This window comes from Chryseobacterium sp. FW101-FHT12H09, assembly GCF_058790395.1.
The window spans coordinates 1008688-1053609 of sequence record NZ_JBYTCP010000003.1 but is presented as its reverse complement, the minus strand read 5'-3'; the positions used below and the strand labels follow the sequence as shown (position 1 = coordinate 1053609).

At 34.1% G+C, this 44922-nt stretch carries 42 protein-coding genes and 3 tRNA genes; 31 read left to right on the top strand and 14 right to left on the bottom strand.

Translation table 11 applies throughout. The annotated features are described in order from the left end of the window. Position 1 precedes the first annotated feature (1 nt). Both AC3WRL_RS15600 and AC3WRL_RS15595 read right to left on the bottom strand, forming a co-directional pair. A tRNA-Pro gene (locus AC3WRL_RS15600) sits at positions 2-76 on the bottom strand. 13 nt (positions 77-89) lie between these two features. Next, positions 90-176, bottom strand: a tRNA-Ser gene (locus AC3WRL_RS15595). Between the two features lie 137 nt (positions 177-313). Here AC3WRL_RS15595 and AC3WRL_RS15590 point away from each other — a divergent pair. The 4 genes from AC3WRL_RS15590 to AC3WRL_RS15575 all read left to right on the top strand — a co-directional run bounded on the left by AC3WRL_RS15590 (position 314) and on the right by AC3WRL_RS15575 (position 4867). Further along, positions 314-1339: an N-acetylmuramoyl-L-alanine amidase gene (locus tag AC3WRL_RS15590; protein WP_261512947.1), complete on the top strand. Its 1026-nt coding sequence runs from the start codon at positions 314-316 to the stop codon at positions 1337-1339. Positions 1340-1408: 69 nt separating this feature from the next. Further along, entirely contained in the window at positions 1409-2809 is a 1401-nt protein-coding gene (aspA, locus tag AC3WRL_RS15585) for an aspartate ammonia-lyase (RefSeq protein ID WP_214827210.1), read from the top strand. 96 nt (positions 2810-2905) lie between these two features. After that, complete coding sequence (locus AC3WRL_RS15580) at positions 2906-3760, top strand: glycosyltransferase family 2 protein (RefSeq protein WP_261512944.1); 855 nt, start codon at positions 2906-2908, stop codon at positions 3758-3760. 66 nt (positions 3761-3826) lie between these two features. Then, a complete protein-coding gene (locus AC3WRL_RS15575; protein ID WP_214827205.1) occupies positions 3827-4867 on the top strand; it encodes a hypothetical protein in 1041 nt (346 codons plus the stop codon). Here AC3WRL_RS15575 and AC3WRL_RS15570 read toward each other — a convergent pair. The 3 genes from AC3WRL_RS15570 to AC3WRL_RS15560 form a co-directional block, all read right to left on the bottom strand. Then, positions 4860-6338: a lipopolysaccharide biosynthesis protein gene (locus AC3WRL_RS15570; RefSeq protein WP_492330690.1), complete on the bottom strand. Its 1479-nt coding sequence runs from the start codon at positions 6336-6338 to the stop codon at positions 4860-4862. The two genes, AC3WRL_RS15575 and AC3WRL_RS15570, sit on opposite strands and share 8 nt — an antisense overlap. A 9-nt stretch (positions 6339-6347) precedes the next feature. Continuing rightward, complete coding sequence (locus tag AC3WRL_RS15565) at positions 6348-7142, bottom strand: FkbM family methyltransferase (protein WP_492330689.1); 795 nt, start codon at positions 7140-7142, stop codon at positions 6348-6350. 207 nt (positions 7143-7349) lie between these two features. Beyond that, positions 7350-8015: a DUF2461 domain-containing protein gene (locus AC3WRL_RS15560; protein ID WP_492330688.1), complete on the bottom strand. Its 666-nt coding sequence runs from the start codon at positions 8013-8015 to the stop codon at positions 7350-7352. Positions 8016-8566: 551 nt separating this feature from the next. On the opposite strand from AC3WRL_RS15560, the gene AC3WRL_RS15555 reads away from it, so the two are divergent. The 7 genes from AC3WRL_RS15555 (at position 8567) to AC3WRL_RS15525 (ending at position 15645) form a co-directional block, all read left to right on the top strand. Beyond that, positions 8567-10264 carry a DEAD/DEAH box helicase gene (locus AC3WRL_RS15555; RefSeq protein WP_492330687.1) on the top strand — a complete coding sequence of 566 codons (1698 nt, stop codon included), beginning with the start codon at positions 8567-8569 and terminating at the stop codon, positions 10262-10264. A 152-nt stretch (positions 10265-10416) separates the two neighbouring features. Next, positions 10417-11055 carry a DUF47 domain-containing protein gene (locus AC3WRL_RS15550; protein ID WP_214827191.1) on the top strand — a complete coding sequence of 213 codons (639 nt, stop codon included), beginning with the start codon at positions 10417-10419 and terminating at the stop codon, positions 11053-11055. A gap of 15 nt (positions 11056-11070) precedes the next feature. Continuing rightward, positions 11071-12213, top strand: a complete 1143-nt coding sequence (locus AC3WRL_RS15545; RefSeq protein WP_214827190.1) for an inorganic phosphate transporter — start codon at positions 11071-11073, stop codon at positions 12211-12213. Positions 12214-12315: 102 nt separating this feature from the next. After that, complete coding sequence (locus AC3WRL_RS15540; protein ID WP_214827189.1) at positions 12316-13287, top strand: polyprenyl synthetase family protein; 972 nt, start codon at positions 12316-12318, stop codon at positions 13285-13287. A 108-nt stretch (positions 13288-13395) separates the two neighbouring features. After that, on the top strand, positions 13396-14346 hold the full coding sequence (locus tag AC3WRL_RS15535; protein ID WP_214827187.1) for a GSCFA domain-containing protein: 951 nt from the start codon (positions 13396-13398) through the stop codon (positions 14344-14346). A gap of 3 nt (positions 14347-14349) precedes the next feature. After that, positions 14350-14880 (top strand): DUF4269 domain-containing protein, encoded by a 531-nt coding sequence (locus AC3WRL_RS15530; RefSeq protein ID WP_251040514.1) that lies wholly within the window; start codon positions 14350-14352, stop codon positions 14878-14880. Positions 14881-14883: 3 nt separating this feature from the next. Beyond that, positions 14884-15645 carry a TatD family hydrolase gene (locus AC3WRL_RS15525; RefSeq protein WP_214827184.1) on the top strand — a complete coding sequence of 254 codons (762 nt, stop codon included), beginning with the start codon at positions 14884-14886 and terminating at the stop codon, positions 15643-15645. Between the two features lie 55 nt (positions 15646-15700). Here AC3WRL_RS15525 and AC3WRL_RS15520 read toward each other — a convergent pair whose 3' ends face one another. From AC3WRL_RS15520 to AC3WRL_RS15500, 5 genes are all read right to left on the bottom strand, one after another. Then, the gene (locus AC3WRL_RS15520) at positions 15701-16963 is read right to left on the bottom strand and encodes a DEAD/DEAH box helicase (protein WP_214827182.1); all 1263 of its coding nucleotides are present in this window, start codon (positions 16961-16963) and stop codon (positions 15701-15703) included. A 198-nt stretch (positions 16964-17161) separates the two neighbouring features. Further along, positions 17162-17605: an outer membrane beta-barrel protein gene (locus AC3WRL_RS15515; RefSeq protein ID WP_492330694.1), complete on the bottom strand. Its 444-nt coding sequence runs from the start codon at positions 17603-17605 to the stop codon at positions 17162-17164. A gap of 127 nt (positions 17606-17732) precedes the next feature. Further along, the gene (obgE, locus tag AC3WRL_RS15510) at positions 17733-18716 is read right to left on the bottom strand and encodes a GTPase ObgE (RefSeq protein ID WP_214827178.1); all 984 of its coding nucleotides are present in this window, start codon (positions 18714-18716) and stop codon (positions 17733-17735) included. Positions 18717-18781: 65 nt separating this feature from the next. Then, entirely contained in the window at positions 18782-19360 is a 579-nt protein-coding gene (locus AC3WRL_RS15505; protein ID WP_214827176.1) for an adenylate kinase, read from the bottom strand. Positions 19361-19403: 43 nt separating this feature from the next. Then, the gene (locus tag AC3WRL_RS15500; protein ID WP_034682317.1) at positions 19404-19958 is read right to left on the bottom strand and encodes a phosphoribosyltransferase; all 555 of its coding nucleotides are present in this window, start codon (positions 19956-19958) and stop codon (positions 19404-19406) included. Positions 19959-20152: 194 nt separating this feature from the next. On the opposite strand from AC3WRL_RS15500, the gene AC3WRL_RS15495 reads away from it, so the two are divergent. After that, positions 20153-21742: an ABC-F family ATP-binding cassette domain-containing protein gene (locus AC3WRL_RS15495; RefSeq protein WP_492330686.1), complete on the top strand. Its 1590-nt coding sequence runs from the start codon at positions 20153-20155 to the stop codon at positions 21740-21742. Between the two features lie 226 nt (positions 21743-21968). Here the strand turns inward: AC3WRL_RS15495 and AC3WRL_RS15490 are convergent, their stop codons facing one another. Then, positions 21969-22904, bottom strand: coding sequence for an alpha/beta fold hydrolase (locus AC3WRL_RS15490; protein ID WP_492330685.1), 936 nt, complete (start codon positions 22902-22904; stop codon positions 21969-21971). 211 nt (positions 22905-23115) lie between these two features. Between AC3WRL_RS15490 and AC3WRL_RS15485 the strand changes: the two genes are divergently transcribed. Beyond that, positions 23116-24402, top strand: coding sequence for an adenylosuccinate synthase (locus AC3WRL_RS15485; protein ID WP_261512931.1), 1287 nt, complete (start codon positions 23116-23118; stop codon positions 24400-24402). A gap of 249 nt (positions 24403-24651) precedes the next feature. Here the strand turns inward: AC3WRL_RS15485 and AC3WRL_RS15480 are convergent, their stop codons facing one another. From AC3WRL_RS15480 to AC3WRL_RS15470, 3 genes are all read right to left on the bottom strand, one after another. After that, a complete protein-coding gene (locus tag AC3WRL_RS15480) occupies positions 24652-25479 on the bottom strand; it encodes an N-acetylmuramidase domain-containing protein (RefSeq protein ID WP_492330684.1) in 828 nt (275 codons plus the stop codon). Between the two features lie 51 nt (positions 25480-25530). Beyond that, positions 25531-27363, bottom strand: a complete 1833-nt coding sequence (locus AC3WRL_RS15475; RefSeq protein WP_492330683.1) for a hypothetical protein — start codon at positions 27361-27363, stop codon at positions 25531-25533. A 74-nt stretch (positions 27364-27437) separates the two neighbouring features. Then, positions 27438-29048: a hypothetical protein gene (locus tag AC3WRL_RS15470; RefSeq protein WP_214827166.1), complete on the bottom strand. Its 1611-nt coding sequence runs from the start codon at positions 29046-29048 to the stop codon at positions 27438-27440. Positions 29049-29435: 387 nt separating this feature from the next. Here AC3WRL_RS15470 and AC3WRL_RS15465 point away from each other — a divergent pair, with 387 nt between their 5' ends. From AC3WRL_RS15465 to AC3WRL_RS15380, 18 genes are all read left to right on the top strand, one after another. After that, positions 29436-30269 carry an energy transducer TonB gene (locus AC3WRL_RS15465; RefSeq protein WP_214827164.1) on the top strand — a complete coding sequence of 278 codons (834 nt, stop codon included), beginning with the start codon at positions 29436-29438 and terminating at the stop codon, positions 30267-30269. 165 nt (positions 30270-30434) lie between these two features. Further along, the gene (locus AC3WRL_RS15460) at positions 30435-31208 is read left to right on the top strand and encodes a ParA family protein (RefSeq protein ID WP_214827162.1); all 774 of its coding nucleotides are present in this window, start codon (positions 30435-30437) and stop codon (positions 31206-31208) included. Between the two features lie 87 nt (positions 31209-31295). Then, positions 31296-32186 carry a ParB/RepB/Spo0J family partition protein gene (locus AC3WRL_RS15455; protein WP_214827159.1) on the top strand — a complete coding sequence of 297 codons (891 nt, stop codon included), beginning with the start codon at positions 31296-31298 and terminating at the stop codon, positions 32184-32186. Then, positions 32187-32825: a DUF5683 domain-containing protein gene (locus tag AC3WRL_RS15450; RefSeq protein WP_214827156.1), complete on the top strand. Its 639-nt coding sequence runs from the start codon at positions 32187-32189 to the stop codon at positions 32823-32825. It begins immediately after the preceding gene. Positions 32826-32860: 35 nt separating this feature from the next. Then, positions 32861-33562 (top strand): 4-hydroxy-tetrahydrodipicolinate reductase, encoded by a 702-nt coding sequence (gene dapB / locus AC3WRL_RS15445; RefSeq protein ID WP_214827153.1) that lies wholly within the window; start codon positions 32861-32863, stop codon positions 33560-33562. A gap of 76 nt (positions 33563-33638) precedes the next feature. Continuing rightward, positions 33639-35294 carry a signal peptidase I gene (gene lepB, locus AC3WRL_RS15440; protein ID WP_492330682.1) on the top strand — a complete coding sequence of 552 codons (1656 nt, stop codon included), beginning with the start codon at positions 33639-33641 and terminating at the stop codon, positions 35292-35294. A 56-nt stretch (positions 35295-35350) separates the two neighbouring features. Then, positions 35351-35974, top strand: a complete 624-nt coding sequence (locus tag AC3WRL_RS15435) for a WbqC family protein (protein ID WP_390882587.1) — start codon at positions 35351-35353, stop codon at positions 35972-35974. A gap of 1 nt (position 35975) precedes the next feature. After that, a complete protein-coding gene (locus AC3WRL_RS15430) occupies positions 35976-37658 on the top strand; it encodes a S8 family serine peptidase (RefSeq protein ID WP_261512922.1) in 1683 nt (560 codons plus the stop codon). A gap of 123 nt (positions 37659-37781) precedes the next feature. After that, entirely contained in the window at positions 37782-38273 is a 492-nt protein-coding gene (locus AC3WRL_RS15425) for a lipocalin-like domain-containing protein (protein ID WP_214827144.1), read from the top strand. A 26-nt stretch (positions 38274-38299) separates the two neighbouring features. Further along, on the top strand, positions 38300-38989 hold the full coding sequence (locus tag AC3WRL_RS15420; protein ID WP_214827142.1) for a YiaD family glycine zipper/OmpA-like lipoprotein: 690 nt from the start codon (positions 38300-38302) through the stop codon (positions 38987-38989). 107 nt (positions 38990-39096) lie between these two features. Further along, positions 39097-39984, top strand: coding sequence for a decaprenyl-phosphate phosphoribosyltransferase (locus AC3WRL_RS15415; protein WP_261512921.1), 888 nt, complete (start codon positions 39097-39099; stop codon positions 39982-39984). Continuing rightward, on the top strand, positions 39981-41297 hold the full coding sequence (locus tag AC3WRL_RS15410; protein ID WP_214827137.1) for an FAD-binding oxidoreductase: 1317 nt from the start codon (positions 39981-39983) through the stop codon (positions 41295-41297). Before AC3WRL_RS15415 ends, AC3WRL_RS15410 begins: the two co-directional genes overlap by 4 nt. 3 nt (positions 41298-41300) lie before the next feature. After that, the gene (locus AC3WRL_RS15405; RefSeq protein WP_214827134.1) at positions 41301-42026 is read left to right on the top strand and encodes an SDR family NAD(P)-dependent oxidoreductase; all 726 of its coding nucleotides are present in this window, start codon (positions 41301-41303) and stop codon (positions 42024-42026) included. 5 nt (positions 42027-42031) lie between these two features. After that, complete coding sequence (locus AC3WRL_RS15400) at positions 42032-42619, top strand: HAD-IB family hydrolase (protein ID WP_214827132.1); 588 nt, start codon at positions 42032-42034, stop codon at positions 42617-42619. A 67-nt stretch (positions 42620-42686) separates the two neighbouring features. After that, entirely contained in the window at positions 42687-43106 is a 420-nt protein-coding gene (locus tag AC3WRL_RS15395) for a hypothetical protein (RefSeq protein ID WP_492330681.1), read from the top strand. 2 nt (positions 43107-43108) lie between these two features. Further along, on the top strand, positions 43109-44284 hold the full coding sequence (locus tag AC3WRL_RS15390) for a cysteine desulfurase family protein (RefSeq protein ID WP_492330680.1): 1176 nt from the start codon (positions 43109-43111) through the stop codon (positions 44282-44284). Between the two features lie 85 nt (positions 44285-44369). Continuing rightward, positions 44370-44687 (top strand): thioredoxin, encoded by a 318-nt coding sequence (trxA, locus tag AC3WRL_RS15385; protein ID WP_034682284.1) that lies wholly within the window; start codon positions 44370-44372, stop codon positions 44685-44687. 128 nt (positions 44688-44815) lie between these two features. Continuing rightward, a tRNA-Asp gene (locus AC3WRL_RS15380) sits at positions 44816-44889 on the top strand. Positions 44890-44922: the final 33 nt, after the last annotated feature.

The following is a 44922-nucleotide window of genomic DNA, read 5'->3' as shown; positions in this document are numbered from 1 at the left end:
GTCGGGGCGGCAGGATTCGAACCTGCGACCTCCTGGTCCCAAACCAGGCGCGATGACCGGACTACGCTACGCCCCGAAAATGATAGTCGCGGAGAGTAAGGGATTCGAACCCTTGGTACCGTTTCCAGTACGCATGTTTAGCAAACATGTCCTTTCGGCCTCTCAGGCAACTCTCCTGTTATAACGTTTTTTGAATGATCGTTGTTCCGTTATTGCGAGTGCAAATATAGAATAGATTTCTTTATTTACCAAATAAATTTCAAGAAAATTTTACGTATTTTTGAGGGTAATAAATGATTAAAAATTTCGACTAATGCGTAAAACATTATATATCATCGGATTAAGTGCTTTTGTTTTTTCTTGTACCCCTCAAAAGAATGTTAAGAAAAGTACATACAAACCAAAAAATCCAGTGACACAACCAAAAACGGTAGTAAAAACACCTGCTACTGAAAAGCCAAAACCACAAATTACCAATGACCGCGGAGTAGAATTTTTCACCACCAATATCGCCGATCCAACGAAGAATGATAATACGGCTAGCTACGGTTCAATTGTCTCTGCAAAACCTGGAGGATATAAGGTTGTAAAAACATACTTTCCGGCTGTTGCTCAAAATTTCAGACAAAAATATTTAATACTGCATTATACGGCTTTACCGGACGATAAATCGATCATGGTTCTAACACAGCAGACTGTAAGTGCTCACTATTTGGTTAATAATACCGGAGATAATGAGATCTATCAATTGGTAGATGAAAATAAACGTGCTTATCATGCCGGAATAAGCTCTTGGAGAAGTGACAAAAATCTGAATGATAACTCAATTGGAGTTGAAATCGTCAACATGGGATATACAACTGATGCTGCAGGGAAAAGAACTTTTGCGCCATTTAGTGATGAGCAGGTAAGAAAGGTTGCTGCTTTAGCAAAAGATATTGTGGTTAGATATCAGATTCCTGCAACCAATGTATTGGCGCATTCCGATATTGCGCCCACAAGAAAGCAGGATCCGGGACCAATGTTTCCATGGAAAAAACTATATGACGAATATCAGATAGGAATGTGGTATGATGAGGCAGCAAAACAAAGTATCTTTGAATTAGCGCAACTTGATTTCCAGACCCGATACAATGAAGCTTCATTTATCTTTTTAATTCAGACAGCATTTCAGAAATTTGGATATGGAATAGAGTTGAGTGGAGCATGGGATGATGCGACAAAAAAAACAATTGAAGCCTTTCAGTATCATTTCCGTCCACAAAACTATGATGGAATTATGGATGCCGAAACATGGGCCATATTGCAAGCTTTGAATCAGAAATATCCTGTAAAATAAAATTTAAAGCGCATCCGATAACGATGCGTTTTTGCTATATTTAAACGATAAAAAAATAAAAAATCTGTAATGGAAAATTTCAGAAAAGAAAGCGATTTGCTGGGAGAACTTAATGTACCGGTAGATGCTTATTATGGAGTGCAAACCCAAAGAGCGATCGATAACTTCAAAATTTCGGGACAGCTTCTTTCTTCATACCCTGACTTTATTAAAGGATTAGCTTTTGTGAAAAAAGCGGCAGCTAAAACGAATTACGAATTAGGTCTATTGGAAGAAGACCTGTATTTCAAAATCGCAGAAACCTGTGATGAACTTATAGATGGAAAACTTCATGAACAGTTTCCTGTAGATATGATTCAGGGTGGCGCAGGAACTTCAATAAACATGAATGCCAATGAAGTAATTGCTAACAGAGTTTTAGAGAAATTAGGTAAAAATAAAGGGGAATATCAGTTCTGTTCACCCAACGACCATATCAATCTTTCTCAGTCGACAAACGATGCATATCCTACTGCTATAAAAATGGGACTTCTGCGTATGAACGTAGGATTAGTTGAAAGACTTGAGAAAATTGTAAATGCTTTTCGTGTAAAAGGACAGGAATTTCAGGATGTTATAAAAATGGGAAGAACGCAGCTTCAAGACGCTGTTCCTATGACTTTGGGACAGGAGTTTGAAGCTTTTGCTGCCAATCTTGAAGAAGATATTTCTAAATTGAATAACAACGCTGACCTTTTTGTTGAGGTTAATATGGGAGCTACAGCAATCGGTACAGGAATCAATGCTCCGATTGGATATGCTAGTCTTTGTGCTAAAAACCTAGCTCAGATTACAGGTTTTCCAATTGTTTCTGCTCCAAATTTAGTAGAAGCTACTCCTGATACAGGTTCTTACGTGATCTACTCGTCAGCGATGAAACGTCTTGCTTTAAAATTATCAAAGATCTGTAATGATTTGAGATTGCTTTCTTCAGGGCCAAGAGCTGGGCTTTTTGAGATCAATCTGCCGCCAATGCAACCAGGATCATCTATTATGCCTGGGAAAGTAAATCCGGTAATTCCTGAGGTGGTTAATCAAGTCTGTTTTAAAGTAATCGGGAACGATCTTACAGTGACCTTTGCTGCAGAAGCAGGACAATTACAGCTGAATGTAATGGAACCTGTACTTTCTCATGCGATCATGGAAAATATTAATTTCCTCTCCAATGCGTTAGATACCCTTCGTGATAAATGTATCGTTGGTATTACAGCCAATAAGGAAGTGTGTTTAAATATGGTGAAACACAGCATCGGTATTGTAACCGCTCTTAATCCTTATATTGGATATAAGAAATCAACGGAAATTGCCAAAGAAGCATTAGAAACAGGAAAAAGTGTATATAATTTAGTGTTGGAAAAAGGAGTTCTTACTCAGGAAAAACTGGATGAGATTCTTGATCCTAAAAATATGCTGATGCCTCATAATAAATAATATTTTTGCAAATCTGTAACAGATAATAATACAAAAGGTCTTCACTTGAATCACAGTGTTTTTTAAGTGAAGATCTCTATAATACATGATAAAAAATTGAGGTTTTTAATTGTAATTCCGGCACACAACGAAGAGGATAATCTTCCATTTACTTTAGATTCTTTACAACAGCAGCGTTATAAAGATTTTAAGGTTGTGGTCAGTAATGATGGTTCTACAGACCGGACTTCTGAAATCATAAAAAAATATACTGATAATGATTCCAGGTTTGAAACTGTAAACCTCCAGAAGTCGGCACATCAGCCAGGTTCTAAAGTAGTGAATGCTTTTAAGAAAGGTCTGGAAACACAGAGTCCTGATGCCTTTGACATCATTTGTAAGTTTGATGCTGATATTATTTTGTCCGAAAACTATCTTGAAACAATAGAAGAAGCCTTCAGAAATAATCCGAAATATGGTTTGATAGGAGGTTTGTTATATGTGGAAAAAGATGGTGAATGGGTGTATGAAGGGAATTCAAATAAAAATCATGTGAGAGGACCTATGAAAGCCTATAGAAAAGAATGTTTTCAAGCGATGGGAGGGTTAAGGGAAACATTAGGCTGGGATAATATTGATTCCATATTACTGGAAAATCTAGGTTGGAAAGAGATCGTTTTACCAGAATTAAAAGTGAAATTAATCAAAGTTAAGGGCGCTGATTACACGGTAAAGGAATTTGATTATTATGGAAGGTATTTTTATTTTTTAGGGCTGAACAGGTTTCTTGCTTATATCGCATCTTCGAAGGAAGCGATGAAAAGTAAATCAATTCCTTTTTTCTTTAAGATCATTAAAACATATGAAGACTGCAGGTCGAAGAAATTGGAACTGAAGATCAGTAAAGATGAACAGCGAGTTATCAACAGCCAACGCTGGAAAGCTTTAAAAAAGAAATGGTTGGGGATTTAAAATTCAAATCATCAGTATAAATTCATTTATATCAATAGCAACGGATTTTAGTTGAAATAAAATACTTTGAAAAATATAGCCTACATAGAAATAGACACTCACACTGAAATTGCACAGGCTTTCATGGATATTATGAAAGACTCAGAGCAGTTTTCAGTCGATTATTATTTTTCAAAAAAAATCAAAGATCAGATCAGAGAAGATGGTGAGGCTGTTTTTTTATCAGACAGTTCGATGATAGGTGATCAATTGAAAGAAAAAAAATATGACCTTATTATTATCGGAACTGTACACCGTTATTTTAATACTTTTCTGACGATTGTTCAGAAATACAATGCCGCTGTTATTACCCATAATCTCAACTTTGCTCAGTCTTCAAAATTTGGTTTAATAAAAAGTATTTTCAAAGAAGATGTTATGTATAGGCTTAAATTATGGTGGAAAGAAAGTTTGGTTTATTCTTCAAAAGTTTATAAGCGGGCAAAACATCTATTGGTTCTTGATCATGAATTGTCTTCAGAAGCATATAACTTTCTACCTCTTTTTTATACGGTCGATTTTGATAAAACTCAAAGTAATGATCTGATAATTGTTATTCCAGGGGGAGTTTCACAGAGAAGGAGAGATTATCAGCATGTTTTTAAAACGATTCAAGATCTTAATGCTGCTCAGAAATGTTCCTTTATATTTCTTGGAAAATCTGAGGGTGAAGAATTGGAGATTCTTGACGATTTATCTCAAAACCTATCCGAAAATAGTACAATACACTATTTTAAAGAGAGGGTGTCAGGGGATGATTATGAAAACTGGATGCGGAAAGCGGATGTATTATGGTGTCCGATCCAACAGGAGACAGCGTTTTTCAGTCAGAAAGAATTTTATGGAAAAACTAAAATGACAGGAAATATAGGCGATGCTATTAAATATGGTAAGCTGGCAGTTTTCCCCAAAGATTATCCATCACAATTAGATTTTATAATTCCCGAAAAAGAAAATGTCATTGAGCAGTTCCAACAGCTTAAAAGCCAAAGTTTTGATTTTCAAAAAAACTATGGTAAAAAGAATGTTCAGGCAACTCTGGAGAAAGTATTAAATAGTCTTATTTAAATTTAAAAATACCTTTAATAAAAGTCTTATTCAGATAATCTTCAAGAGGAAATATTTTCGTGAAGTAATTCCCAATATAAATCAATATCAAAACAACTGCCGGCTTATAGAATAAATTGATGAGGTTATTGTTGAATGTAGGTAAAACAATAGCTATGGTGATCGCTAGCGTGCAAATGATGGAAACAAAGATCATCTCAATACTTAGTGGTGAAACTTTAAACATAAAGTAGTTGAAAGCAATTTTAATCACGTTGTAGGTAGTTAATGAAATGGCCGTCGACAAAGCAATTCCAATTAACTTTAAGTCTGTGTTTTTAATAAAATAATAGTTCAAACCTATTGTTAATCCTGCTAGTAGAAGCATTACCAGAATATTGAAACGGTAATATTTTGAAAGAGAAATAATATTTCCATTAAATCCTGTTGCCAGGTCCACTAAAACAGCCGATCCCCAGATCCATACAACAGGCTCATATTCTCTCAGCATAATCCCATTTTTAGGCATAAACTGAGTGAGAAAAGGAAAGCCAACCATGATACATGAAAACAGTACGGCACCCAAAAAATATAAAGATAAAGATGTCTTTTTATGGAATCGGTCTAATTCTTCCATATCTCCCTCTGCAAGCGTTTTGCTGATAATCGGTGCTGAAATATTGAACAGTCCTAATTGCGGAATAGAGATCAATGAGATTAGGGCGTAGATAACCGCATAAACACCATTTTCTTCCATTCCCATGAATTCACCGATCATAAAACTGTTGATCGCAAGATAGTTCCCAAAAGTCCCTAAAAAGCCAAAAAAACTATAGTTTGAAAACTCTTTCCAGAAGTTGTTTTTTTTGAAATAATCTGTGCTAAAATCTAACCTGATTTTTTCTAATCTATTCGTGTAATAAATATATCCAAAAAGCATTAATGCAAATATTCCAAAGAAAAATGCGAAAGCTATTTTTTGTGATAAAAGGAGATAGGAAAAAATGCAGAAAGCCCCTAAATTAGCTATTTTAGGAAGAAGGTTGTCAAAAACATTAGAAACAACAATTCTCTTATAATTTGAAATATATTTATTGAAAATGGCACAAAGTGACAGTATTAAAACAAGTGGTAAAATAATTTGCTTACTCTTCCAGGCTTCCAGTTTAATAAATTTTGGATATAAGAAAGGTATTAAAAAGAAAACAATACAAAATATGATAAAACTGATCAGTATGGTAAGTAATGATAAGGAAAGCATATTTTGCTTTTTACCATCTTTTTCCAGTCTGTGAAAAAACTTAACATTTGAATATGAGATCCCCAGTACAACAAAAGGGACAAGCATTTCTGCTGTAGACAGAATGTAGCGTAGCTTTCCGTAAAATTCAAAATTACTCGGAAAGATAAAGATAGCTGAAACGGTACCCAACAAGAAACCAATATAACCAATAATGGAATATTTGAATCCCTGTCTTGCTACTACACTCATAAAGATATTTTAATAGGTTTTTGGTATAAAAATAATATTGTTGATATACGCTGTTTTGTTTTTTTCGTCGCTGGTGTTGCTTACTAAAATTTCTTCAGTCAGTTTTTCAAGCTTAAAATGAGTACGGTTTAAATAACGCGCCTCATATCCCCAGCTTTCAACTTCAGAGATCTCTTCCCAAATAGGTTTTTCATGATGCCTCTGTTCCATTTCTACCATAAGAGTGGGTAGAAATTGCTGGATGGTTTTTTTACCGCCTAAAAGCGTTTTCATTTCATTTCCTTCAACATCTATTTTAATGAAATCCAGTTTTTGGAGGTTTTCTTTCGTAGCCCAATCATCCAGTTTTGTTACTGTTACTTTTTCAGTATAGCTTCTTTCCTCACCTTTTTCTTTATACGAAGTGTTAAGTGTTCCTCGTGAAGCAACCATTTTGCCATTGATGATGGGAACTTTAAATTCCGCAGTTGTATTTTCATCAGAAAGGGCTAAAGAAAGAATCTTCATAGAAGGAAAAAGTCTCTTTAAACGGGTGAATAATTTTTTATTAGGTTCAAAAGCATAAATATGCTGATGGTTCAGCTTATTTTGCAATTGATACAAAAAAGTTCCAACATTGGCGCCAATATCCAGGATCACTGCATTTTCAGATAAATATTCTTTGATCCACACCAATTCCGGCTCTACATTTCGTGCCGAAAAGTTATCTTTTGAAAGATTGTGTAAGCTTTTAAAATATCTACTTTTATAAAAACTTGGACTTATATATTGTAAGTTTTCTGCAATTCTTTGGTATAAAGACATCCTTGATTATTTGACAGTGAGCAAAGATAGTCAAAAATGTTAAATATGTGTTAAAATATTAAAATCGTAATGCATTGATTTTCAAGAGATATTCTAAATATTATTTTCGAATGGAATATGGGTTGAATATTCTTAAAAATCAGCATTCTTTAAGGATAATCAGCTAATTGATTTTGTATTAAGTTTGTATTTGTGGCTACCAGTAATTTATTGGAAAGGCGTATTTAAGAAATCATTAAAAGGTTTCATGATTTTAAAAATTTCAGCAATATTTTTGGCTGCATTTTTATCCAATACCTCTTCATCCTTTAGCTTATAGACCACTATAAAACTCTTCAGTTTTAAATATTCACCCATTGGATCTTCCTTTTCAAAACCTTGTGGAACTTTTTTCAATTTATCATCCTGATCCATTTCAGGAAAATATTTTTTGAAATCTTTATTATTTAGAATTTTAATAAAATCATCTCCATACAGCGATATTTCTTTTCGGACTTCTTTTAAAACTGAAGATTCGGGCATATAGATTCCACCTGCTAGAAAGGTTTTTCCTGGTTCCAAATGAAGGTAATAACCTCCCTTTTGAGATCCTTTACCCATTCCTAAAGAAGCTCCAAAATTAGTTTTATAAGGGATTTTATCTTTTGAAAATCTTGTATCTCTATAAATTCTGAACAGGGCTTTTTTTGCATCAAGCTTAGCAAGCTCCTCATCAAATCCAGACATTTCTTTGATTAGATCTTCAAGAAAAGCAATTACATTTTCCTGAGATTCCGTATAAAGGTTCTTGTTTTCATTAAACCATTCCCGGTTGTTGTTTTTGGATAGTTTTTTTAGAAAATCAAAAGTTTTTGTAGAAATGGTGGCTGACATATTTTTTTATTTAATCAAATTTAATTAAATTATTCATATCTCAATGCTTCAATTGGATCAGGTTTGGAAGCTTTTAAAGCAGGGTAATATCAATAGAAGATTCTGTAATGAAAGTAAAAGTAGCCAGGATAAAAATGGTGTGACCAGTTTAAAGATCCTGCTATGCAGAAGTTTTTGAAAGCCGTAAAGAATTAATGGAAGTGTTATTTTCTTTTGCGCAATTAATATGGTTTTCTAAGACTAATTTTTCTGGATAGATAGGTGTTTTGAGCAAAAAAATAATCATTTTGAAAGAGAATATCAAAAAGAAAAACTTGCGTTTCATGATTTTATTTTTGAAAATTCATTAATAGCAAAGAAATAATCAATCCAATTTAATAAAAAAAAATATTGTTTAATAGTTTTTTAACTTTTGGCTTGATTTATTGCGGTTAATTTTTTAAAAATTAACAAAACATTAAAGGATTCTGAAATTAAGATTCGTTATTTAATGCTTTATTCAAAAAAGTTAAAATATTTGTTGTATCTTTGCAAAAATTTTAAAATATTTAATGAATTTATTTACGGAGTCCAATTTAAGTCCTGACATCCTTAAGGCTATTGGCGAAATGGGTTATGAAAGCCCGACAGAAATCCAAAAACAGACTATCCCTTTTATTCTTTCAGATATACGCGACTTGATCGCACTTGCGCAGACTGGGACAGGCAAAACTGCAGCGTTTTCGCTTCCGATTTTGGATATGATTGACGATACGAGTCGCAAAATCCAGCTATTGGTGCTTTGTCCGACACGCGAATTATGTCTTCAGATTTCTAAAGACATAAAAAATTACTCTAAGTACATGCGAGACATCAAAACTACAGCAGTGTATGGTGGTAGCAGTATTATGGACCAGATCCGCTCTTTAAAGGAGAAGCCGCAGATTATTGTAGGTACTCCTGGTAGAGTAATTGACTTGATCAACAGAAAAGCTCTTGACTTTTCTGCTATTCACTGGTTGGTTTTAGACGAAGCTGATGAAATGCTTTCAATGGGTTTCAAAGACGAATTGGAAACAATTTTACGTGAAACTCCTGAAACAAAACAAACTTTCTTATTCTCGGCTACGATGAGTAAAGAAGTAGAAAGAATTTCTAAAAACTATCTTACAAATCCACATCGTATTTCGATAGGTTCTATTAACGAAGTTAAAAAGAACATTAAACATGAATACTATGTTGTAGGATACCGTAACAAAAAAGAAGCTCTTAAGAGATTAATTGACGCGAACCCTAATCAGTATTCCATTATTTTCTGTAGAACAAGAATGGAAACTCAGGAAGTTGCAGATTTCTTAATGCAGAATGGATTTGCGGCTGATGCCCTTCATGGTGATCTTTCTCAAGCGCAGAGAGATACGGTAATGAAGAAATTCAGATTGAAGAATATCGACATTTTAGTTGCAACTGATGTTGCAGCAAGAGGTTTAGATGTTGACTCTCTGACTCACGTTATTCATTATTCTTTACCTGATGATCCTGAAGTATTCGTTCACAGAAGTGGAAGAACAGGTAGAGCAGGAAAAGATGGGATCTCAATGTCTTTGATCAAGCCTGAAGAAAGCAGAAAGCTGAAGCAAATAAAAGCAACAACGAAAATTGATATCGTTGAGAAAACAATTCCAACAGGACAGGATATTATCAAAGCTCAGGTTGGCGGAGTTTTCGAAAAGCTATTAACAGAGCATGAAGATTTATTTGAATTTGATGATAGCTTGATTCCGGATCTTAGCATGTTTACTAAAGAGGAATTAGTGCATCAGTTATTACAGTTCCAATTGAAGGATCTTGCATTATACTACAAAGACAAACATGATCTTGTTGAACAGAAGTTTAATAGTGGTAGAGATGATGACTTCTCTAGAAGAGACAGAGGTCGTGATAGAGACAGAGATAGAGGAAGAGATCGCGATAGCAGAAGTGGAGATAGAGGAAGAGATCGTGGTAAACCTAGAAAAAAAGATGAGAATATGGTAAGATTCTTCTTCAACCTAGGGAAAAAAGATCAGTTGAAAAAATTAGATGTTTTAGATATCATCAATAAAGCAACTGAAGGAAAAAGCAAAAAAAGAGTCGAAATTGGAGATATTGAAATTTTAGAGAAATTTTCATTCTTTGAAATAGAAAAATCATTTAAGGGAGATCTTTTGAGCAATATTTCTACCATGAAATTCAAAGGAAAAGATATGAGAGCTGAAGAAGCTAATTAAAACTCATTTCAGATAATAGAAACCGGCTGTAAAGCCGGTTTTTTTGTTTGATAATCAGTACTTAAACCAATGTTAACAAAACTTAACGTTAGATGCTTTTTGTTAAGGTCCTTTTTTAGGAAATTTGCAGACGAAATTATAAATACTTAAAAATGGGAATTGGAAATATTTTCCACGCTTTTCAGCCAAAAGATAAAATCTTCTTCGTACTTTTTGAAAAAGTAACTGAAAACCTGGTTGCAATGTCTGAGGAATTCAACAACGGAATCAAGGATTTTGACGTTAATGACGACTCTATGTTGAAGAAAATGAGCGACTATGAACATAAAAATGATGAACTTACTCACGAAATCTTCATAGAGCTTGGAAAAAACTTTATCACTCCTTTTGATCGTGAAGATATCCATACACTGGCAACAGGTTTAGATGATATCGCTGATTATATCTACGCTTCTACAAAATACATCTTCTTATACAAATCGCCTTTAATGAAGGCTTATGCAGATTTTTCTCTGTTAATTCATAAAGCATGTCTTGAAATTCAGAACGCCATGAAAAACCTGAAAGGGTTCAAAAATATGGATCAGGTAAAAGAAGCTTGTATTAAAGTAAACTCTATTGAAAATATTGCAGATGATCTGCTTTCCAATTCAATGGTAGAGTTGTTTGAAACTAATGATGCTATCAATATTATTAAAGTATCATCTGTACTTAATTATCTTGAAATAGTAACTGATAAAGCAGAAGATGTTGCCAATACTATTGAGAACATCATGATTAAATACGCATAAACAATATAACAAAAAATGGAATTTCCGATTTTACTTACGGTTATTATTGCTTTAGCTTTAATCTTCGATTATATTAATGGTTTTCATGATGCGGCCAATTCAATTGCTACAATTGTTTCTACGAAAGTTTTAACTCCATTTCAGGCGGTACTTTGGGCAGCACTTTGGAATTTTGCAGCATTCTTTTTAGCAGCCTATGTAATAGGTGAATTTAGAATAGGAAATACCATTGCCAAAACGGTTAATGAAAATTTTATTACCCTTGAGGTTATATTCTCAGGTCTTGTTGCGGCAATTGCCTGGAATCTTTTAACTTGGTGGTTTGGTATTCCATCATCTTCATCTCATACTTTAATTGGCGGGTTTTTAGGAGCAGCTTTGATGCATGCTTTTATGTTGGATTATCACGATGTGGTAGCAACACAACCTAGCCTAGGAACATTTGAAACATTAAAACAGGCTTTTCATCAATTAACTACACAAAGTGTGGTGAAATTTGATAAAGTAATTCCTATTTTCCTGTTTATTTTCATGGCACCAATTATAGGGATGGTAATCTCAATTATTATTACATTAATTATTGTTCATTTATATAAAAGATCAAACCCATACAAAGCAGACAAATCTTTTAAAAGATTACAGCTTGTTTCTTCTGCACTTTTTAGTGTTGGGCACGGTTTGAATGATGCACAAAAAGTAATGGGAATTATTGGAGCGGCCTTGATTTATTATCATGTGGAAATGTTACATGATCCTGTTTATCTAAACATACCATCTGCTGGACGTTTTGATTATTTTGCTCAGCATTATCTTTGGGTTCCTTTGGTATCCTTCCTGGCTATTGGTCTGGGAACTATGAGCGGTGGTTGGAAGATCATCAAAACAATGGGAACTAAAATTACTAAAGTAACCCCATTAGAAGGTGTAAGTGCTGAAACAGCAGGAGCTATTACTTTATTTATTACAGACCAGTTGAGTATTCCTGTTTCTACAACGCATACAATTACAGGTTCTATTATCGGTGTTGGACTAACGAAAAGAATCTCTGCCGTAAGATGGGGAATTACTGTAAGCTTACTTTGGGCTTGGGTATTAACAATTCCTATTTCAGCTATTGTAGCAGGAATTACCTACCTTTTGGTTGCTTTTCTTTCTTAAATAGAATTTTAAATAATAATATTAAACTTTGTCCAAATGGGCAAAGTTTTTTGTTTTATAAAGACTTGAAAAATTGTATTTTTGTTGAAATTATAGGATTTTATGGAATTTTTAGACACCTACCAACAGCTTGTTGCTGATGCCATTACCAAATACACTTTTAAAGATAAGCCTACGGAATTATACGATCCGATGAACTACATCATCTCCCATGGTGGAAAGCGTTTACGTCCTATTATGGTTTTAATGGCTTGTGATTTGTTCGGAGGTGATCTTAAGCAGGCGATTAAGCCCGCATTAGCGATCGAGTTTTTCCATAATTTTACTTTGATCCATGATGATATTATGGATGAAGCTCCATTGCGAAGAAATAAACCTACCATTCATACTTTACACGGAATTAATGTGGGAATTCTTTCCGGAGATGGACTGATGTTAAAAGCATACAAGTTCTTTGAAGATCTGGAGCCGGAAATTTTTAAAGCTTGTATCAGAATATTTACGCATACCGGACTTTTGCTATGTGAAGGTCAGCAATATGATATCAACTTTGAGACTCAGGAAGATGTGACTTTTGATGATTATATCAGAATGATTACTTATAAAACAGGTGTTTTAAGTGCCTCTTCTTTTGAGATAGGAGCTCTGATTGCCAAGGCTAATTTTAAAGATGCAAAATCTATTTTCAATTTTGGGAAACATATCGGAATTGCATTCCAGATCATGGATGATTATTTAGATGTATTTGGAGATCAGGCACAGTTTGGGAAAAAACATGCCGGTGATATTTATGAAAACAAAAAAACGGTTCTTTATTTAATGGCGAGAGAACATGCCACTGATGAAGAAAGAAGAGAACTTGATCATTGGTATTCTAAAAAGACCGATAATATTGATAAGGTTTATGGAGTGGAGAAAATTTTCAGAAGAACCAAAGTTGATGAAAAGGCATTGCGTTTAATTCAAAAACATAATGAGATAGGTCAGAGCTATCTTCAGAAGATTAATATTCCGGAAGAAAAGAAAAAACCTTTTATAGAGCTAGCGAATTATTTGTTGAGAAGAGAAAGTTAGAACAGATAATAGGTTATTGATAGAAGGTGGCAAAAAATTCAAGAATATATTACCTATTTCCTGCTACAAATTATCTAAAACCTTATTGCTGCTACCTTATACCCATATATGAAATTCAGAACTGAAGTTAACATCAATGAGTCAGAGAATAAGATCGAAGTTGAAGATAAAATATTTTCAATAGGTTCTTGTTTTGCTTCAGAGATGTCAGATCTGCTTCAGCAAGGACAGATTCAGACAGCTAATAATCCGTTTGGGACTGTTTTTAACCCGTTTTCTATTAACAATGCCATACAAAGGCTTCATGACTCAGACTTTTATATTGAGGAGGATTTAATCACCTTTAACGAAGAATATATTTCTCTTGATCACCATAGCAGTTTTGATACACGGTATATTCATCAGACACTGGATAAAATTAATAGCAAAATAGAAGAAGGAAATCTTTTTCTACAAGATGCGAATTGGGTTATTATAACCTATGGAACCTCATTTATCTATGAATTTCAGCCAAAGAAAAAGCTTGTAGCCAACTGTCATAAGATACCACAGAAATTCTTTGAGAAAAGATTGCTGACCCACCAGGAAATTACAGATTCAATTTATAATACGATTCTAAGTCTCAAAGATATCTGTAAAGAAAATGTACAGATCCTGTTTACGGTATCTCCTGTTCGGCATACCAAAGATGGAATGGTGGAAAACCAACTTAGCAAATCAAAATTGATCACCGCTGTTCATGAAGCTATTTCGGTGATTGAAAATTGCCATTATCTGCCAATTTATGAGATTGTGATGGATGATTTACGGGATTATCGTTTCTATAAAGAGGATATGATCCATCCTAATGCTCAGGCTATCCAGTATATTTTTGACAGGTTTGGATCTGCTTATTTCTCAGAAAATACTAAAGAATTTATTAAAGAGAATTTTAAAATTAATAAAGCTTTACAACATAAAACAGAAGATGAGAAAGATCCTAAATATCTTGATTTTAAAGAGAAATTAAAACAAAAGATCGACAATCAACAAAAGAAAGTAAAACATAAAATATTCTAGCTGATGATGATAGACTTTACAAAAATAGATTATTTGGAAAGTGGGAATCAGAAACAGCAAAGAGCTTATGAAGTTCTTACGAAATATAAAGTTTTTGAAAAGCTTAAAAATTATTCTCCGATTTTAGCGGGAACAGTTCCAATTGAAATTGATGTTGAGGGCAGTGATTTAGATATTATCTGTGAGGTAGATCTTAGATTTGAAGAAGATTTTTTGAACGAAATAATGTTTAGCAGGCTAATTCCTTTGGAAGTAGATGTTAAGGTTGAAAAAGTAACTGTAAATGGAGAAAAAAGTATTGTTTTAAACTTTATGCTTGATGAATTTCCCATAGAGATTTTTGGACAAAATAAGCCGACAATAAAACAAAATGCTTACAGACATATGATTGCTGAATACAACATACTACGTGAGAAAGGAGAAACATTTAAACAGCAGATAATAGAATTAAAAAAGAAAGGGATCAAGACAGAACCAGCTTTTGGTTTACTGATGAATCTGGAAAACCCTTATGAAGATCTATTAAAATTTTAGAAAATGATTGATACACATACACACTTATACGCTGAAGAATTTGATGAAGATAGAAAAGAGGCAATCCAAAGAGCTTTTGATAAAGGGATAACGGAGTTTTATCTTCCAGCCATCGATTCTGAATCTCATGAAAAGATGCTCCATTTGGAAAGCGAATATCCCGGCCAGATCTTTTCAATGATGGGTTTGCATCCTTGTTATGTAAAACCAGAATCTTGGGAAAATGAATTGAAGATCGTAAAAAATTATCTTGATCAAAGACATTTTCCTGCTATCGGAGAAATCGGAATAGATTTATATTGGGATAAAACGACTTTAGATATTCAGATTAAGACTTTCGAACAACAGATCGATTGGGCTATTGAAATGGATTTACCAATCGTAATTCATACAAGAGAAAGCTTTGATGAAACTTTTGAAGTTCTGGAAAGAAAAAGACATCCGAAACTTCGGGGGATCTTTCATTGCTTTTCCGGTAATCTAGAGCAGGCAAAACGTGCGATAGACCTCAATTTTATTTTAGGGATCGGTGGAGTAGTAACCTTTAAAAATGGAAAGATTGATCAATTTTTGCATGAGATCCCATTGGATAAAATCGTTTTAGAAACAGATTCTCCGTATTTAGCTCCCGTTCCTCATCGGGGAAAAAGAAATGAAAGTTCATATCTTGATCTTGTGGTTGGTAAATTGGTTAATATCTATAACAAAGACTTCCCTGAAATAAGTAGAATTACAACGGAGAATGCAAAAAAAATGTTTAAATAGCTGACCTGTTTTATAGTAAAAAAAATCCTTCTCAGTACTGAGAAGGATTTTTTTATTATTTTTTTCTAAAGAAACTCTTATTCTTTGGCTTTTTCGTGCCGGCATCTTTTCTTTGAGCAGGTTTTGGTCTTCCGGAACCAGCATTGCCATTCATTGGCTTGTTATTGGAATCCCTTTTTTGTGCTACCAGATTCTCTGTATGAAACGGATGATCTTTAATCACCGGGATCTTTATTCCGATTAATTTTTCGGTATCTCTTAAGTTCAACAAATCTAAACCATCTACGAAAGAGATTGAAGTTCCCTCAGCACCTGCTCTTCCCGTTCTTCCGATTCTATGAACATAGGTTTCGGCAACATCAGAAAGTTCGTAGTTGATAACATATTTTAATTCGTCTATATCAATTCCTCTTGCTGCAATATCTGTAGCAACTAAAACTCTGGTTTTTCCGGATTTAAAATTGCTCAAAGCATTTTGACGTGCATTTTGAGATTTATTTCCGTGGATAGCCTCTGCAGAGATATTACTTTTCTGAAGAGTTCTGGCAATTTTATCCGCGCCATGTTTTGTTCTTGAGAAAACCAAAACAGATTCGGAGATATGGTCATTTAAGATATGTGTAAGTAATCCTAATTTATCGTCTTTCTGAACAAAATAAACAGATTGTTTAATGGTCTCTGCTGTTGAAGAAACTGGCGTTACTTCAACTTGTACCGGATTATTCAGTATAGAACTTGCCAATTTCTGTATTTCAGGTGGCATTGTAGCAGAGAAAAATAAAGTTTGTCTTCTTTGAGGTAAAAGCTTTATAATTCTTTTTACATCATGTACGAAACCCATATCCAGCATTCTGTCAGCTTCGTCAAGAACGAAGATCTCAAGATTTTTAAGACTGATAATTCCCTGAGCAATAAAGTCAAGTAATCTTCCGGGTGTTGCAACCAGGATATCAACTCCTTTTCTTAATGCAGCTTCTTGTGAACCTTGTTTAACCCCTCCGAAAATTACTAATTTTCTTAAAGGAAGATTTCTTCCATAAGCGCTAAAACTTTCTTCGATCTGTATTGCCAATTCTCTCGTAGGTGTTAGAATTAGGGCTTTGATCTGATTGCTTTTTGGACGTTCTGAAAGATTTTGTAAAATAGGAATAGCAAAAGCTGCTGTTTTACCTGTTCCTGTTTGTGCTGTTCCTAGCAGATCTTTTTTCTCTAAAATAGAAGGAATAGCTTTTTGTTGTATAGGAGTTGGTTTTTCATAACCTTCCTGTTGAAGCGCATCTAAAATGGGCTTGATAATTTTTAAGTCTGTAAATAACAAAATATATTGCGTATTAAAAATAATGCGGTCGAAGTAGTATACTTCATCATTTTTAGCGAATCTGCTAAAAAGATTAACAGAATTTTTAAGTAAAATTAATTACTGAAAGGGCTGAGAATGCCGCGAAATATAATGCAAAGGTAGGTAAAATAATTTAAGTACATTATTTTACCTATTATTGCTGATTTATCCTGAGATTTATTTAAATCGATAACCTACACCGGCCTGTAGAAAGCCTGCTTTAACAGGAAGTCCGTTAGCTGTATTCATTTTGATAAAATTGAAATTATATTGGGCATCTACAAAGAATTTTTTATTGAACTTGTATTCCGCACCTAAAAAGGGGTAAAGGTTCAGTGTTTTAATTCCTTCATAATCGTACAGATCTGTACCCAGGAATGTTGTTTTTACTTTTGAAGACAAAGTAAATGCGATGTTCATTCCAACAGATGCAGAAAACTGGGGAATGATACTGTATTTTATGGAAACAGGAACCTGAATTTGAGAAAATCGAAGGTTATAACGAGTGTTTTCAAAATTAATTACTCGGCTATCAGGAATGTGAACGGCCTCTTTACTCATTTTTCCTCCAATCTGGGTATAAAGTAACTCCCCTTGCAAAGCAACTTTTGGAGAAAGGATATTCTACAAGTCCTCCTGCATAGAAGAAAGATTTTGGGTCTAATTTCTCTTTAGCAAATGATAGATATAATAATAGAGTACACAAAATGCACTCTATTAATAATTTTTTATAAAGACTTAAATAGTTTTATCCATGCAATTTCTTCCAGATCGCATCCTTCAATTCCATAAGATTCTCTCCGGTTACCCCAGAGAAAAATATGGGTTGTCTGTTTTCTGGAAATTCGGCGGAGATCTCTTTTTTAAGTTCATCATCAAGTAGATCTGATTTTGAAACGGAAACAATGAAATCTTTATCCAGCAATTCAGGATTATATTCTTTCAGTTCATTTTCCAGAATTTTAAACTCTTGGAAATGATCCTCAGAGTCAGCCGGAATAATGAATAATAAGATTGAATTTCTTTCAATATGTCTTAAAAATCGATGACCAAGACCTTTTCCTTCAGCAGCACCTTCAATAATTCCCGGAATATCAGCCATTACAAAAGATTTGTAATTTCTGTAATCAACGATCCCTAAGTTAGGAGTTAAAGTAGTAAATGCATAATTTGCAATTTTAGGTTTCGCTGCAGAAACAGAAGCCAAAAGAGTAGACTTTCCAGCGTTAGGGAAACCTACAAGACCCACATCGGCTAAAATCTTAAGTTCAAAAACAACAAAGCCTTCCTGACCATCCATTCCAGGTTGTGCAAATCTTGGAGTCTGGTTAGTAGAAGATTTAAAGAATTCATTTCCCATACCTCCTTTTCCTCCTTCCATCAGAATGATTTCCTGTCCGTCTTCTAAAATTTCACCAATGATCTCACCTTCTTCATTCTTGGCAATGGTTCCAATAGGAACCTCAATATAAACATCAGCTCCATAACCTCCTGTAAGCTGGTTTTTCCCTCCGTTTTCACCACGTTCTGCTTTTACATGACGGGTATAACGAAGTGGAAGTAAAGTCCATTCCTGAGCATTCCCTTTCATGATAACATGACCGCCTCGACCTCCGTCTCCACCATCAGGTCCACCTTTAGGAATGTATTTTTCACGACGAAGATGGGCAGAACCTGCACCACCATGGCCGCTTTTACAATGAATCTTTACGTAATCTACAAAATTAGACATATATTATTTGTTACGAGTTGCGAGTTACGGGATAGGAAACTCTCATCCCGTCCCCCGAATCCCGATTATTTTATTTTTTCTACTTCAGCGAACAACTTTTCAGAAATTTCGTTGATTTCGCCAACTCCATTTACCTCTACATATTTACCTTGTTGCTTGTACAATTCAGCTACTTCAGCTGTTTTCGTATAGTATTCTTTAATTCTGTTTTGGATGATCTCTTCATTACTGTCATCGGTTCTACCACTTGTTTCTCCTCTTTTCAGTAATCTCTCAACCAAAATTGTATCTTCTACGATCAATGAAAGACAAACATCGATGTCATCATTCAGCTCTTCTTTAACGATTTTTTCCAAAGCCTCTGTCTGTACAGCAGTTCTTGGGTATCCATCGAAAATAAATCCTGCCGCATCTGTCGGTTTTCTTAATTCGTCTATCAGCATATCAATTGTTACCTGATCTGGAACCAATTCTCCCTTATCGATGTAAGATTTAGCTAATTTTCCTAATTCAGTGTCATTTTTCATATTAAATCTGAAAAGATCACCTGTTGAGATTTGCTTTAGATTAAATTTTTCGATGAGATTTTGAGCTTGTGTTCCTTTTCCACTTCCTGGAGGCCCGAACAGAACAATGTTTATCATTTTTATTTAATTAGATATTTAAATTTAAATTTCAGATTTGAAATTAATGGTTGATTTTTCCCTCTTCTAATTGATACAAATTCGAAAGATTTCTTCCCAATTCATCGTAATCTAATCCATAACCAAGAACAAATTTGTTTGGAATTTCTTTTCCAATATAATCCAGCTTGAAATCTTTTTTATAAACCTCAGGTTTTAATAAGAAAGACGCCAGTTTTACAGATTTTGGACGTTGTGTTTCTTTGAAATATTTGAAAAGACTTTCAACTGTGTTTCCTGTATCTACGATGTCTTCTACAAGAATGATGTGACGGTCTTTAACGTCTTTCGTTAATTCCATTTTCTGATAAACGATTCCTGTAGATTCTGTTCCTGCATAAGAACTCATTTGAATAAAAGCAATCTCACAGTTTCCCGGGTAATGCTTTAAAAGGTCTGAGAAGAACATGATAACTCCGTTCAAAACCCCTATGAAGACAGGAACTTCATCTTTGTAATCTTCATAAATTTTTAGCGCTGTTGCTTTTACTATTTCCTGAATTTCGGCGTCCTTTAAATAAGGAACAAAAGTTTTGTCGTGAACTTTAATGCTTTCCATAAAAATTTTTAGTAGTTGGCAAAGTTACGGATTTTTGATTTTTGATTAAAATGTTTTTCTGTTTAATCCACTATTTGCATTATATTTGCATACACAAAACCTAAAAACAGGCTCATGTAGGATATAATTTCTTTCAGATTTGATCAGTAATAATCACAGGATTATTGATGTTTAACTTTAATTAGAAAGAAATCATGATTTTTCTACAAAATATATCCTATAGGTTTCCTAACAGAGACCTGCTCTTTAGTCATATCAATTTAACGATACCATCACACTCAAAATCGGCATTAGCCGGAAGCAACGGCATGGGGAAATCTACCCTGCTTAAACTCATTGCAAACGAAATTCAACCTTTGGATGGAGCGGTAAATATCCAGGGTGATCTATATTATGTTCCACAAATGTTTGGGAATTTTAATGATCTTACAATCGCTGAATGCTTAAAAATAGACAAAAAGCTAGATGCTTTAGAGAAAATCAGCGGCGGAGATGTTGATGAAATTTACTTTGAAATTTTAAATGATGATTGGGACATTGAAGAACGGTGTCAACATATATTAGAATACTGGAAACTGAACAATCTGGATTTAAATCAAAAGCTGAATGGCTTAAGTGGTGGACAAAAAACCAAAGTCTTTCTGGCAGGAATGCAAATTAATGAACCGGATATTGTATTATTAGACGAACCTACCAATCATTTAGATCAGGAAGGAAGAAATTTATTGTATGATTATATCGATAAAACAAGTTCAACACTTGTTATTGTAAGCCATGACAGAGCTTTATTAAATCTTGTTGATACCATCTATGAATTGAGTAATAAGGGTATTTCCACATACGGCGGAAACTTTGATTTTTACACTGAACAAAAAGAAATTGAAGAAGAAGCATTGAACAATGACATTCATTCAAAAGAACGGGCTTTAAAAAAGGCAAAAGAAAAAGAACGCGAAACATTGGAAAGGAAGCAGAAATTGGATGCCAGAGGAAAGAAAAAACAGGAGAAATCCGGTGTTGCAAGAATTATGATGAATACACTTCGTAATAATGCTGAAAAAAATACTTCCAGATTAAAGAATATCCATGCTGAAAAGATCAATGATATTTCTGGTGATCTACGGGGATTGCGTTCTTCTATAAAAAATGCAGAACAGATGAAAGTTAATTTTGATGATCCTAATCTGCATTCCGGAAAAATTCTTATTAATGCAGTGGATGTTAATTTTAAATACAACGAAAATTTCCTGTGGCCGGAAGATCTTAATCTCGAGATCAGAAGCGGGGATCGTATTTCTTTCAAAGGTTCTAACGGTTCGGGAAAAACAACATTGATAAAACTTTTGCTTGGAAATATAGAACCTACTATTGGAACTGTAAACAGAACAGATTTTAATACGATCTATATTGATCAGGAATACTCTTTGATTGATAAAGAAGCAACAATTTATGAATTTGCTCAGAAGTTTAATGATAATGGATTACAGGAGTCTGAGGTTAAAACCATATTGTCGAGGTTTTTATTTGGTAAAGAAACCTGGGATAAGAAAGGAGAAGTATTGAGTGGGGGAGAGCGTTTAAGACTTTTGCTGTGCGGATTGTCTATCAGTAATAAAGCACCGGATGTTATTGTTCTGGACGAACCGACGAATAATTTAGATCTTCAAAATGTAGAGATCCTTACCAATTCCATCAAAGACTATCAAGGAACATTGTTGGTGATTTCTCATGATGAGTTTTTTCTGGAGGAGATTGGTGTAGAAAATGAGATTGTGTTGGATTAATTAAATATTGGTTAAAGGCAAAGACGCAATTTTTTAAGATAGATGTGTTTTTAAGGCGCAAGGATTTTATCTGCAATAATTTTACCTATACGTTAATCCTGTCATTCCGTAGGAATCTAAATCATTATTCTAAACATGAGCTGCTTAGATTCTTACAGAATGACAAATGCAAAAAGTTTTATTAACTTAACTTGTGTGGCTGAGGCTCTCGAAGCCACACGAGTTATTATAAATGCTCTCTAATCCACGTATAAATATTACTCAATACCTCCTCTCTAATTTCTTCATTCATAATTTCATGGCGCATCTTAGGATAGATTTTATAGTCTACATGAGTAAATCCATCGTGTTTAAGATTATCTACAGTCTGCATAACTCCTTTACTGAAATTTCCAATAGGATCATCCTGCCCACTGACGAATAGAAAAGGTAAAGATTTAGAAATGTTATCTGCCCAGTTTCTTTTTGTTGCTTTTTTATACATTTTAAATAAAGTATAAAAAGCATTGTTAGTGAAAGGGATTCCAGAAAGCTCATCCTTCGTAAAAGAATCTCTATTAGCTTGGTTCAAACTCAGCCAATTTGTATCACTGAAGTTTTTATCCTTTTTAAAATGACTGTTATTAACAAAATTAAAAAGCGAATTAAAAAATGTTTTTTGACGTGGAGCTATTGTATTGGCCAGTGAGAAATAAGTGTTCAATAATCCAAGGCCTGTTAAAGAACCTCCTGTTCCTACAATAATGGCTCCGGTAAACTGATTCCCTATTTTTTGAAGAAGGCAACGGGTAACAAACGAACCCATCGAATGGCCAAGGATAAAATGAGGAACCTCGGGATATTGGCTGATCAAATGATTGCTCATCATTTCTGCGTCATCAATCAGTTTTCTGTCTGGTTGATCCAATTGGAAAAATCCAATATCTTTTTTATCATTTACTGACTTTCCGTGTCCCAGGTGATCATAAGTTAATACAGCTAATCCTTGACTTGCAAAATATTCAGCTATTTCAGAGTATCTTCCACTATGCTCCTGCATTCCATGAATGATCTGTAAAGTTGCTTTTACCTGATTCGTCTCAGGAATAAACGTATTGTAAAAAAGTTGAGGCCGGTTGTTCGTATTTTTAGATAAATATCCTGATTGGTGTAATGTTCTCATAGGCTACCTTGATTATTTCAGAGTATACTCAAATATACATAATAAATAAAAGAAACTGATATCACATACCTTTGAGAACTTGGAATTTTACAACTTAAAATCCATCTTAATTCCATGATTTTAAACAAGAATGAAAATAAATTTTCCCCATAATTTGCCCACCATTTTTTTTAAAAGTAATTTTGCATGAATCTAAAAACAAAAGTAAAATATGTCAACTTACGTAGTTGTAGGTCTTCAGTACGGAGATGAGGGTAAAGGGAAAATCACGGATGTTTTATCTGCTAAATCGGATTATGTAGTACGTTTCCAAGGGGGAGACAACGCTGGTCATACGGTTTATGTGGGTGAAGAAAAATTTGTTTTACACCTTCTTCCTTCTGGAGTTCTTCAGTGCAAAGGCAAGTGTATTATTGCAAACGGGGTAGTAGTAAATCCTAAATCTTTCATCAGAGAGGTTGGTCAGATCGAAAGCAAAGGCTTAAGAACAGATCATATCTTTATCAGCAGAAGAGCGCATGTGATCATGCCTTACCACATTCTTTTGGATACTTACCGTGAAGAAGAACATGGAGGAACTCAAATTGGAACGACTAAAAAAGGAATCGGCCCTTGTTATGAAGATAAAATTGCAAGAGTTGGGATCAGAATGATCGACCTTTTGAATCCTGAGATCTTAAGAGAAAAAATTGAGAAAAACCTGAAAATTAAAAATTCTCTTTTTGAAAAATACTACGGAAAACCGACTTTAGACGTAGAAGAAATTTACAACGAGTTTTTAGAGATTGGAAAGCAACTTCAAGACCGAATTGTAGATACAGAAGTTGAATTGAACGAAGCGATCAGAGATGGTAAAAACGTTTTGTTTGAAGGAGCTCAGGCTTTAATGTTGGATATTGATTTCGGAACGTATCCTTATGTTACTTCATCTTCTCCATCTACAGGAGGAGTTTGTACAGGAGCTGGTGTTCCTCCAACTTCACTTCAAAATTTAATTGGTGTTGCTAAAGCATATTGTACAAGAGTAGGAAACGGACCTTTCCCTTCTGAATTAGATAATGAGTTAGGAGAAAAGATCAGACAGATCGGAGGTGAATTCGGAGCGACTACAGGTAGGCCAAGAAGAACCGGTTGGCTAGACCTTGTTTCTTTAAAGCATGCTTGTATGATCAATGGTATTAATAACTTAGTGATTACTAAACTTGACGTTCTTACAGGAATTGAAAACCTGAAAATCGTAACTCATTATAAAACTGAAGATGGAAAAGTAATTGATTACTTCACTTCATCAACAGAGAAATTATACAACTATGAGCCGATCTACCAGGATTTACCAGGGTGGAATGAAGATCTTACAAAAGTAAGAAGCTATGATGAACTTCCTGATACAGCTCAGAAGTATATTGAGTTTATCGAAAAGTATTTAGGAATTAATGTTTATTTAGTTTCTGTAGGTCCTGAAAGAAGTCAGAACATTATCAGAAAAGAATTGTTCTAACATAGAATAACTTTAAATATATAAAAAGAGACTGTCAATCTGATAGTCTCTTTTTTGTATTGTCTAATGCTTTCGTCCTTGTCATTGCGAGGAGCGAAACGACGAAGCAATCTATAAATAATTATGAAAAAAAACTCCCACAGATTTCACGGATCACAAGAAAAAATCTGCATCATCTGCTCAATTGCAGGAGCTTAAAGCATAGCGCAAAGAGAACTTTTTAAATCATTGCACTACGTATCTAATTATTTAATTACTCGAATATTTCGCATACGCCTTAGCTAGCTTTTCATCATATTTATTTTGCTTATAGCCTCCACCATTATATCCTTTTGCAAAATTAGCCCAGCTTTTATTTCCTAAATGAACCAAAAGTCCATTTTTTTCTAAGAATTTTCCAAATGCTTTCAAATGTTCTCCTTCATTGATCTCCATTTTGGAAACGAAATCATTCACATCAACATAATCCAGGTTTTTTGCATGGAATCCCATGATCTGAAAACTTCCCCAAGATGCTGAAGAAAGAGCCGCTTCTTTAAATTTAGCATCATTTCCTAATCCAATGGCTTCATTTAATCTGTCGTACTCTTTGACGCCTCCCTGGTAATAGATTTTAGTCCATTTTGGATAAAGAACATCTTTGCTTGAAGAGTTATAATAAGAATTGGGATCTATTCCTCTTTTTCGGAGCTCATTCCAGAAGATATGACCTTCGAACAGTATTTTAGGTTTATTATTAATTAAAAATCCTTTTCCGCTGCTTTCGATCTCATTGACTGCTTTTACGGCGGCCAGCTCAAGCCCATATTGATTGGCGAAATTAATAAGATCACTTTCCTTTAAAAACTTATCTGTTGAATTGATCGGTGCAGAATTTTTAGCAAGCAAAACGGTCCATGTTTTAACGCCGACAATTCCGTCAACGACTAATGAATTTTTACTTTGAAAATCTTTAACGGCCGCATCCACTTCAAGAGTAAATGAATCCGAAATTTTGACGTTGTATCCTTGTTTATAAAGAAGTTCACAAAGTGTGAGAACTTCTGGTGCTTTGGTATTATATTTTAAAAGTTTCATGGTTGGTTGTTTTTATATAGAGTTAAAAGATTATTGAGTAGATCTCAAAAATCAGTTCATTGGTATTTTAGGCATTCTTTCACAGATCATTCCGATCAGAAAGAAAGACTTGAATTTAACTTCTTCTCTTTGAAGCCTGTATTCCAGATTCAATGGATTATCATTTACAACACTAAAGTTTTGGTTAATAACTGCATAGTCATCTATTCTTAATTCAATGCTGTATTCGCCAATTGGGATGATCTGATTGATCATTCCTATTTCGTTGGTTTCTATTTCATAAATTCTGCTATTGTTTGTCCCTTTAATAGAGATAGAGCATTTATAAATAGGATCATTGTTTATTTTATCGAAAACCCTGAATTGTACATTCGCTCCTGTTGAAGGAATCGGGATAGGATATTTTATCGGAACAAAGATTCCCGTATTTCTGATTGGAATCACAGGTTTTATGGGTTGGACTGGAGTTATCGGTTGCGGTGTGGTAACTGTAGTGACCGGCCTTAAGTTTCTGACACTATTGATAATGTTCATATTCGCCTTGTTGTTAAAGGCAAGATTAGGGTTTACTTTTATCGTTTCAGCAGTCGGTTCGGCTATTGGTTTTCCTGTGAATTCTGTAGCTGATATTTTGGCATTTTCAACATTGACTGTTTTTCGGGTTAAATTGTTTAATTGATCAGATTTTATAGTTCTAACATTTGTTATTGCTTTCAGAAATTTCTGATTATTGTTTTTATTCACAAAAAGCTGCTGTTTCATGATCAGTGGGCCAAAATAGATCAATTGATTCGGGTTATTAACTGTATCATTAGTGATAGAAGGGTCTAAGACTATTTTTAGATTTTTAATTAAAATCATCGTTTTAGGAAAAGCGGGTAGTTTGAAGTCATTGGAGATCGTCTGGCCATCTGATATTTTTTTTGGTTCATTCCATTCAAAAAGATCAGACATCATAAAGTTTTTATTAAACCAGCTTCTTTTTAGATGAACAAATGAATAATCCAGCTCCACGGCTTGAATTACACTTTCATCATAATCTATTGATAGAATTTCTGACGGAATATTTTCGTTTGTGTTCTTTGCCTCAGTATATAAACTGTCAAGTTCAGATTTCTCGATTCTCATACTGTTCCATCCGGATTCGTTTTCCATGAAATCATAAGGGATAAAATTAATATCATGAATCGAAGCATTGCTGATCACATCCGTTTTTTCTGCCGCTTCAAAAGTGTTTTTAGCACTTTGAGCCATAGCTAAATATAAATCGGCATCCGAAGCTTTATTAATTCTTGCCAGCTCTTGTTCAATAATATCCTTATTGCCTTTTATTTTCCAGTCAGAAAAAGCCAGTTCTTTCATTGTGTTTAAATTAACTAACTGATCATTCCAATTGCTCTTTTCTTCATCAGTATCCAGACTGTCAAATAATTCTAGATGAGCCGTAATTTTATCAACGGCCTGCTCATGGATCGTTCTGTATTTTTTATAAGCTTTGAATTCCTTAGTATCACTCTTTTTAGCATCAAAAAGTATAGTGCTTTGGATGGCAATTACCTTATCCAGATTTTCCTCAAGATTCTTTAAATTATTTTTATCCAGAATATCACGATAGATATCAAACAGAGAATTATTGGGATTCAGATCCCAGAATTGAGAAGAAATAGGAACCGAATTCAGTTCATAAGCCATATTTTGCTTTTTAATAATCGAAAGAGCTTTTTTCTGATCATCATTAAACAAACTTTGGGGCTTTAGAAGTTCCAGCTCTTCATTCTCATAAACCCTGAGAGAAGGACAAATCATAGGTAGGTCATTCTCCATGGAGCTTTGAGACAGGTAAGTGTTTTTAAGTTTTTGATAGACGGCAATAAAATATTTCATGGCATTAGTTTTTATTGATTTTTAAATAACCGACAGAAAAAAATTCTGCCGGCTATTCTTTATTGAGAAGGATATTATGATTTTCCGTCAGTCCATTTCTTGATCTCAGGATTTGGATTTGGAGATTTTGGAACAACATGACATTTGTAACCAATGATGTAGATTCCATCAGATGTTAACTTCTTACCGTTCCATTTAGCATTAGACTGTACATCCTGGTTGTCATAGCTATAAGTACCTCCGAAAACAAAAGGTCCGATACCTACGGCTGCTCCTGAGGTTACAGAATTTTTAACATCAGTGAATGCAGTGCTGTTGTTTGCGAAATCCAGACATACATCTTTTGCAATGATCAATTCTGTGATCATAGAAGGCATTAATCCTTTACCTTTTCCATCACTGATTACATCACCACTTAAAGTTTGTGGAGATTGTTCATGTAACTTCCAATATTTAGACTCTATGAAATTCTGGTTAAGCCATCCTCTTTCGACTCTTACTTTTCCAAGTTTGAAAGAGACTTTCATATTTGTATAATCAGTATTGATTTTAGTCTTTTCATGTTTTCCCCCACCTTTTGCTCCTATTGAGAAAATTCCTAAACTAAATCCTGCAGCAGCTCCCCAGTTGTGAACTGATTTTGAGTAGTCGTAGTTAGATTCACCCTCAACAATAGTTACTGTTGGCCACCCTTTAGATTCTTTTAATGCATTAGCTGCAACCGGAATAGAAGGTGAATAATTGGTGTAATCCAAAACTCTTGTTCTCTGGCTGTTTCTAAACTCAGATTCCATTCTTTTTTTGATTACGAGCATGTTTTTTTGCTCTACCTCACTTAGATAATTTTGGATTTTTTCTACCGCTTCCTTATATCCCAAAGACTGCCACGCTTTAAGTGAAGCATCTTCACGTTTTTTCATGTTTTTACCATCAATAGAAAGTTTAGCCATAGCTTCTGCATCTCCATTGTCTGCGGCCGTTCTTATTTCGTTGTTCGCATCCACAATATCATAATACTTCATTTGATATTCTACATATTTAGAATAGGTGGGAGAAACGAAAGTGTGGAAGATCTCCGGTTTATTCATATCGTCGATAGGTGAATTCGGATCGAAATCTGTATTTTTTACTTTTTTGATTTTGAAAAGCTTATCCCTTAAAGTGTTTAGTTTCTTCTCTACTTTTTCATCAAATTCTGTGTCTACTACTACAGACCATTGTAAAAGATCCTCGTATACTTTAGAAACTCTCTTTTGAGAATCATTCATAATACTCATAATAGACATTGATCTTCCATTTCCTGTACTTGTAAGAGGAGGTAATTGTGAAGGAATAACATCCACCATTGCAGCGAACTGTTCCATTTGAAGATACTTTCTGAATTTACTGTTTGATAAAGCATTTTGGTACGCTTCCATGTCGATTTTTGGATTTCCATTGGCGTCAAGAATTGGATTTCCTTTTCCATCAAGCATTGGTTTGGGAGAAGGAGCATCTCCGAATAGCCCGTTAAGAGCATAATCAAAAGTATCTTCAGAAAGAGTAATCCCTACCGGGTCAAATGCAATGAAGTCATTTGGTCCCAGAGAGTCTGGATCTCCACCATTAGTTACGGTGTCATACACTTGTTTTAAAAGCATGCTCATTAATGAGTTCGATTTTGCTTCTTGAGTTAAAGTTGGCATAATTATAAGTTTTTGTTTTTTTATTGCTTACTCTTTTCGGTTTTCAGCATCCCCGGTTTTGTATGGTACAAATGTATTTCGGGTTCAAATGGAAAGTCTCAGTATTTTTCCTGTTTATTGGTGTGGTTTTTACTGTTTTTTAATTTTTATTAAATTTTTTGAATTAAAATATGATTATTGTTGAATAATATAAATCGTATATTCTTTGTTTTTAGTGTATTATTATCTTATACATAATTAATTTTGTTAATTGTCATAAAAAATTTTAAAATATTAATGTTTTAACAAAAATTTGGCAAATGTTTTGATATTATAAACGTACTTATCGATAAGTGCTATAAAAACTAATAATCACATTTTTATTAACCGTTTTAAATATTTAAAGTGATGAAACACCTACACACTAATCAGGAATTTCGCTTCAATGAAGTTCTTTTCGAGCATCGTAATAAGGAATATGGTGCTTATGTTTTAAGAAATGAATCAGACAGAATTCTAACAAAAGCACTATTCGTAGGTGTAAGTTTGTTGGCTGCTATTTCAATTACACCATTAGCTATTTCAGCGTTTAAAACTGCTGAACCAAAAGTTCCGGTTGCGCCCGTATATCATCCAATGGATATTCCTGAGGACCCACCAGTGAAAGACCCACCAGCACAAATTAAACCAGAACCAATTCGAGCTGAGAAAGTTAAAACTTATGATGAAAGATTACCAGAGCCAAAAGCAATTGTAACCAATGAGAAAAAGGAAGTAGTAGACAAAGAAAATGCCGTAGCAAGTACTCAAACTTCACCAGGTAAAGAAGTTGAGAATACAAAATACATCCCGGTTGTTCCTCAAAATATTGGAACTGGAAATGTACCTTATGTAAAGACCGAACCTCCCGTTGAAAAAACTGATCCTAAAAAGATTGAGACAGAACTTAGTATTGAAGCTAATTTCGTTGGCGGAATCGATTCATTCAGAAATAAAGTTATGAATAACTTTGACGGTTCCGGGTTTGATACAGAAGGGGTAGTAAAAACGACCATTACTTTTATCGTAGAGATTGATGGAACAATCTCAGGTATCAAAGCTAATGGTGTAAATGCAGATTTCAATAGTGAGGCTATGAGAACCATAAAATCGATCAGAGGAAAATGGGTTCCAGGAAAAAATAAAAAAGGCGAAGCCGTAAGAAGTTATTTCAAATTTCCAATATCTATGAAGTTTGAATAATCGATATTAAACAAATCTTGACAGTTATCCACAAAATACTATTTTTTGTGGATAATTTTTTTTATGCTTAAAGCTCTTATTAACAATATTTTAACTCATTTTTAGTTTTCATCATCGATTAAGAGCAAAGAAAAATGTGTATTTTTGAGGCTTAAAGTTCTAATAATGGGAAAAATCATAGGTATCGCTAATCAAAAAGGGGGAGTTGGAAAAACGACAACAGCTGTAAATCTTGCGGCAGCATTAGGGGTATTGGAAAAGAAAATATTAATCATCGATGCTGATCCTCAGGCTAATGCCACTTCAGGATTAGGGGTTGAAGATGTTCAGTATTCTACATACAATCTCTTAGAACACAGTGTCGAAACCATTAATTGTATCAAGAAAACAGCAACGCCAAATCTTGATATCGTTCCGTCTCATATAGACTTAGTAGCTGCGGAAATTGAACTGGTAGACAAGGAAGACCGTGAGTATATGCTTAAAAAAGCTTTACAAAGTGTAAAGAATGATTATGATTATATTATCATCGACTGTGCACCAAGTTTAGGTTTGATCACTGTAAATGCATTAACTGCAGCAGACTCTGTTATCATCCCGATCCAGTGTGAATATTTCGCTTTGGAAGGTTTAGGGAAGCTTTTAAATACGATTAAAAATGTTCAGAAGATCCACAACAAAGATCTTGATATTGAAGGTTTACTTCTAACGATGTATGACAGCAGATTAAGGTTGTCTAATCAGGTGGTTGAAGAAGTAAATGCACATTTCCCTGAGATGGTTTTTGAAACGATCATCAGCAGAAACGTTAGATTAAGTGAAGCACCAAGTTTCGGAGAAAGTATCTTGAATTATGATGCTGAAAGTAAAGGAGCAATTCAATATATTCAGTTGGCAGAAGAGGTTCTGTTGAAAAATGAAAATTTAGTAAAGAATTAAAATTTAAATAAATAATAGATAGCACTTAAATGTAATAATTGATTTATCACTTATCATTTATGTTATCATCATTTATCAATTATATCTATGAAGGACAAAAAAAGAGCTATGGGACGTGGTTTGGGAGCTATTTTAAGTGCTGAATCCAAAGCAACTGTTAATTCTGCTACTGATGAAGGGGCAGATAAGTTTGTTGGAAATATCGTAGAAGTAGCGATTGAAGATATTTATCCCAACCCAACTCAGCCAAGAACTTATTTTGACGAAAAAGCATTAAATGAATTAGCGCAGTCTATTAAAAACCTGGGTGTAATCCAACCAATTACCTTAAGGAAAGAAGGCGAAAGATTTGAAATTATATCTGGGGAAAGACGTTTTAGAGCAAGTAAAATTGCTGGCTTAACTTCTATTCCTGCCTATATCCGTTTGGTAAACGATCAGGAGCTTTTAGAAATGGCTCTTGTTGAGAACATTCAGAGAGAAGATCTCGATTCTATTGAGATCGCACTTACCTATCAGAGGCTTTTAGATGAAATAGGAATGACTCAGGAAAACCTTAGCCAAAGAGTAGGAAAAGATAGAAGTACCATTACCAACTCTATCAGATTATTGAGATTAAGTCCGGATATTCAGAATGCTATTCGTAGTGGTGAAATCTCTGCAGGACATGGTAGAGCAATTATCAGCATGGAAAATGATGAGCTGCAGCAAATTTTATTTGATCTTATTATTAAAGAACAGCTGAATGTTCGTCAGGCTGAACAGGCTGCTACTGCACTGAAAAATCCAAAATCACCGGCTGCCAAAAAAGTAAAAGCTGAACTTTCAAATAATTATAAAAGAGCTCAAAAGACAATCTCCGATATATTAGAAGTAAAAGTAGAGATTAAAACAATCGGAAACGGTAAAAAAGGTAAAATTGTTCTCGACTTTAAGAATGAAGATGAGTTGGAATATATTCTGTCTCACATTAAATAAATGAAGAAATTATTGTTCACTTTTTTCTTGTGTCTATCTGCTCTGGCTTATTCACAAGTAAATCCTAATGATACAATTCGGGTAGAACACCATCCGAAGGACAGTATCTCTGCCGCAAAGCCACCAAAATCAGAGTCGAAAGTGATTGCCGACCTTGAAAGTGCAAATGGTCCTACGGCAAAAACACTAAAATTAAATCCTACAAAAGCAGGTTTATATTCTGCGGTCTTTCCAGGTTTAGGACAGTACTACAACAAAAAGTATTGGAAAATTCCTATTGTTTGGGGTGCCGTGGGAACTGGAGTAGGTATTGCCATGTGGAACGACAAGCAATACAAAAAATACAGAGAATATTACATAGCCAAATTAAACGGAACTCCTAATGAATTTATTGATAGCCGACCATGGTTGGATAAAGTAGCATTAGCGAACGTGCAGGATAGAGCAAAAAGACAAAGAGATTATGCAATAGCAATTACAGGATTGATCTATATTTTAAGTATTGTAGATGCTGTAGTTGATGCGCATCTTTATGAAAGTCGCCATGACCCTGATTTAACTTTTAAACCAACTGTTATTCAGGATCAGTACAGTATACAACCTCCCAAAACAGGGTTGAGTTTAAGTTATAGGTTCTAATAAATAATTAAGGTTATATAAATAATAAAAGTCACATGAGAATAGCATTAGTTGGATATGGAAAAATGGGTAAGATCATTGATGAGATTGCTACGAAGAGAGGACATGAAGTGGTTGCCCGTCTGAAAGAAACTCCAACTGCTGAAAATCTTAATAATCCTGATGTAGTGATTGAGTTTTCTTTACCTGAAGTAGCGTTTAACAACATACAAGCATGTCTTGAAAATAATATTCCTGTTATTTGCGGGACCACAGGATGGCTGGATAAAAAAGAAGAAGTAGAAAAAATTGCAGTCGAAAATCAAACTGCATTTTTATATGGCTCCAACTTTAGTTTAGGGGTCAATTTATTTTTTGCTTTAAATGAAAAGTTGGCCGATCTAATGAAGAATGTTAATGAATACTCCTGTCAATTAGAAGAAATTCACCACATTCACAAATTAGATGCTCCAAGCGGAACAGCTATTTCCTTAGCTGAGGGTATTTTTAAAAACAATCCTAAATTTGATGCATGGAAATTGGAAGAAACTCAAGGAAATCAATTGGGGATTTTTGCTATTCGTGAAGATGAAGTTCCGGGAACGCATAGCGTATTCTACAGAAGTGAGGTGGATGAAATTGAAATCAAACACACTGCATTCAATAGAAATGGTTTTGCATTAGGCGCAGTAGTTGCTGCAGAATGGATTAAGGACAAGAAAGGAAATTTCACAATGAAAGATGTTTTGGGGCTCTAATCTGTAACAAATACCCCAAATCACAAACTAATAAAGCAGTTGCTCAACACAAACTAATAGAATAGGCACGAAATTTATGAATTATTTTTTAACTTATACAGTATACGTTCTCATTTTATCCGTATTAATGGGGATTTCAACATGGAAACTGTTCAAGAAATTGGGGTATAGTCCATTATTTGCTTTTATACCTTTTTACAATTATTTTATTATTCTAAAAGAAACCAAACATCCGAAGTGGTGGGCTATTTTATCATATTTACCAATTGTTGGTCCGATTATGATGTCTGTTTTTCATTTGTATTTAATGAAAAAGTTTGGAAAAACTCTTTTCAAAGACCAGTTACTTACAGTGATTCTTCCATTCATTTATATGGCAATAGTGAATTATGGTAAAGAAATAGAGTTGGAAGATGAAAATGAGTTGTTCTTAACGGATGAAGAAAAGGCAGCTAAAAAGAAAGATTCTTTCTTAGGTTCTGTTACTTTTGCAGTTGTTTTCGCAACGATCATCCATGTTTTTGTAACTCAGCCTTTCGGGATTCCAACAGGATCTATGGAAAGAACCTTGTTGGTGGGTGACTTCCTTTTTGTAAATAAATGGAGCTATGGCTACAGATTACCAATGCGTCCATTAGCTATACCTTTCTTACAGGGAACTATTATGGATACCGGGGAAAAAGGAAACCCTAAAGATGATCCGAAATCTTACGTAGATGGTGTAAAATTGCCTTATGCAAGAATAATGCAATTCAACAAGCCTCAGAGAAATGATGTTCTTGTTTTCAACTATCCTCAGGATTCAGTACATACTGCCATTGACAGAAAAGACCCTTATGTGAAAAGATGTGTTGCTGCGGCAGGAGATACTTTTGAAATGAGAGAGGGAAGGCTTTTTGTAAATGGTAAACCTGAAACTGTTTTAGGAGATCAGGAAGTACAGCATGCATATACTGTAAATACAGGAGCTCAGTTAGATATTCCGGGATTATACAATACTTATGGTTTCTTACCTGTAAGAGAAATGCAGACAGATAAAGGGTTTGTTTATATGTTTCAGGGATTAACTAATAAAACAGCAGCAGATATTAAAGCATTACCAAGTGTAATAAATATGGAAGAAAGTATCTTTCCAAAGGATTCTGCTACTATTCAGCATAAACTAAATGCTGATAGGACGGCGTATTCGAAAAGTATTGATACTACACAGTCTATATTTCCAATCAACAAACCTTGGAATCAGGATTGGTATGGACCACTTAGAATACCTAAAAAAGGAGATGTAGTTGCTATTAATAAAGAAACACTTCCTACATACCGTTGGATTATTTCTGAATATGAACATAATAATTTGGTAGAAAGAGATGGACTGATTTTTATTAATGGTCAGCAGGCTACAAATTATACAATAAAGCAAGACTACTATATGATGATAGGGGATAACAGAGATGCTTCTTTGGATGCAAGATTCTTTGGTTTCGTTCCTGAAGAAAACATTGTAGGAAAACCAATATTTACCTGGATGAGTTTACAGGGAGTTTTTAAAGATGCAAGTTCTACTTACCAGGCTCCGTTTAAGATCCGTTGGGAAAGAATGTTTAAAGCGACCAATACCGGAGAGGCAAATAAAACATCTTACTGGTGGATTGCAGCAATGATCCTTGTCTTATTCTTTGGATGGGAATACTTTGTTAAACTGTTCAGAAAGAAAAAAACAGAAGAAGATTTATAAATAAAATAAATTTAAAATAAAATGAAGTATTTGAAAAAATACTTCATTTTTGTATTATGAATATGAAGAATGTATTATTACCGGTGTTTTATTTACCACCAATTTCATGGTTTTCAGTTTTTATGGGCGCTGAGAATGACGTTACTTTTGAACAATTTGAAAGTTTTCCGAAGCAAACGTATAGAAACAGGACTAATATTTATGGAGCAAATGGAAAACTTTCTTTAATAATTCCTATCAGCCATACTGGAAAAAGAGAATTTAAAGAAATAGAAGTATCAAATAGGGAAGATTGGAGAAAGCTTCACTGGAAATCTATCAAGACTGCCTATCAGAGTTCTCCTTATTTTGAATTTTATGAAGATAAGTTGATCAGGTTATTTGAATCAAAGGAAAATTACCTTTTAGATTTTAATCTTAAAGGATTAGAGATTTTGCAGCAAATCTTAAAAACAGAAAAGGCATACTCTTTGAATGAAGAATATATCAAAAATCCTGAACAAGTTAATTTTAGAGAAAAATTTTCCGCAAAATTACCTTCAGACTATGAAATGGATTTGTACTATCAGACATTCTCTGATAAATTAGGATTTTTGAATGACTTATCGATTCTGGACCTGATTTGTAACAAAGGGCCTGAATCTGTGACTTATATAAAAAATATTAAACAATCATACTAGCATGAAAAAGGTATTATTAGCTGCTGTCTTTTTAGCAGGCTTTCATTCTGCTTTTGCACAGGAAGCACAGGCAAAGAGCGTTGACCCGAAAGAAGATAAAGATTTAATGACGTGGTATCACAAAGATTTTGGAACAACAAAAGTATATGGTATCAATACAGAAAATGCATATAAATATTTAGAATCTAAAGGACTTAAGCCTAAAACTGTTGTCGTTGGTGTTCTGGATAGTGGAGTACAGGTTGACCATCCGGGATTGATCAAAAATATATGGTCCAATCCTAACGAAGTGCCAAACAATGGAAAAGATGATGACGGGAATGGTTATATAGATGATGTACACGGATGGAATTTTATCGGCGGAAAGAATGGTGATGTAGATATCGACAATATGGAGGTAACGAGAATGGTTGCTAAATATAAGCCGGTATTTGAAGGAGATGATTCAACTAAAAACAAAGCAAATCAAGCTAAAATGCCAGAGGAATTTGCGATGTATATGAAGTCAAAAGAACTTTTCACTAAGAAAAGTGTAGAAGCAAAACAAAGCCTTCAGCAATACACAATGATCAATGATTTGATTCCTAATATGATTAAACTTTTAGGTGGGAAATCAGTAACTGCTGAAAATATTTCGGCTATAAAGGCTCCAACAGAGCAGAAAGATGCAATCGCACTTAATATTTTAACTCAGGTTGCACAAAGCCCTGAATTTAAAGGAAAGTCAGCGGCGGATTTTGAAACAGCAATGAAGAAGGAAATGAAAGGAGCAATCGATCATTTTGCCCCTGCAGCAAAACAATATGATCTGAGCTATGATACAAGAGCAGAAATCGTTGGTGATAATTATGATGACTATAATCAAAAGAATTATGGAAATAATGACTACCAGGGACCTGATGCAGAGCATGGTACTCACGTAGCAGGTATTATTGCTGGTTTACCTCAAGGAAAGGAGATTCAATATGGTGTAGCTTCAAAAGTGGCTAAGATCATGTCTGTAAGAACAGTTCCTAATGGAGATGAAAGAGATAAGGATGTTGCTAATGCAATCAAATATGCAGTAGATAATGGGGCTAAAGTTTTAAATATGAGCTTTGGAAAACCAGTATCTCCAGGTAAAAACGTTGTTTGGGATGCATTTAAGTATGCTGAAGATAAAGGCGTTCTTTTGGTAAAAGCGGCAGGGAATGAAAATGAAGATGTAGCTGAGCATCTTGCTTATCCAACCAACTTTAAAAATATTACTGATGATAAACCATTTGTAAACAATGTAATCGTTGTAGGTGCAAGCACGAATAGAAACAGTGAATTAAGAGCAAGTTTCTCTAACTTTAACAAGAAAATGGTAAATGTTTTTGCTCCGGGTGAAGAAATTTATTCTACTGTTCCTACAAGTACATATGAATATCTTCAGGGGACTTCAATGGCATCTCCTGTTGTAGCAGGAGCAGCAGCTGTTTTATTAGCTTATATGCCAAATTTAAAGCCGAATCAGATCATCGAAGCTTTGGTGAAATCCAGTAACCCAAGTACAGAGAACCAATTTGGAGACTTTTCACAAGCTGGAGGAGTAATAGATCTTAAAAGAGCAGCAGAATATGCATATTCTAACTTTTATAACGGGAAAACTTCAGCAGTAAAAAAAGCTACGAAATCCGTAAAAAAGACTGTTAAAAAATAATTTATTTCACTGTCTTACAGTATATATAATAAAAAGTCCGAATTTTTCGGACTTTTTTGTTTTTATTTTTCAATTTTGGCACGGTTTTTTGTAACTTTATTGTAACAAAAAATAAACGACAAAATGAAAAAGTTACTACTTGCAGGAATGTTGGGAACCTCACTTTTTGCAGTGTCTTGTTCCCAAGTGAAAAATGCACAAACAGCACAAACCCAAAGATCTGAATTTTTAAAATTAAAAGGAGATTGGGAGATTGTAAGCATAGACTATGATAAAGGGTTTAAGATCAAGCCATTTGATGAAGGAGCAGATGCACAATGTTTTGTAGGAAGTCATTGGAAATTAATTCCCAATAACTACACAGGATCTTACAGCTTAAATGGAGGTGGAGATTGCCCTAGTATTACTCAGCCTATCAAATTTGAAGTGACAAGCGGAAGTGCTTTCATGTTTAAAAAAATTGCTACAGGTACAAAAGCTAAGCAAAATACAGTAGGTTATTCTTTAAACGTAATCAATCTATCTGCTGATCAGTTTTCACTAGAACAAAATGTTCCATTTGATGGAAGTACAGTAAGAGTTGTATATAATTTCCAAAGAACTGGAATGAAATAATTTAATAATAAGAAAAAATTAAAAAGATGAAATTTAATAAAACATATATCGGAGCCCTATTTTTATCATCAGCATTGTTATTAACAAGCTGTGAAGCAGTTCAAAACTCAAATCACCAACAAAGAGGTACTGCTGTAGGGGTAGCTTCAGGAGCCGTTATCGGAGGTATTTTAGGAAATAATGTAGGAAGTGGTAAAAACTCTGCATTAGGAGCTGTACTTGGAGGAATAATAGGAGGTGTTGCCGGTAACGTTATTGGTAATAAAATGGACAAGCAGGCTAAAGAAATTAAAGAAACTTTACCTGGAGCTGAAGTAGAAAGAGTAGGAGATGGTATTAAAATTACAATGAATGAAAGTATTGTAAACTTTGCATTTGATTCTTCAAACCTTACTTCCGTTGCTCAGACTAACTTAGATAAATTAGCTCAGGTTCTTACTAATAATCCTGATACCAATATTAATATCTATGGTCATACAGACAGTAAAGGTGCTGATGATTATAATATGAAACTTTCTGAAAGAAGAGCTAACGCTGTGAAAGCTTATTTGTCATCTAAAGGAATTGCTTCTAATAGAATGGCGGCTAAAGGAGAAGGAGAAAGTCAACCGGTTGCAACAAATGATACAGATGCTGGAAGAGCTCAAAACAGAAGAGTGGAATTCGCTATTACAGCAAACCAAAAAATGATTAATGAAGCCAAACAAGGGCAATAATTAATTTAATTTATAAATATTTTCTTAAAAGACCGCCACGGCGGTTTTTTTTGTATTTTTATGCTGCTCATTCTGAAATTACTATTTTTGCAATTGAAATAACATAAATGAAGAAATATCTTAAACTACTGCGTGTAGAGCAATGGGTAAAAAACCTGTTTGTTTTTGTACCATTATTTTTCTCTGGTAATATCAAAAACCTTGATTTACTTTCAAAAAGTATTTTTGCTTTTATTATTTTTTCCCTCGCTGCCAGTATGGTTTATATCCTGAACGATTATAATGATATCGAAGCAGATCGGCAACATCCAGAAAAAAGAAGAAGACCTCTGGCAAGTGGAGCTATTTCGAAGTCAAAGGCGATAGGGGTCCTGATAGGTTTAATCGTTGTAGATATTTTCCTTGTTCTTTTTGCTCAATTTTATTTTGAAGAAGTTCTCTGGAAATTTGCTACGATTATAGGGTTTTATTTTGTCATGAATCTGGCATATACCTTCAAGCTTAAACATGTTCCTATTATTGATATTTTTATTATTGCTACAGGGTTTGTCTTAAGAGTATTGGCAGGTGGTTATATCACGGGTATCAGTATTTCTCAATGGGCCGTATTGCTTACATTCGTTCTTGCTTTGGTATTGGCTATAGGAAAAAGAAGAGGTGAGCTGATCAACGCTCAGGTTTCCGGTAAAACAAGACGAGCCTTGGATGGTTATAATGTACAGTTTGCAGATATTGCACTTTCAATTTCAGTAACACTTGCTATTATATGTTACCTAATGTTTACATTATCACCTGAGGTACAGGCTAAGTTTCATGAAAGAGTTTTTTACACTGTTATTTTTGTTGTATTTGCATTTTTAAGATATCTGCAACAGACATTAGTATACAACAGAACAGAGTCTCCTACAAAAATTGTATACAGAGACCGATATATTCAGGTTACCTTATTATTATGGGTGGCTACATTTTTAATTCAAATTTATTTTAAGAAATGAAGCCTAATTTTATACAGAAAGTGACCAACTGGGGTAATTTCCCAGTAGTGGAAAAGGAAATGAAGTCTGAAGACAGCTTCAAAAAGATAAAAGAATTTGTATTGAACCACAATGAAGTCATTGCACGAGGAAATGGGAGGTGTTATGGAGATGCTTCATTAGGGGAACATATATTTTCAACCAAAAAATTAAACAAATTCATCAGTTTTGACCGCTTAAATGGGATCATAGAGTGTGAATCCGGAGTTTTGCTTTCAGATGTACTGGAGATCACAGTACAGCAAGGATATTTTCTATACGTTACGCCGGGAACGAAGTTTATTAGTGTTGGTGGTGCTATAGCATCAGATGTACATGGGAAAAATCACCATTCGGAGGGTTGCTTTTCAGAATATGTCATTGAGTTTAAATTAATGACGGAGAACGGTGAAATCATCACCTGTTCAAGAGAATCAAATGCAGAAAAGTTTTGGGCTACTGTTGGGGGAATGGGACTTACAGGGATCATTCTTACGGCAAAGTTCAAACTTAAAAATATTGATTCAGCCTATATCCGTCAGGAGAGTATTAAAGCTGAAAACCTTGATGAAATATTTAGATTATTTGAAGAGAGTGAGAGCTGGACATATACGGTAGCATGGATCGACTGCTTACAAAAGGGTAAAAATATAGGAAGAAGTATTTTAATGAGAGGCGAGCATGCTTTTCAACATGAACTTCCCCAATCTATGGCTAACAGTCCTTTGAGATTAAAGAAAAAATTTCAGCCGACGGTTCCGTTTTATTTTCCAGGTTTTGTACTGAATGCATTAACCGTAAAGATTTTCAATTTACTGTATTATAAAAAACAGTCTAAAAAAGAGGTTAAAAGTTTTATAGATTATGAGACCTATTTTTATCCCTTAGACTTTGTAAATGATTGGAATAAGATTTATGGAAAATCCGGCTTTATTCAATATCAAATGGTGATCCCAAAGGAATCCGGAAAAGAAGGAATGAAGAAGATCCTGGAAACAATTGCCAATAGTGGAAACGGTTCTTTTTTAGCTGTTTTAAAACTTTTTGGAAAAGATAATCCTCAGGCCTATAATTCATTTCCAATGGAAGGATATACTTTAGCATTAGACTTTAAAGTAAATTCTAAACTAAAAAAACTGGTGGAACAGTTAGATAATATTGTGCAGGAGTTTGGCGGTCGAATTTATTTAACGAAAGACAGTATGAGTAAATCTTCTTTAACCAATTATCTTAAAAACATTCAAAGTCCTAAATTTGTGTCTTTACAGCACAAAAGAATCATAAATAATAATTAGTAAATGATAGTTCTGGGAAGTACCTCTGAAGTAGCACAGGCTTTTGTCGAAAAAGCTTTGCAGGAAGGAGAAAAATATGAAAAAATCTACTTGTTTACCTCCAGTAGGGAAACAACAGAAAGATTTGCAAGACATATTGATGTTAAGTTTCTACAACAATCAGAAGTGATCGAATTGGATCTGATGAAAGAAATAGATTACACTCGATTTGAAAATGTCAGTTCAAATTTATTATTTTGTGCAACAGGATATTTAGGCGATGGGACAGAAGAAGGATTGTATGATAATAAAAATACAGAAAGGATCATTAATATTAATTACTCAAAACTAGTTCCAGTTATGAATTATTTTGCTCAGAAATTTGAAAGCAGAAGATCAGGAACAATAATAGGACTATCTTCAGTAGCAGGAGACAGAGGCCGGCAAAGTAATTTTATATATGGAAGTGCAAAAGCCGCTTTTACAGCATATTTAAGTGGTTTAAGGAATTATCTTTTTGACAAAAAAGTACATGTGCTTACCATAAAGCCAGGTTTTATGGAAACCAAAATGACTGAAGGGTTACCATTAAATCCTAAGCTTACTGCTAAGCCAAAACAGGCTGCCGCAGTTATTTATAATGCCTATAAAAAACAGAAAAATGTGGCATACGTCTTACCAATCTGGGGTATTATTATGATGATCATCAGGAATATTCCTGAGTTTATATTTAAAAAATTAAAGCTTTAATAAAGATGAAAAAATTGTATTGTTTTGATTTTGATGGCACAATAACCTATAAGGATACCATGTTTATGTATCTTAAGTTTTATGATTCTACAAAATATCATATACAATTTTTGAAACACGTTCCTCTTTTTATTTTATTAAAGCTAAAACTGGCGGAAACAGAAAAAGTAAAGAAGAGTTTTATAGGATCTATATTAAAAGGGCAGTCTCAAGAGAAGATCGAGAGAAAATCCAAACAGTTCTTTGAACAGAATTATCCAAAAATTGTACGGGAAAATGCATTAGACTTTATTAAAAATATAGATCGTAATCATACGCAGAGTCTATTGGTTACCGCTTCATTGGATATCTGGGTGAAACCATTTGCTGAACAACTTCAAATGGAACTTGTTTCGACGCGTGCAGAGTTTAAAAATGGGATTTTTACAGGAAATTTTATTGGAAAAAATTGTAACGGAAAAGAGAAATTGGTAAGGATTCAGGAGCAAATAAATAATTCAAAATACGATAAAATAATCGCTTTTGGAGATACCTCGGGAGATAAGTATATGCTGAAATGGGCAAATGAAGGACATTACCAATTTTTTCACTAATTTTGGGTTATAAAAAGTAATAATGAATAAACTGTTTATTTTGTTCCTAGCTCTCTTTATGAGTTGCATGAGCAAACCATCAGCAACATCGACAGATGCACAAAAAGGAGGAAGTATTCTCGTTTCCGAATCTCAGGGCGGAACCGAAGCGGCTGGCTTTACAATAATAAAAAATGAAGAAGAACTTCAAAAAATAATTAAAGCTAATTCCAGTCTTGCAGAACTAGGTAAAGGTAGCAGTGTTAATTATCCCACCTTTCCGAAAAATCAGAAAGCGGTCTTATATAACTTAGGAACATTCAATTCCGGGGATCATAAGATTACTGAAATCAAAAATCTTTCCATAAAGGATAATGTCTTGTATATAGAAGTTCCACAGCGAGAGTCTGGAGGAATGGAAATACAGGTGATGTCAAATCCGTGGGTCGTTTTTACGATTCCTTCAAATTATCAATTCAATTCCGTAGCATTAAAATATTCAAAATAAAAATGAATAAAGTATATTTAGATAACGCAGCAACAACACCTCTTGCAGAAGAAGTTATTGATGCAATGGTAGGTACCATGAGAATTAATTTTGGAAATCCTTCTTCTACTCATAGCTTTGGACAGGAGGCTAAAATTCTTATAGAAAATGTAAGAAGACAGATTGCTGATTATCTTCATGTAACACCTGCTGAAATTATTTTTACGTCTTGTGGCACAGAATCTAATAATATGATTATTAAGTCCAGTGTAGAGCACCTTGGAGTAGAAAGGATCATCAGTTCTCCACTAGAGCACAAATGTGTTTCAGAGAGTATCTTAGATATGAAGAGCAGAAAAGGTGTGGAGGTAGTATATATCCGACCTAATGAAAAAGGAGATATTGATCTTAATAAGTTAGAGGAATTATTAAAAGCTTCAGATAAAAAGACTTTAGTAAGCTTAATGCATGCTAATAATGAAATCGGAAATATTGTAGATATTAAGAAAATTGCAGAATTATGCAAAGCAAATAATGCACTTTATCATTCAGATACCGTGAAGACAATGGCTCACATGGAATTTGATTTTTCAGATGTTCTTGTGGATTTTGCATCTTGCAGTGCCCATAAATTCCATGGACCAAAAGGAGTAGGTTTTGCTTTTATCAGAAAAGCTACAGGATTGAAAGGAATAATTACTGGCGGACCTCAGGAAAGAAGCCTTAGAGCAGGAACTGAGAATGTTGCCGGTATCGTTGGATTGGGCAAAGCTTTAGAACTTTGCATCAATAATATGAAAACTTATGCCGATCATATAAAAGAAATTAAAGAATACGCTATTGAAAGATTATCAGCGGATATTCCAAACATTAAATTCAATGGGCGAAGCTCAGAAATGGAGAATAGTGTTGATAGTGTTTTAAGTGTTTTACTACCTTATAAAGACCCTTTAATAGGTCTGCAACTAGATATGAAGGGAATTGCTATTTCCCAGGGAAGCGCATGCTCTTCCGGGGCTTCAAAGCCTTCAATGGTTATGATGATGGTGTTATCTGAGGATGAAATGGATCATTGCACACCATTACGTGTTTCGTTTAGCCACCTTACTACGAAAGCGGACATCGATGCTTTAGTGAATGCATTGAAAGAAATTTCAAATGATTTCGTTATAGAAAAAACAAATGTTGAGCATAGATAGTCTTATTGCTGAAAAGTAGTAATTTTGTTTATCCAATTAAGGATTAAAAATACAATAGAATATTAATTTAAATAAAATAAAAAAAATGGCTTTAGAAATTACGGATAGCTCATTTCAGGAAACGGTTTTAAAATCAGATAAACCGGTATTGGTAGACTTTTGGGCAGTATGGTGCGGACCTTGTAGAACGCTTGGACCAATCATTGAAGAGGTAGCAACAGATTTTGAAGGAAAAGCTGTAGTAGGAAAAGTAGATGTAGATAATAATCAGGAAATTTCTATGCAGTATGGTATCAGAAATATCCCTACTGTTCTTATTTTTAAGAATGGTGAAGTTGTAGATAAATTAGTTGGAGTTACTCCAAAAGAGGTGATCGCTGAGAAATTAAGTGCTCATTTATAAAAAAAAGAACTTTGATAATGAATGCCTTCCGCTTTTGGGAGGCATTTTTTTAACAAATAATTTGCAGGTAATTAAAAAAGGTGTAATTTTGCAATCACAAAAAAGAAAGAAGTTCTTTAACAAAATTTGATCCGGTAGTTCAGTTGGTTAGAATGCCGCCCTGTCACGGCGGAGGTCGCGGGTTCGAGTCCCGTCCGGATCGCAATCAAATTTATTTGAAATAAGAGAACTACTG

Coding starts and splice junctions, on each gene's coding strand:
- AC3WRL_RS15550 (WP_214827191.1), top strand. CDS start 10,417: ATGGGAATTGGAAATATTTTCCACGCTTTTCAGCCAAAAGATAAAATC.
- AC3WRL_RS15430 (WP_261512922.1), top strand. CDS start 35,976: ATGAAAAAGGTATTATTAGCTGCTGTCTTTTTAGCAGGCTTTCATTCT.
- AC3WRL_RS15460 (WP_214827162.1), top strand. CDS start 30,435: ATGGGAAAAATCATAGGTATCGCTAATCAAAAAGGGGGAGTTGGAAAA.
- AC3WRL_RS15395 (WP_492330681.1), top strand. CDS start 42,687: ATGAGCAAACCATCAGCAACATCGACAGATGCACAAAAAGGAGGAAGT.
- AC3WRL_RS15425 (WP_214827144.1), top strand. CDS start 37,782: ATGAAAAAGTTACTACTTGCAGGAATGTTGGGAACCTCACTTTTTGCA.
- AC3WRL_RS15415 (WP_261512921.1), top strand. CDS start 39,097: ATGAAGAAATATCTTAAACTACTGCGTGTAGAGCAATGGGTAAAAAAC.
- AC3WRL_RS15495 (WP_492330686.1), top strand. CDS start 20,153: ATGATTTTTCTACAAAATATATCCTATAGGTTTCCTAACAGAGACCTG.
- AC3WRL_RS15570 (WP_492330690.1), bottom strand. CDS start 6,338: ATGAGTGTAGTAGCAAGACAGGGATTCAAATATTCCATTATTGGTTAT.
- AC3WRL_RS15500 (WP_034682317.1), bottom strand. CDS start 19,958: ATGGAAAGCATTAAAGTTCACGACAAAACTTTTGTTCCTTATTTAAAG.
- AC3WRL_RS15470 (WP_214827166.1), bottom strand. CDS start 29,048: ATGCCAACTTTAACTCAAGAAGCAAAATCGAACTCATTAATGAGCATG.
- AC3WRL_RS15435 (WP_390882587.1), top strand. CDS start 35,351: ATGAATATGAAGAATGTATTATTACCGGTGTTTTATTTACCACCAATT.
- obgE (WP_214827178.1), bottom strand. CDS start 18,716: ATGTCTAATTTTGTAGATTACGTAAAGATTCATTGTAAAAGCGGCCAT.
- AC3WRL_RS15555 (WP_492330687.1), top strand. CDS start 8,567: ATGAATTTATTTACGGAGTCCAATTTAAGTCCTGACATCCTTAAGGCT.
- AC3WRL_RS15465 (WP_214827164.1), top strand. CDS start 29,436: ATGAAACACCTACACACTAATCAGGAATTTCGCTTCAATGAAGTTCTT.
- AC3WRL_RS15475 (WP_492330683.1), bottom strand. CDS start 27,363: ATGAAATATTTTATTGCCGTCTATCAAAAACTTAAAAACACTTACCTG.
- dapB (WP_214827153.1), top strand. CDS start 32,861: ATGAGAATAGCATTAGTTGGATATGGAAAAATGGGTAAGATCATTGAT.
- AC3WRL_RS15505 (WP_214827176.1), bottom strand. CDS start 19,360: ATGATAAACATTGTTCTGTTCGGGCCTCCAGGAAGTGGAAAAGGAACA.
- AC3WRL_RS15405 (WP_214827134.1), top strand. CDS start 41,301: ATGATAGTTCTGGGAAGTACCTCTGAAGTAGCACAGGCTTTTGTCGAA.
- AC3WRL_RS15490 (WP_492330685.1), bottom strand. CDS start 22,904: ATGAGAACATTACACCAATCAGGATATTTATCTAAAAATACGAACAAC.
- AC3WRL_RS15525 (WP_214827184.1), top strand. CDS start 14,884: ATGATTGATACACATACACACTTATACGCTGAAGAATTTGATGAAGAT.
- trxA (WP_034682284.1), top strand. CDS start 44,370: ATGGCTTTAGAAATTACGGATAGCTCATTTCAGGAAACGGTTTTAAAA.
- AC3WRL_RS15480 (WP_492330684.1), bottom strand. CDS start 25,479: ATGAAACTTTTAAAATATAATACCAAAGCACCAGAAGTTCTCACACTT.
- AC3WRL_RS15450 (WP_214827156.1), top strand. CDS start 32,187: ATGAAGAAATTATTGTTCACTTTTTTCTTGTGTCTATCTGCTCTGGCT.
- AC3WRL_RS15535 (WP_214827187.1), top strand. CDS start 13,396: ATGAAATTCAGAACTGAAGTTAACATCAATGAGTCAGAGAATAAGATC.
- AC3WRL_RS15410 (WP_214827137.1), top strand. CDS start 39,981: ATGAAGCCTAATTTTATACAGAAAGTGACCAACTGGGGTAATTTCCCA.
- AC3WRL_RS15485 (WP_261512931.1), top strand. CDS start 23,116: ATGTCAACTTACGTAGTTGTAGGTCTTCAGTACGGAGATGAGGGTAAA.
- AC3WRL_RS15400 (WP_214827132.1), top strand. CDS start 42,032: ATGAAAAAATTGTATTGTTTTGATTTTGATGGCACAATAACCTATAAG.
- AC3WRL_RS15420 (WP_214827142.1), top strand. CDS start 38,300: ATGAAATTTAATAAAACATATATCGGAGCCCTATTTTTATCATCAGCA.
- AC3WRL_RS15590 (WP_261512947.1), top strand. CDS start 314: ATGCGTAAAACATTATATATCATCGGATTAAGTGCTTTTGTTTTTTCT.
- lepB (WP_492330682.1), top strand. CDS start 33,639: ATGAATTATTTTTTAACTTATACAGTATACGTTCTCATTTTATCCGTA.
- AC3WRL_RS15540 (WP_214827189.1), top strand. CDS start 12,316: ATGGAATTTTTAGACACCTACCAACAGCTTGTTGCTGATGCCATTACC.
- AC3WRL_RS15545 (WP_214827190.1), top strand. CDS start 11,071: ATGGAATTTCCGATTTTACTTACGGTTATTATTGCTTTAGCTTTAATC.
- AC3WRL_RS15390 (WP_492330680.1), top strand. CDS start 43,109: ATGAATAAAGTATATTTAGATAACGCAGCAACAACACCTCTTGCAGAA.
- AC3WRL_RS15560 (WP_492330688.1), bottom strand. CDS start 8,015: ATGTCAGCCACCATTTCTACAAAAACTTTTGATTTTCTAAAAAAACTA.
- aspA (WP_214827210.1), top strand. CDS start 1,409: ATGGAAAATTTCAGAAAAGAAAGCGATTTGCTGGGAGAACTTAATGTA.
- AC3WRL_RS15565 (WP_492330689.1), bottom strand. CDS start 7,142: ATGTCTTTATACCAAAGAATTGCAGAAAACTTACAATATATAAGTCCA.
- AC3WRL_RS15455 (WP_214827159.1), top strand. CDS start 31,296: ATGAAGGACAAAAAAAGAGCTATGGGACGTGGTTTGGGAGCTATTTTA.
- AC3WRL_RS15530 (WP_251040514.1), top strand. CDS start 14,350: ATGATGATAGACTTTACAAAAATAGATTATTTGGAAAGTGGGAATCAG.